The following is a 57,671-nucleotide window of genomic DNA, read 5'->3' as shown; positions in this document are numbered from 1 at the left end:
TGAACATCCTGTCTTGCTTCAGCGGATGTGATCCATTTGCTGTTATTCGTATGACTCGCAATCTTACCGTCGAGTGTTATTCCTGACTTTAGAGTAACAAATGGGATTTTTTGTACAATAAATTTATTAAATACTTCATTCATCTCACGTGATTTTTCTTCAAGTATACCGACTTCAACCTCAATACCGGCATCTTCTAGTATTTTTACGCCACGTCCAGAAACGAGAGGGTTAGGATCGAGTGCTGCAATAACAACCTTCTTAATACCTGCTTCTACAATGGCAACGGCACACGGTCCTGTTCTCCCGTGATGTGAACAAGGTTCAAGTGTAACATAGATTGTTCCACCCCTTGCTTTCTCACCGGCCATTCGTAAAGCGTGGATTTCCGCATGAGGTTCACCAGCTTTAAGATGCGTTCCCACTCCTACGATCCGGTTCTCATTCACAATCACAGAACCTACAAGAGGGTTAGGATCAGTCTGGCCTTTCATAGCCATAGCATTATCTAACGCCAGTTTCATATAAAATTCATGATTGCTCATCTGGGAAAGTCCCTTCGTCTTCTAAGTGGCCAGAGCGGTTAATCTTGGTTTGGAGATACTTTTCGTTGAATTCAGAGATATCTCCCCAGATCGGTGTCCTGCCTGAAACCGGTAATCCGGCTTTTATAAGTGCATCTAGTTTTTTAGGATTATTCGTGATTAAAGTGACAGGTTTCGTACGCAAAGCTTTTAAAACTTCAATTGCATCATCATAGTTTCTGGAATCATCTACAAAACCTAAACTTTCATTTGCTTCTACAGTATCTTGTCCATTTTCTTGCAGGACATAAGCCATCGCTTTACTGAACAGACCGATTCCGCGTCCTTCATGGTTTGCTAGATAAAACAACGCGCCTGTACCATGTTCGGTTATCATTTTCATGGACTGCTTAAGCTGATAGCCGCAGTCACAGCGCTTGCTGCCAAAAATATCTCCAGTATGACAAATAGAGTGCATACGAATGAGTGCATCTTCGCTGTATTCAAAGTCACCGTATACTAAAACACTGGATTGCTGATATTCGGCCAGGTTTGATGAAGACAATTTTTTAATAATCTCTTCAAAGTTGTCGGTGTGCTCACAGCCCTCCAGCCAGCTGTACCATTTGAACACAACGGTTTCACCATTCAGATTAACAGGGAGCCTTATAGGTCCGACCAAGTAGATGGCTCCTTCTCCTTTTTTTATCACTTGTATTTTATCTTCTAGAATAGAAAGAACTTTATTGTTGAAAGTACTTTGTATCATAATCATTTTCCCCTTTAGGTTTGCGTAATAAAACAATTCGAGTATACGTCTATTTTATACTACATAAATCGTTTGCAAGAAGTGTTTTGCTCTTATTGGAAAAAAAAAGCATTGAGTCGCCGCGTGAAAAGGGGACTCAAGCTATTATTCAAAAACATATTTTTTATGGAAGATATACCGATTTGACATGATTCAGCTTAAAATAAACAGCTTCTCCATTAGCATTGATCAATTCGATCAGGTTACCTTTTCCATTCTTGAGCAATCCTATTTTATCTGGATCCTCACCCATATCAAAAACTGCAATCTTCCCCTCGAACTTCTTTAATTGTTCCTCGAATGAACGGCTAAGGGAAGAGGTGTCAGGAAGTTCGAATTGAACAGAATAGGGTGATGTATTCTGTTCATAAAGAGTCAGCCATTTCAAATGTGCCAATGGAATATAAATCAGTTTATATACGGGTGAATAGAGTACTAAATAATCGCTTAATACATGAATGATCGTCCCGTGAAGCGTTTTTTTCCCTATGACATGTATCTGAGTGTTCAACCCTTTGGCATTTATTAAGGTGCTGCGGTATGAAATGGGTGAATCATCTTCAGGTGAAAACGGCAGTATTGCAGGCTGTTTCGTGTCCTCGTTATCCTCTTCAATAAGCACTGCCTTTTGGACGTGCAATAGAGGGATATAGAAAAATTTTTGTCCATCAAAAAGGACTAAAATGTCATTTCCAAAATCGGTCAGAATTCCTTTAAAACTATGTCCGGTTATTTTTAATTTTATTTGTTTATTTAACATGCTGCTAAAATGGTTCAATTACGATCTACTCCTATAAATATTCATACGTTTTCCCAGAAGGTCAACTTAAGATAAAAATGAAATGGACCCATGTATACAGCAATAGTAAGGTTACGGCTAAAGTGAGAGGGATCGCTATTAACGATATCCGCAGATAGTCCTTCCATTTTATTTTAATTTTGTTTTGTTTTAAAAGATGCATCCATATCAATGATGCCAGGGTCCCGATCGGCAGTAATAGTGCACCGATGTCACTGCCTGCTATACTCGCCAGATACATTGTTTTTAACGTGATAGGATCAAGGTTCATCTCTGTCAATGTTATGGTTCCTATCAGCAGAGCAGGATGGTTGTTAAATAGATTTGAAAGGAGTGTAACCAGCCCTCCCATTAATAAGGTCGCCTGAAACATACCTTGGTCAACGATCGGTTCGCAAATTATCAGGAGCAAATCAGTAAGTCCTGTATTGTGAAGTCCGTAGATGATTACATACATAGAAAAAGCAAAAATAAGAATGTGCCATGGGGTTTTCTTTAAAATATCCATGGGGTTTGTTCTGAGGTAGTACCATCTCCATATTAACAAGACCACTGAACCGAGGACTGCAATAAGTTCGATGGGGATAGACAAGAATGAAGCAATAAAAATTGAACACCTGATCAATAAAACAAACAATAAGATCTTTAACATAAACTTTGTCCGCTGTCTTTTTGTTTCAACAGTTACTGTTCCTTTAAGAGGGTGGAACTTCTTTGTGAAAAAGGATTGTTCTATATCATACGTCAAATGCGGAAGTTTTTTTGGCAGCCTTTTTTTCACTAGAATATACATCAGATAAGACATGAAGAGAAGGCCAAGCGTAGCTGGCACAATCATCATCGCTGTGTACATATAAAGGGTCATGTCCACTATTTTTAAAGAGATTAGATTTACAATGTTGCTTACCCCGATCGGAGTGCTGGATGCTGTGGCAGTAAGTGCGCCAGTCAACAGGTAGGGTATTTGATGATGCGGTTTCAACCTGAAATTTTTGAGAAGCAGAATCAGTATCGGAGTGGTTATTAAAATACTTCCGTCATTATTAAATAAAAGGGTCATTAGAAAACATAACAGTTGGATGTACCAATATAGGCGGTATCCGGAACCTTTAGCCAGACTGGCAAGGCGGGATGCAGACCAATGAAAAAAACCAAAGCTTTCAAGAATAACTGCCATGACGATAGTTGAAATGATGGTGATCGATGCTCCGCCAATCTTATGAAGGATTTCAAGTACATCGGTTTGAGTTACTATGCCTGCAATCAGTATGATGCAGGCTCCTATCGCAGCTGGCCAAGCCTCGTTGATGCCTTTTGGTCTCCAAAATATAACTAACATAGTCATAAGGAAGACGAAAACGGAAATCATGATGTGAAGATTCATTGACGTTCTTCGTCCCTTCTTTCTTTTATAATCAATAAGTGAATACTTGTCCTACATTATATGAAAAACAATCACTGGCGACTGTATACTAGACTATAAAAGTAAAAATGGTCATATCGACCAGCTGGAATTTGTTAGTTATATGACCATATAAGTTCAGAAGGATATGATTTTTAATAGTCAGAAGCAGAGGAAATACACCTCTTTTCCACAAAGTACCTGTTCAGTTCCATTCGACCAGACGGTAATCTAAATAAGTAGATAAATAGATTAATCTGGAGGGAACTGTGAAAAAGTTTGTTTTTGTTTTAACGATAGGTTTTTTTCTTTCTATTAACGGTGCTAAAACTTCATATGCAGCAGACACTCTGACAGTGGGTACCGTTTCTGAGGAAAAAGCAGCTATTTATGAATTGCCGAAATTAAATTCAAATATAGTAACGAATCTTGTGAAGGGTGAAGAGTATCCGATCCTTGAAAAAAGGGACGCTTCTCCTTCAGCTCAGGTACATACTGTTAAGAAGGGAGATACATTTTATCTCATCGCAAAACAATATGGAATTACCGTCAGTGAGCTGCAAGATGCAAACCATATATTCGGTACACGACTATATATCGGACAGCAGCTTGCGATTCCACAAGAGATGCTGAGTCATCGCATAAATATAAAAGATTCATTATGGAAGATTGCAAGAAACTATCATGTTTCCTCAGATATCCTAATAAAACATAATGGTTTAAAGGCTATTATTCTTGAAACTGGAAATGAGCTGAAGATTCCATCTAGTTTTTACAAGGTAAAGCTTTTAGGAAGTAAGACAGGGTGGATTCCTAAATCAAATGTTGATATTGAGGAAGTAAATCGTTTTAACCTAGGCTGGAAGTACAACGGAACAGATGATGTTTATAAGAAGCAGCTGAAGATAGATGGGTTAGATGTAGTCTCACCAAGATGGTATACATTAAGCAAAACAGAATTAGTCAGCATGAATGCAGATGAAGGCTACGCCCATGCAGCTGTCAAAGCGGGAAAACAAGTGTGGCCTCTCTTTGGAAATAAGTTCGATCCGGAAATGACAAACTTCATACTTTCAAATGCTGATAAACGCCATAAAGTGATTGAGATGATAAAAAATTCTCTGCTCCGTACTAAGAGCCAGGGAATTAATGTGGATTTTGAGAACATTGATCCTAAGAATAAGCAAGATTATGTGGTATTTATTCGCGAACTTAGAACGGCAGTTGAACCTTACGATATTGTCGTTTCCGTTGATGTGAGCAGGGAGAATGCAGATCCATTCTGGTCTGGCAGTTTGGATAGAGCAGGCCTCGGAAAAGCTGCTGATTATATTGTTATGATGGGGTATGACGAACATTGGGCAAGCAGCCCAAAAGCGGGTTCTGTTGCATCTATACCTTGGACTCGTGAAGGAATTGAGCTTTTAATGAAGGAAGTTCCTGCTCATAAAATTGTATTGGGAGTACCGTTTTATACACGTGAATGGATCACAAACGCAACCGGCCAAGTAAGAAGCATCGACAGGACAATGCTTGAAACAGAAAAGCTGATTCAGGTAAAAGGACTGAAGAAAAAGTGGGATAGCAAGACATCGCAAAACTATGTTGAGTTTATGGAAGACGGTGAAAAACACCAGATCTGGGTGGAGGATAAGGATTCCATGAAACTTCGTTATGATCTTGTGGAGGAGTATAACTTAAGAGGGACTGCTGCGTGGTATGTAGGTGGAGCCTCAGAGGATATTTGGAATATATTGAAATAGAGGATTGATTATTTTGAAGCTGACTTTAGATGAAAAGTCAGCTCTTTTTATGAATGCATTTGTAAAATATTGTTAAATTATGTGATAATAGTTTATTTATTTGATGAGGTTCATTTTTTATGTGATGAAGCATGATTTTTATATGATCATGCTTATTTTTTATGTGAGTGGCAGTTTCATTTAATAGGTGCCATCTGATAACAAAATTACGTTAAAATAAAAAATGGAAATAAATTCATATGTTATGCAACTTTTTATAATGGGTCACCGTCTAACAAACGATTAATACTTGGGAGGGCGACATATGTGGTAAAGGGCAATACGGCCGTAAAAGAGTATCCAAAAAGTGAAATTGATCAATTAAATTACCTTATGGATGAATACGGTGAAGAAATTAAAAGATTAGCGTTCACGTACACAAAGAACTGGCAGCAGGCTGAAGATATCACACAAGAGATTTTTATAAGTGCTTATAATCACCTGAATGATTTTCGCGAACAATCAACAATTAAAACGCGGATTTACCGAATCGCCATAAATAAATGCAAAGATTATGTGCGAAGCTGGCATTACACGAAAACGTTGTTAACCAACACGTTTTATCAAAAATCAAACAGTTTGTCCCCAGAAGAAGAATATCTAGAATCCGAGCAAAAAGAGCAGATCAGCAAACTCATCCTCGAGCTTCCGATCAAGTACAGAGAAGTCATTATCCTATATTATTTTAAAGAGTTTTCCCTTGAAGAAATTGCTGCAGCTTTAGACAGCAATCTAAATACTGTTAAATCCCGTCTGAGAAGAGCGAAAAAAAACTTGGAAACCAAAATGGATAGGGAAGGAGGGGGTTACAATGGATAAAATGCTTAAAGAAATGAAAGATGACTTTGAGAATTATTTGAATGAAGATAAGGTCTTCACAGAACAAGAAAAGAGAAGAATTATAAATCAAGTGAGATTTTCAAGTGCAGAAAACAAGAGACAGATGTTTTTTCCAAAAGTTATTAGTTCGGTTACATTGGTATCTCTTTGTGCTTTAATCGTTTTTCTAGTCTTAAACTTCACTGATGCAGGCGAGAAAAATCAGCCTGCAGATCTACATAAAGAAAAAACGATTGTTAAAAAAGATCCTGTAGAAAAAGAAGAGCCCGTAAAAACCCTCCCTAAATACAGTGATAAAGAAATACTAGATAAAGTATACTTTCTTCAAAATAATATTGTGATGGGCATGGCGGAAAAAGAAGTGATTAATCTTTTAGGAAATGATTATATGGAAATAGATAACTCAGATAGCGAAAGCGGCTCTGTTAAACAAATCGGCTACAATTTTTTAGTCAGTGATTCAGCTGATCTGCTTAACATATCACACGAAATTGCTGTTGAGAGTATTTATAATAGAGAAATTGGAGTTCAGTTCTATGTCGGTCTTTCAAATCAATACGAAGTACTTTGGACGACAATAAATTTTGCAGAAGGTGATTCTGTGCTTATGATGTCGAAAGGAAGGAATGGCCGTACAACAGAGAAAATATATCCTGAAACTAACGATGATGTCATTAGATTCGCCTTAACACCAGAGGAAGAAGTTATTTATCAGAAATTCTTGCAAGACATTGATGAGAAACACCTCAAAGATGTAAATCCGATATCCATTGCAAAGCTATATGTTCAAGCACAATTAGATAAAAGATACGATGCAAAGTATGCGCTTTATACAGATCGTGAAGGATATATCCAATGGACGAAGGAAGAGGACGAAAGTTTTCCGGAGTCTGACCGAGGCACAATCATACAAACTCTAACAACTTTTAATAATATAGATGCAGGCAGCTTTATTCCAGACGGAAACTATGGTGGATATATTGAGTATGAAGCAAGTAAGGATGCAGATGCTAAATCTGGTTTTAAAATGATAAAGGATGAAGACGGTATATGGAACGTTGCATTTATGCCGATTCAATAAACAAAGAGCTGACCGAGTTAATTGGTTAGCTCTTCTTAATTTTAGGAGGATAAATGAAGAGGTGCACCGAAATAAAAAATGAAACATATCAAGTTTGTCGAAAAGTCTATAAATTAGTAATTAAGCATAGAAATTATTATTATGGTCTAGAAAAGTAAATTACAGCTTAGAAATGAAAATTACGGCTTAGAAATAAAAATTACAGATTATAAATAATTTAAAGCTGTAAAATTAACTAAAAAATGAGGTGTAACCATGGATAAAATGCCATCAGCTTACGAATATGCGGATTATTATGCTTCTTATGTAAAATTAGTTCCTCAGGGTGATATTATCCAGATCTTAAGGGACCAAATGAAAGAAACAGTGGCCCTGCTCAGCTCACTAACCGAACCACAAAGTGAATACAGATATGCAGCGGGGAAGTGGAGTATTAAAGAAGTTATCGGACATATTACTGACACAGAGAGGATTATGAGCTACAGACTTCTTTCTATTGCAAGAGGAGAAAAAGCATCTCTTCCAGGCTATGATGAAAATGTATATGTAGCGGAGGCTAATTTTGATAAACAATCATTAAAAGATCTTCAGGATCACTTTGCATGTGTACGCCAGTCAACTATTCATCTCATCAAAAGCTTGAGTGATGAATCCCTTTCACGCAGGGGAACTGCAAATAATAGTGAAGTTACAGCTCAAGCCCTGATTACGATTATGGCAGGTCATGAACTGCATCACCGAAAGATTATTCAAGAACGATATTTGAACCTCTAATTAAACAAACGTTTAAAAAGGGGCTGTCCCAAAAGTAAGGTAAACTTACTTTTGGCAGCCCCTAATTTTTTATTTTTTTTCAAAATAAAAAATAAATAAAATCGTCAACATTTAGTTATCTAATCGAGTTTATTAGATAATCTACTATTTTATAACGATGTACGTTATCTAAATAAGTTTAAATAAAATGAGGCATGACTTTAAAAGTTTTTATACTTTTGAGTCAGCCCCTTTCTTTTTGTTCAGCCATTAACTTCTTTCGCGACCCGGATTCCTGACTCAACAGCACCTTCAATCCAACCGTGTTTCAGTGTAGTATGTTCACCAGCAAAATGAAGCCTGCCTTCTGGAGCTTTAATGGCATCGTATAATTCACTTTCCTGATAAGGTTTAAACAAAGCAAAGCAGCCTCCCGTGTTGGGGTCGATTGACCAGCTGTGGGCATGCCCCGTTACAAAATGATGAAAGACCTGCTCACCATGAAAATGTGATAAAAAGTGGAGAGTTTCTTTGACTCTCATCTCGTTCGTAGCACTTCTCCATGGTACCGTATCATCCTCCCATGTATAACTTCCTAAAACAATCCCTGATGAAATGCCTTTTTTGTTTTTGTTTGGGTAATAAGTGAAGCGTGATGAAAAGTCTGTAACGGATTTGCCTCCTGTTAGACCGTTTTTTTCCCAGAAGCGATGTTTGAATTCAATTCCTATTTTAGTTGAAGGAACATAATGAAGCTCTCTAATCGCTTTTCGTTTGTGATAAGAAAGAGCATTGAAAGGCTCAATGTGCACAAAATTGAGTACGGAAAACGGGATCGTGATGATGACTCGATCCGCTTCAAACATATAGCGGTGCAAGGTTTGAGGGCTTTCGGTGTATAAGATGACTTTATTTTGATCGTTTACAATGCGAACTAGCTTTTGACCAAAATAAATATGGTGTCGCAGTTCCTTAAGAAAAGCGCGCGGAAGCAAATCGTTTCCGCCTGTTATCTCTATATATTTCAAATCTGGTTTTATAAAAATGATCAGAATATCCCGGAGGACTTCGAGAAAAGACAGTTCAGGAAGTCCTTCGAGGGATAGGAGAACTTTAATCTTGTCGATTGCACCAGAAGATAAAGATCTTCGGAAAGGGTTGTGTCTTAAAAAGTTGTCTAAAGAGTAATGCTGAAAGTTTTGAATGACGATCGGCCAGTGTTTATCAGGATCTTTATCTATAAACTCTATTAATGGCTGCACAGCGTATCGCATAAGCTGCTCAGCGGTTTTTCCTTTTTCAGTTTCGGCTACAGGGAAACGAAGGATTTCTGGATTTTGATTGTACATGCTCTGATTAGTTCGAACACCATTCACATAGATAATGTCATGAGGGTTGCTGTTGATAAATTCATTTGTAGGCAAATTAAACTTTTTAATGTATTCCATAACCAGTTTATGGGTTTCAGGAATACGCATCGCTCCAGCTTCAAAATAATGACCATGTGAAAAGGGAGCTCGTATCGTATAGACCCGTCCTCCGACACGATGGGAAGATTCAAGGATTTTAACATCATGACCGGCAGCTTTTAGAAGGGAAGCGGCAGTCAGTCCAGCCATACCAGCTCCTACTATGATAATTTTTTGGGGAGAAGATGTTTTGTTTAACCCAATTTTAATCGTGTTCAGCATCTCTTCGTCTGTTAATCGGCTGAAGTTCATAGATTCTCCCCCTGTAACTCTTTTTCATTATTTTGTTTTAATAATGTATTTCATGCTTTTGTAAAATATTAATTTGTAAATAAAACTAAACGGCAGCCGCTCAGGGCTGCCGTCTTCATATTATATTTGCTTAATTTCTACAGGTTTGACCAATACACTTTCTTTGTCAGGATACGTTTTCTCAATATGCTGTTCTCCCCAAGCGCATAGAGCATCCAGAATGCCTTTTAATGACCATCCGTACTCTGTTAAAGAATATTCAACACGAGGTGGAACTTGATTATAGACTTCGCGCAGAATCACGCCGTCTTCCTCTAATTCACGCAGCTGCTGCGTCAGCATTTTTTGTGTTATACCTGGCATCAATCTTTTCAGTTCTCCGGTTCTTCGCTTTTCTTTTATAAGGTGGCATAAGATTACCACCTTCCACTTTCCGCCAATCACTTCGAGTGCAGCTTCGACAGGAATATTATATTTTTTCATGAGCTAAAAGCCTCCAGTATTCAATTATTACTTTTTAGTGCCTACATTACTTTAAAGTGCGTACTTACTTAAAGTTCGTATATAAAACATAATAACATCAAGTCATTCAGTTGACTAGCTAGCATGACTTAAACAAAAGGTAATGGAGGGAATAATACATGAATACAGCTACAGTAAAAGTGGGTTCCGCAAAAACAAAAGGCGGTTTTCCAGCATTATTAGCATTAGCGATTTCAGCATTTGGAATCGGAACAACAGAATTCGTGCCAGTAGGTTTATTATCATCATTAGCGAGTGATCTCAATATATCCATCACATTAGCAGGATTATTGATATCCGGCTATGCAATGGGTGTTGCGTTTGGAGCTCCTATTCTTACAGCTTTAACGAATAAAATGAATAGAAAAATATTGCTCATGCTGCTCATGATTGTTTTTATAGCAGGGAACAGCGTTGCAGCTCTTTCTACTAGTTTTAGTTTGCTGCTGGTTGCGCGTTTTATTACAGCTTTCTCACATGGCGTTTTCTTTTCAATTGGAGCAACGATTGCTGCTGATTTAGTTCCAGAACATAAGCGTGCAAGTGCAATTGCTTTCATGTTTACGGGATTAACCGTTGCAACCGTTACTGGAGTTCCTTTAGGTACATTCATCGGGCAGACATTTGGATGGAGGGCAACGTTTTGGGCTGTAGCACTCTTAGGTGTAGTAGCGATTATCGCAAGTGCCATCTTAGTACCAAAGAACTTAAAAGAAGCACCGCCTTCAAGCTTAAAGGATCAAGTGAAAGTCATTAAAAATGGACGATTGCTGCTCACTTTTGCTATAACAGCACTCGGTTACGGCGGGACATTTGTCGCCTTCACGTATTTGGCGCCGATTTTAGAAGATGTAACAGGATATGCTCCAAAAGCAGTCAGTTTTATTTTATTGGGATATGGAATAGCAGTTGCGATTGGTAATACTATAGGGGGGAAAGCTGCAGATAAAAATCCTGTAAAAGCTTTGTTCTGGATGTTTGTTGTACAGGCGATTGTCCTTGTGATCCTAACATTCACTGCACCCTATAAGATAGCTGGAACAATTACAATTTTTTTCTTAGGATTGTTAGCTTTCATGAATGTTCCTGGTCTTCAGGTGTACGTGGTGAAACTAGCCGAAAGATATGTCCCTTCAGCTGTAAATGTAGCATCTGCTATTAATATCGCTGCATTTAACTTAGGAATTGCAATAGGAGCTTTTGTTGGAGGAGTCATTGTAGATTCAATAGGAATCATTCATACGCCATGGATTGGCGGAGTAATGGTGTTTGGTGCCGTTCTTTTAACAGCTTGGAGTGGCCAGCTAGAAAAAAGAGAAGTGTAATACGAAAGGCAGTCTCTAAAAGAGGCTGCCCTTTTTTAAACAGTTGTTTAATTTAAGCTTATATCTTCCAAGTGAACCATCGTCCGTGACCATCAGTTTCAGCAGCAATTTCAGTTTTTTCTATGCCATTCACATAGGAATCGATGTGCAGTTCACGGTCCCACATATTGTTGTAGATATGGGCGATATCACGTATTTGTCCGATGTTTCGTATGGTTTCCTGCAGATGTGTTTTAAGTGTATCAGGAATTTGGTTAGCAACATGTGTATGGAAAACGCAGATCATTGAACTTTCTGGAATTTGTTTAATAATTTCAGGAAGCTTTGACACGCCATCACCTTCGATAAAGACTGCATCTTTTTTATTTACACAGGATGCTGCTTTGTTGAATAACTCTCTCCGTTCATGATGCTCAGGCCAAATTAAAGCTTCAAGCCATTGTTTATCTTGAGGAGCTGTCACATCATTTATATGTAAATCAAGGCCAAAACGATAGAAAACAGGCGGACTATCTGGTGAAAAGGGGGGAACTTTTTCGCCTTTGTACTCAGACGTTATTAAAACATTAGATTCATAGGCTCCATAGACTTTACCATTATTATAAGAATAGCGGTATTTGTCCCAAAAAAGCTGTAACCCGGCACTCGTTCCAATTTCGATTATTGCTAGAGGTTTTTCCGCCTTAGCATGAAGATAAGAAAAACATGGATAAAGATACCCGCATCTCCTTACTTCATTAGTTTGTACGAGTTTTGTTTGAAGTAAAGAGATAATTTCATCACGGTACTTCAAACAGAAATTTTTAAACGCTTCATAGGAATCTGCAGCCTTTTTAGGTTGTTTTGTCAAGTTAGGAAAAAAATCCATTAGCACATGCTGTGTTCCGGTCAATAAAAGATAATGAACAGCACCGAATAAGAGGTTTGGAGCAGGCTGTCCTTCGCGTGCATATGTACTTAGCAGAAGCAGATCATTGTCATTTGCTGTTTTTAAAGACAAGAATTCATACAAATCACTTGACCCAGAGCATTCAAGTTTTGAAAAGTTCTCAAATCTTTGTGATAAAGTATCAAGCTTAGCATATTTTCCACCTCACAAAAGTTTGTGCATACCTTGTTTAGTTTAACATTAAATGTCAGGAAGCGTTTTTTATGCGATAGGTAGATATCATGCGAATACGAAAGATTCCGATAGCTCCGACGGCGATAATCAACATTGAAAATATAATCATAATCGAAGGGATAGAGGCTATTTTATAGCCAAAGCTTGCGATAAAAGTACCCATAGCAAGACCTAGCCCCCCGATTAGCGCACGAAAGCTATAAATTTTTCCGATATGGGTTTCGGGAAAATCAGTTTGAATCATAGTTAACAGCATAATGTCACCCATTGGACTGCCAAACGCCGCGATTACCGCTCCCATTAAAGCAACCGAAAGAGACTCTGCTGAGGCAATCACAATAAAACCTGCACCTAAAATAACGTGGCCGACATACATGAATAAAATGCTTTTTTTCAATGTGCCTACTGCAAAGAGGCTCAACAAATTTCCGATACCGTACGCTCCGCCAATGAGACCGAATGCTCCTGCACTTTCCTTTAAGATTTGCTCTGTAAAAAGAGGAACACCTACCATATAGACAGCACCCCAGCATAAATTAACCATTCCAAGACTTATTAATGCCCACAGAAGGACTTTATGATTTTTTAATAATGAGATAGCTATCTTGAAATCTATCACGGGGGATTTTTGTAAATGTTTAATCTCATTCATATCATTCATCTGAATAAATGCTTTTCTAATAAAAACGAGAGCGATGGCTGAAAGGATAAAGGTGACAGCATCTAACGTGAAAAAGTGAGGCAAAGGCATGAACGCAAGGAAGGCTCCTGTTAAACCTGGGCCTAATATCCTCGCGAGTCTATGTGTCGTATCCATTAAGGCGTTTGTCTGCTGAAGAAGTTCTGAATCCTTGCATAAAGATGGCAGGCTTGCCTGAAGAGAAGGATTAAAGAAGGTGCCCAATCCGGATACAATGACACTGATTATTACAAGATGCCAAACGTTAAGTGTTGAGTACCACTCAATGAGAGGGAGCAGACCAACAAATAATGCACGAAGGATATCCGTTATAATCATTGTTTTATGACGGTTCCATCGGTCGGCGTAAATGCCGCCTAAAATACCAAAAAACAAAGCGGAGAATGTTCCAGCTCCAATTACATATGCAGCTGATGCACCTAATTCTTTTATTGCAATCCACGTTATAGCTACTACATACAAATGATCACCGATAGCGGAAAATAATTGGCTCAACCATAAAATAACTAAGTTAGAATTCTTAAAGACTTTATGAAACCCCATATTGAACACCCTTTCTTTTCGTATATTAAGAAAAAGTGTAAGATAACTATAGATATTAAACAATATAATATAGACTATATAATTTATTAAAAATATTAATAGAGGTGATGGTTTGGATACGAACCAATTATTAGCTTTTGATCATGTTGTTCGCCATGGCAGCTTTAGTAAAGCGGCTAGGATGATGGACATATCTCAGCCGACAATCAGTATACGCGTCAAAAATTTAGAAGAGGAAGTAGGCGGCGAGCTATTTAAACGGGGAGGCAGCAAACTTGAGTTATCGGAGTTAGGAAGGACATTTCTGCCTTTTGCGCAGCAAGTCCTTGAAACAATAGACAAAGGGATCGAACAGGCGAAGCTTGCAAAAGAGGGAAAAGGAGGGAAAATAGCGATTGGCACATTGCCGACTCTTGCTGCTCATTACTTTTCTTCAACACTGGCAACATTGCATAAAACACATCCTCATATAGGAATTGCCGTACATACAGGTCATAATCAGGAGCTGCTAGAAATGCTGTACGAAGGCTATGTAAAACTATGTATCATGACATACCCTTTCTTTAATAGTGAGTTGAGGAGTTTATTGCATATTAGGGAACCATTACGCTTAGTAACTCATCCTGAACACCTTCTTGTACATAAAGGTGAAATTGAGCTTAGTGATTTAATAAAAACAGCAGATCCTTTTTTATTAGTAGACTGGAGTGTTGAAACTAAAAGAGTTCAAAGAGATATGATAGGAAGCGATAGTGATTTTGAAGTACCGCCGCAAACTGCTTATGATTTGCTGAAAAGCGGGATGGGAGTCGCACTATTGACAGAAACAATGGTCTCTCATGATATTAAGCAAGGCACACTTGTTTCATTGTCTGTAAAGGGGTTTCCTAAGCTATATAGGGAAAGTGCCCTAGTACAGCTGAAAAAAGAAAAGGAGATTTCCCCTTCGTTAAATACTTTTATTAAAGTTTTTAGTGATGAAATCGAAAAGGAAAAATTCTGTGAGTTAAAGTCGTTCGCATTCTGATCAAGCTATTTGTTTCCTGTTTCTATTCTTCACTTTGGCTATAATCACAACTAAAAAGAGAGGGAGGAAGCCAAAGAAAAATGTTATGGCATACTGCATCACAGATCCTGGCTCTCCTAGTTCGATTTCATTTTTATACATAGTGAGAGAGAGCACGACAGGTCTTGAAGCTACTTCTTTATAGTAACTGAAAGGGAGAGTGCAGCTTCAAAATCCGGCATATCTTTAATGATCGTGTGAAGCAAGTTAGATTTTTCTTCTTGAACAAGAGAGGCACAGTATACAACAAGAGTTACTTGTTTATAGTTTCTTCCGAATTGAAAATTTCGAATCTTAATGTCATCTCAGTTCTTATAAAGGTTACGGATATACTCTTCTTGTCTTGAAGATTTTTATAAATAAGGATTTCAATTTTTGTTGTATCCAATGACCTCACCTGTCTTATCCTTAATAATGTTTGATAAGCAGGGGTAATCTTATACATTATTTACCATGAAAGATGAGCGTTGATTTCTTGACACTTAATAGAGTTTTTTCAATAATATAAGAAGAATAGCTTTCTAGGGTTCCGCAGTGATTGATCGCTGGCCTGGTCCGAGAGAAAGCGCACGATAGATACATCGTGTACACGGAGGGATAAAAGCCTGGGAGGATATAGATCATATATCTTTCTGGGTTTTATTTATTGTAGGAGGTCATTATTATGGCATGGGTGTACTTGTTTATTGCAGGTATCTTTGAAATCGTTTGGGCAATAGGACTTAAATATACGAATGGATTCACTAGATTATGGCCGTCGGTTATAACCGTAGTTGGAATGATCATCAGTTTTTATTATTTGTCACAAGCTACAAAAGTTCTGCCGATCGGGACGGCTTATACGATTTGGACGGGGATAGGAGCAGCTGGAGCGGTTATTTTAGGAATTGTCCTTTTCGGTGAGCCGAAAACCGTGCTTCGTTTTGTATTTTTAGCATTTGTTATTACGGGAATTATTGGTTTGAAGGTTACTGCGGGTAGTCAGTAGGGTGTAATAGTAAAAAAATTAAGGCTGCCCTTAAACAGGTGTATAAAACAACCTGAGTGGCAGCCATTTTGATTATGAGAATCTATTTGATTGAGAATTATGCTCGCCCTGGGGGATTTATGCATGCATTAATGAATTCTTCTATCAGATTTTCTCTTGTGCGCCTACCTTAGCATTTTCGTCCAGCTCAAGACTTTGTTTAAATTCGATGCGATCAATAACACATCCCGGACCGATCTCTATCGTATTGCCTCTAACTACTTTTGCATGTGTGTATTCAAGAGATACATGATCACCTTCGATAACTTCTGCAGTTAGCTGATCAGTTTGCTGACCGATAAAGAATTTAATGAACTTTTTAAAACCAGAAGAATCAATGTTCCTTTTTACGGTAATATTTTCACCGCCGATTTCTTTTGCTTCACAAAGGCGCAAGAGTTCAATGTCGATGTTTCCGGCATTAAGAAGACCATTGATTTTAAAATTGCCGCGAGCATAAAAAGATTCTGCTTCACAGTCACCACCGACTTTCACTTGTCCCTTAACATCTACCTCATCACCAGAAACATTGCCTTTAATTGAAGCAGATCCTCTGACGATGATCTCTTTTCCTTTCAGGTCACCTTTAATATTAGAAGAGCCTTGTATCTTCACTTCGCTGCAAGTTAAACTACCGTCAATATCAGTGCTTCCATTGATGGTCATTTCCTCAGCTTCCATGTTTCCTTCAATATGGGAAGATCCATTGACCTTGGCAGTGCCAGTTTTGATATTTCCTTCTATATGTGCACTTCCGTTACATTTGAAAACTTCGCACTGAATATCACTATTTATATGTGCTGACCCATTAACTTTCACTTGATCATATTCACCGCCAGCAGCTGTTCCTGAACCTGAAATGCTTATGTTTCTTTGTTTTGTCTTTTCCATAACTATTCCTCCTCAACGTTTACGAAATCTTTAATTTTAACTCTTCAATGCATTGATTCAGTTTGTAATGGGCGATAATTTTTGTTTGAGATTCTACGAACAGCTTAGCTGGTTCTGGTGTGAGGATAAAGAAAGATACACCCATTTTTCGAATAAAAAAAAGTTCGCTTTCCTTGCCTTTTATTTCGTTCGAATGTTGCTGAAGGATGTGAAGAAGTTCTATTCCTTCTGAGCGATTCATTTCTCCTGTTTGAAGCAGGGTATCCAGTAAGTATAAGGTTAATAATTGATCAAAGGAGAAAGTGGAAGTGCTGCCATTGTGAATGTTCCACATTTCTAAAGCAGTATAAGAAACAATGTTGCGTTTTGTTAATTCCTCAGCTGATAAGGAAGTAATAGTAGGGGATGGGGAGAACATATCAGCAAGTTCATCTAGCGACAAATCATCTTTTAAATTCTTAATTTTTTCAATTCGCTGCAGTATATCTTCTTTTGGAAAGAAAGTCTCTTGACCTGTAAAGGTGGATTTTCGTATAAACCAGTTTTCAGGAATCAGATTTTTTCGTTTCCAGCGATATAACTGGCCATAAGAAATGTTTGCAGATTCTAGAAGATCTTTCTTCGAGATTAAATTATCCATGATCAACCTCCTCCTGAAATCAATGTAACATAACACTGTTACGTTAAGCAAATGTTTTTCTTTTTTTTAAAGGTAATAGTCAAATGGTTTTGAATATTAATATGTATGGGGTTACGGGGGTGGGTGTCTATGAAGGAATGGTTTAGTGAAGGGGAATCAGGGTTTGTTATGTTTGGTGCTGAACATATTATCAGCCTGCTAATAATCGTATTTATCGTAATATTAATGTACCTCTTTCGCTCTCGTATAAAAGAAATGCATTCAATAAAATATATACTCTTGTTGAGTCTTGCTTTATCCGAAGTGAGTTATCAGTCCTGGGCGCTATATAACGAGATATGGACAGTAAAATTATATTTGCCGCTTCAGCTTTGCAGTTTAAATATACTGTTAGGCATGATCTTGCTGTTAACAGAGAATAAGAAGCTTTTTGCTTTTGTATATTTGTTTGGTTTTACAGGGGCATTACAAGGGTTGCTCACTCCTGAACTCTATCAGCAGCCTTGGCATTTTCGTTTTATCCAATATTTTTTCGCTCATGGTCTAATCGTTTGGACAGCTATGTATTATGCGATCGTAAAGTCTTTTAAAATTACGTGGGGAAGATTTTTTAAGTCGTTTCTATGGCTGAATTTCTATGCCGCATGTGTCTATGTCATTAATACTTTGCTGAATACGAATTATATGTTTCTTATGAGTAAGCCAGGCAGTGCTTCACTAATAGATTTTCTTGGTCCACACCCGTGGTACATCATTGGTTTAGAACTGATTGCGTTTTTTATGTGCTTACTTGTATTGATCCCTGTTTGGGAAAAAACCTCTGAACCAATTAATAAAGACCGCTCGCCGATTGGTGCTTAGCGGTCTTTTTGTATGTTTTGTGACATTGATTGGAATGAAAAGAATTAATTGGTATTTATTGTATAATAAAAGTGAGGAGGGATATTTTATGAACCAAGCAGTTTTAAAGCCAATAAAATGGATACCGTTTGTTGCTCTATGTTTATTAATAATTGGAAGCCATATGATTTTATACATGACACCATTCTTTCAGCCGGTTCCAAATCTAGTAGTAGCAGGCTCCATGTTTGATTTCCTTTTAGTTATTCCGCTTCTGGTTTACTATTTTATTATCCGTAAAAGATATTCTTGGAAACTCACAGTCCTTACAGCCATTGCAAGCTACGGGCTCGCGACTTTTATTATTCCAGATTCATTATTAGAGAATGTATCCATGATTCCAAAAGGTTTGCTCCTCTTAGAAGCTGGGTTCATTTCCATAGAACTGTATTTGTTAATCATGGTTGTAAGAAAGTTTGCTAAAGTAAAAGCTTCTTACAGAAAACTCCCAGACGAACTTCCTTTTCTGATAAAAATTAAACAAGCGTTTAACTCACAATTTTCCGAAAGCCGTATGCTCGATGCCGTGGTCAGCGAGATCACGATGTTGTACTATGCTTTGTTCTCCTGGAGAAAACCACCTTTGACGACCGGTGAAGTTTTTACTTTTCATAAGAAAACAAGTTTTGTAGCTCTTAACCTGATGCTGATTCATGCACTTATCATCGAATCAGTTGGACTTCATTATTTTTTTAGCAAGATCGACCACACGCTTTCTCTCATATTGCTCTTTATCAATGCCTACTCAGTGCTTTTCCTATTCGGCCAGATGCAAGCAGTTAAGAAAAACCCTTTAATCACAACGGAAGATTCTATCATTATAAATATCGGCTTCTTAAAGGGAATGTTACTTCCTTATACAGCTATAAAGGAAATAAGGAAATATGAGGGACTTGATACAATACCCGTTGCAGAAAAGAAATACACGTTCGAAGCACTAGTGAGTGATTTTATACCAGAAAAGCCATCAATCGAAATTCTTTTAAAGGAACCTGTGGAGACAGATCTCATTTATGGATTTAAAAAGAAAGTTACTAGAGTGGTAATAAAAGTGGATGAACCTGCGTCTTTAATGAACATAATAGAAAAGAGAATCCCTTCTGAAAATGAAACGGATTGAAATATTTTAGCAAATGTTCGATTTCACCTTGTTAAATAGAAATGCTATTGTTACTATTTCAGAAGGTTATAGAAAAATTCCCTCGACAGGTGAAAATAGACTATGTTTAAAAATAATTCTGCAACTACACAACAAAAAAAGAATTTCTTAACTTCTGTTCAGCTTATCGTAATCTTTTATTTACTTTCCGTTATCGTGGCTACGATTCTATTAAGTTTGCCAGTGGGACATAAAGAGGGAGTAGATCTATCCTTTATCGATACGTTATTTACGGCTGTAAGTGCTGTGAGTGTTACTGGATTAACAGCTGTTAACATATCTGAAACTTTCAATCATACTGGTGTTGTTTTGCTTGCTATTGTTGTTCAGATTGGCGGAATCGGTGTAATGACCCTGGGAACGGCGATTTGGCTGCTAATTGGTAAAAGAATCGGTATGAGAGAACGGCAGCTGATCATGACAGATCAAAACCAGTCGACTTTAGCGGGTCTTGTTCAGCTGATGAAACAAATTTTGGCTTTGATTATAGGAATTGAAATTTTGGGGACCGTGCTTTTCTTTATTCTTTTCCAGCCATATTATGATACGGAACTGGATGTCCTGTACCATGCTTTCTTCGCCTCGGTTACAGCAACAACAAATGCTGGATTTGATATTACGGGAAGCTCACTGATTCCGTTTCGTCACGATTACCTTGTTCAGATCGTGACCATGTTTTTGATTACGTCTGGAGCGATCGGTTTTCCGGTTTTAGTAGAAATCAACAACTTTATAAAAGAAAGAAAGTATCTAGAGCGCTATACATTTACTCTTTTTACAAAAGTAACAACAATTACGTTTGCATTACTAGTAGTAACGGGAGCTTTGGGAATCTACCTATTGGAGATGAATGCCTTTTTTGAAGGTAAATCATGGCATGAAACATTTTTCTATTCCATGTTTCAGTCTGTAACAACCCGAAGCGGCGGATTATCTACAATGGACGTTTCTGAGTTTACTGTTCCGACTTTGCTCTTTTTAGGTGTAATGATGTTTATTGGAGCCTCTCCGAGCAGTGTCGGCGGCGGTATCCGGACAACAACATTTGCAGTAGCTGCTTTAGCGATTTTCTTTTATGCAAAAGGACGAAATACGATCAAAATCTTTAATCGGGAAATCTACCCGGAAGATATACAAAAATCATTTATCGTAATAATCGTTGCCATGGTACTGTGTACAACATCAACCATCATTATTTCAATCACAGACCCGATGCCAATCGAAAAAATCTTTTTTGAAGTCTGTTCTGCATTTGGAACAACAGGACTTTCAACTGGAATCACAGGTACATTAAGTTCAACCGGTAAAGTGATCTTGATGATTTTGATGTTTATCGGAAGAATCGGCGTTCTTTCTTTCCTTTTCATTATTCGAGGAAAAGTAGCGACTGAACATATTCATTATCCGAAAGAAAAATTAATAATTGGACAGTAAAAGCAATCACATTTGAATTCAGCTTAATGTTTACTTATAATGTACATAAGTAAATAGTGTCCTTCGGGGTTTGGGTGAAAGTCCCGACCGGCGGTGATGAGGCAGATGGATGCCTCTTAGTCCGTGACCCGGTTTTAAGCAAAAACGGTGGATTCGGTGAAAGTCCGAAGCCGACAGTATAGTCTGGATGGGAGAAGGAACGTGAATGCTTTTAAACACTTGTTTCATAAAACAGTGATTTTAAAGGTGTATTTAGTTATAACTTTTAACAACAACCCCGGGAGCGATTAAGTTCTCGGTTTTTTTTTTTAGAAAACTCCCAGATTCATGCACATTTACGATCAGCGAACATCGAAAAAATAACGAGCAAGGGAGGCAGAGTGTTTGTTTACAGGAATTATTGAAGAACTGGGTACGATTAAGTCTATTAACAAAGGAAATGAAACAATCGTACTCACTATATCTGCTGAAAAAGTTTTGCAGGATGTAAACCTTGGTGACAGTATTGCAATCAACGGGGTATGTCTTACCGTAACATCATATAACTCTAGTCAATTCACAGTAGATGTTATGCCTGAAACGTTCAGGTCTTCAACTTTGAAACTTTTGAACAATCGGGACAATGTTAATTTAGAACGGGCAATGGCTGCCGGGGGGCGGTTCGGCGGACATTTTGTTTCTGGGCATGTAGATGGAACTGGAGAAATCATGGAGAAACGTCCAGAAAAGAATGCTATCTACTATACCATTTCTCTTCCTGATCATTTGATGAAGTATTTCATGTTAAAAGGATCCGTATGTGTTGATGGAACGAGCCTTACCGTTTTTGATGTAACGAAGAATACCATTACGGTTTCCCTTATTCCTCATACGGCGGATCATACGATATTAGGAAAAAAAAACACGGGAGACCTTGTAAACATCGAATGCGATATGCTTGCGAAATACGTATCCAGTATGCTGTCTCCAGAAAAAGAAGAAACTAAACAAAAGTCGAAGCTGTCTCTTGATTTCTTACAAGAGCACGGATTTTAGGAGGAGAGTCAATGTTCCACTCCATAGAGGAAGCTGTAGAAGATTTAAAAGCAGGAAAAATTGTCATTGTAGTTGATGATGAGGACCGTGAAAATGAAGGGGATTTTGTTGCCCTGGCAGAAGGGATAACAGCTGAATCCATCAACTTTATGGTTACACATGGCAGAGGGTTAGTATGTACACCGATCTCAGAAGAAATTGCAGTTAAGCTTGATTTATCGCCGATGGTTGCAGCCAATACAGATTCCCATGGCACTGCGTTTACGATTAGTGTAGATCACGTATCAACTACAACTGGAATCTCCGCACAAGAAAGAGCAGCCACTGTTCGTGAGCTGGTGAATCAAGATTCGGTTCCATCGGATTTTAAACGCCCTGGTCATATTTTTCCATTGATCGGTAAAAAAGGCGGAGTACTAAGAAGAGCGGGTCATACGGAAGCTGCTATTGATCTGGCAAAAATGGCGGGAAGCAAATCTGCGGGTGTTATCTGTGAAATCATGAAAGAAGACGGTACGATGGCGCGTGTGCCTGAACTTGTAGAATTAGCGAAACAGCACAATATGAAGCTGATCACGATAAAAGATCTGATCACATATCGAAACAAAACAGAGCAAATGGTGAAAAGGGAAGTCGAAATCAACCTTCCAACAGAGTATGGTGATTTTAAAGCGGCTGGCTTTTCTAATGTGTTGGACAACAAAGAACATGTTGCGCTTATAAAAGGTAATATAAGCGATGGTGAGCCTGTGTTGGTGCGGGTTCACTCTGAATGTTTGACTGGAGATGTTTTTGGTTCGAACCGCTGTGACTGCGGACCGCAGCTTCATGCAGCTCTTTCACAGATCGAGAAAGAAGGCCGCGGAGTCTTATTGTATATGAGGCAAGAGGGAAGAGGAATCGGACTCATTAACAAAATGAAAGCTTACAAACTGCAAGAAGAAGGCCTTGATACAGTTGAAGCGAACGAGCAGCTCGGGTTTGCACCAGATTTGCGTGATTACGGAATCGGAGCACAAATCTTAAAAGATCTAGGAATCAATAAGATGAAACTTCTAACGAATAATCCAAGGAAGATCGCCGGTCTTAAAGGCTATGATCTTGAAGTTACAGAGCGTGTGGCGCTTCAGATGCCTCACAATGAAAGCAATGAAGACTATTTAAAAACAAAGAAAAGCAAATTGGGGCATATGCTTCATTTCTAAAACAGGAGGAACCAAAAATGGCAAAATTGTTTGAAGGACATTTAGTTGGATCAGGATTAAAAGTAGGAATCGTTGCAGGACGCTTTAATGATTTTATATCAGATAAATTAGTTTCTGGCGCACAGGACGCTTTCAAAAGACATGGGGTGTCAGAAGAAGATGTGGATATCGCCTGGGTGCCAGGAGCATTTGAAATTCCTTTAATCGCGAAAAAGATGGCGGACAGCGGAAACTATGATGCCATTATTACGTTAGGAGCTGTCATCCGCGGATCGACTCCTCATTTTGATTATGTGTGCAACGAAGCAGCTAAAGGTGTAGCGCAAGCATCAATGACAAGCGGTGTGCCAGTCATTTTCGGTGTATTAACAGTAGATTCTATTGAACAGGCAATTGAAAGAGCTGGAACAAAAGCAGGAAACAAAGGCTGGGAAGCAGCGGTTTCTGCAATTGAGATGGCAAACTTAACACGTCAGTTCTCAAAATAATAGTAGGAAGATCACCCCGTCACTTTTAAGTGGCGGGTTTTTTTGACGATTAGAAAGTATAAAAATCGTTGAACGATTATGATTCACGCTATCCTTTAGTTGTCGTTTGTCGAAAATTCTATAAATCTGCTTTTACCGTTCATAAAAAGGAATTACCGTGAATATAATTCTAATTACCGTGAAAAAACAAATGGTTACCGTGCATAAAAGTCAGTTTTATTTTTTATGTATAAAGGACAGATGGTGAAGAGGAAAGGCTATCACAAAATTGGACTCACCATCCTTGTCATCTTGTCATATATTGAATGGCAAAATAAAAATTTTGGTATATCGAAAATAAATTGACATAGTTATTAGAATAGTGTTAAGATTACCAAAGTTACAAACTACAAAATTATGGAAAGGATGGTTGTGTCATGGTGAAAGAAATGATTGTTCAATTAACGGTCTGTATTGCAATGGGCAAAGACTCTACAATTTCATATCATGGCCTGCCGGAAGAGTTGTATTAGGATTCCTTTCTTTTAGTTTTGTCGATCTCTATACATATTCATTACGCAGGTCACCCCAGTCGTGACGTGTGTTTTTTTATGGTTTTTAAAGCATATCGCCTTCGAGTGGTATGCTTTTTTGTTTTCATTTGCACGAAGAGGATCCTCTTCTTTTGCAATATAGAAAAAGGCTGTTCTCTAAAAAGATTGTTGCTTTGATCTTCATTGACAAGTTGATTGGAGAGCAAGGTGCGAGACTCCTGCGGGATCAGCCCTAATGGTGCAAAGCGCCAAGGAGGCTCACCGCACGCCCCGCGGAAAGCGAGCATCCTGGAACGGAAATCAACCACTTTCAATGCAACAAAGAACAGTCTTTAAAAAAATCTGGAGGTAAAGGACATGAAAAATGGAGTGTTAATGGTTTGGCTAGAACGCAAGGATCATACACTTTTTGGGTAGCTCGACTAAACAATTGTTTAATAGAAGACAGCGAGATAGAGAGGAGAGAACGATATGTTTTCGGTTTTAGGTAAGTTAGCCTGGTTTTTTAAGAGGCATTGGATAAGGTATACGGTGGCGGTCGTTCTGTTAACCGGCGTTGGAATTATTGAGATTATTCCTCCTAAACTAATAGGAAATACAATAGATTCCATTCATATGGGTACGATCACTAGAGAAGATATGATGAAAACTCTTGGTGTTTTTGTAGCAGTACTGATATCGATGTATATCACGATGTACATCTGGATGTACCAGCTTTTTGGAGGCGCTTTTATTATCGAACGGACGATGCGTTCAAGATTCATGCGTCACCTATTAAAAATGACTCCTACATTTTTTGAGAAAAATAGAACAGGAGATTTGATGGCGCGTGCGACAAACGACTTGAAAGCCATTTCAATGACTGCTGGGTTCGGTATTTTAACACTCGTTGATTCCAGTCTTTTCATGCTTACGATCTTGTTTGTAATGGGTTTTATGATCAGCTGGAAATTGACGTTTGCTGCTCTTATACCGCTGCCGGTTATTGCATTTATTATTAAGAAGTACGGTAAAAAAGTTCATCAGCGTTTTACAGTTGCACAGGATGCTTTTGGGGAAATGAACGATTCGGTTCTAGAAAGTATTCAGGGCGTCCGTGTAATCCGTGCTTATGTACAGGAAGAAGCGGATGTAGAACGCTTCAATAAAGTAACGGAAGACGTTTTTGAAAAGAACCTTGCTGTTTCGAGGATCGATGCTCTTTTCGAACCGACGATTAAGATTCTGGTAGGGATGAGTTATTTGATCGGATTAGGTTATGGAGCATACATGGTTTTTCATAATACGATAACCCTTGGAGAACTTGTTACCTTCAACGTCTATCTAGGGATGCTGATCTGGCCGATGATCGCAGTTGGCGAATTGATCAATGTTATGGAACGCGGAAGTGCTTCTCTTGATCGCGTAAATGAAACGCTCGCGTACGAAGCAGATGTTAAAAATGGTGAAGATCTTGTTCCTTTATCAGATCCGGGAACGATTAGATTTGAGGATGTCACTTTCCGATACCCTTCATCAGAGTCTGATAACTTAAAAGATATAAACATTACGGTTAAGAAAGGTGAAACACTCGGAATTGTGGGGCGTACCGGAAGCGGTAAGACTACATTGCTGAAGCAATTGCTGAGAGAGTATCCTGCTGGTGAAGGGAGAATCAGCTTCTCTGGTGTTGCCATTGAAGATATCGCCTTAGAGGATCTTCAAGGCTGGATCGGGTATGTACCGCAGGATGCGATTCTTTTTTCTAAAACCGTTCAGGAAAACATATTGTTCGGTAATCGTTTAGCTGATACAGATAAGCTTAATCACGTTATGGAGATGGCATCATTTAAGAATGATGTTGAGTATTTGCCTGAGGGCTTAAACACCCTTGTTGGAGAAAAAGGTGTAGCCTTATCAGGAGGACAAAAACAACGTGTATCTATCGCGCGTGCACTTTGTGTTGATCCTGAAATATTAATTCTTGATGATGCGCTTTCTGCAGTTGATGCAAAAACTGAGACGGCTATTATCGGAAATATTCGTAAAGAACGTGCGGGTAAAACGACGTTTATTACGACGCATAGATTATCTGCAGTTGAACACGCAGACTGGATCATCGTTATAGATGACGGGATGATTGTGGATGAAGGCAGACATGAGGATTTGATTGCAAGAGATGGCTGGTATAAAGAGCAGCACGAACGCCAGCAGATCGAACAAAACTTAAATGATAATAAGGCGGTGTAGCCATGAACGTTGGAAAGCGCCTGTTCCAGTACGCACTTCAATATAAAAAGAACTTCATTCTAGGATTGCTCATGCTGACTGTTGCAATTGCAGCCGAGCTAACGGGACCATTTATTGCTAAAACAATGATTGATGATCACATCCTTGGTATTGAAAAGCCATGGTATCAGGTCAGTCAAGAAGAAAAAGCGGCAGTGAAGTACGATGGAAACTGGTATAAACGAAGTGATCATTTTGATCAGGGAGAAAATAAAGGAAAAGAAATACGGGTTGTGCAGGTTAAGCGTGATTATTTTGTAATTGATCAGCCTGTTTCAATTACCGGTGAACGATCCGCTAAAAACGGAGAAGTTACGATTTCATATAAAGGCAAATCTGAAACTTACCCGGCGGATAAGCTGAGTATCAATGAAACATTCTCTTTTTATGAACCTGAAATTGCAGGAATCATGAAGCTTATGATGATCTATTTAGGACTGCTTTTATTCGCAGCATTCTTTCAATATGGGCAGCGCTATATGCTGCAGCGATCATCAAACTTGGTTATCAAGAAAATTCGCCAGGACGTATTTGCTCACGTTCAGCGGGTAGCGATCACGTATTTTGATAATCAGCCAGCAGGTAAGATCGTTTCTCGCATTACAAATGATACGGAAGCGATAAAAGAGCTTTTTATAAACGTACTTGCGAACTTCTTTACAGGAATCATCTATTTGACAGGTATCTTCACAGCATTGTTCTTGCTGGATGTTAAGCTTGCAACGATCTGTTTGATTCTCGTACCGGTACTGGTAGTCTGGATTAAGATCTACCGCAAGTTTGCATCAAAGTATAATCATAAAATCCGTTCAACATTAAGTGACATTAACGGAATGATTAACGAATCAATAAACGGTATGACGATCATTCAGGCATTTAAGAGACAAAAGGAAACTACAGAAGAGTTTGAGACAATGAATAAAGAATATTTCACGTTTCAAAACAAACTGTTAAGCCTGAATGCCATGACAGGACACAATCTAGTGTTATTCTTGAAGAACCTTGCATTCATGGCCTTTATCTGGCATTTTGGAGGTCAGGCGCTGGGGATAGGTTCAGCCATATCGATCGGTGTGCTATATGCATTCGTAGATTATTTGAACCGAATGTTCCACCCTGTTACAGGGATGGTAAATCAGCTTGCTCAACTGGAACAGGCACTTGTTTCTGCTGAGAGAGTTTTTGTATTAATGGATGAACCAGGCCAAACGGTTACGAAGAACGAGATCAATCGCTATAAAGGTAATGTAGCATTCAAGGACGTTACATTCAGCTATGTGGATGGAGAACCTGTGCTGAAAAATATTGACTTTGAAGCAAATCAGGGTGAAACAGTAGCGCTTGTTGGTCATACCGGTTCTGGTAAGAGTTCAATCATGAACTTGCTTTTCCGTTTTTATGACATTAAGCAGGGTAAAATTACGATTGACGATCAGGATATTATGGAACTGTCCAAACAAGAAATGCGTCAGCATATGGGGATTGTACTTCAAGATCCATTCTTGTTTACAGGAACCATCGCTTCTAACGTAAGCCTTGATAATCCAGAGATTACGAGAGAACAAGTAGAAAAAGCATTAACTGATGTAGGAGCGATGCCTTTTATTAAGAACTTGCCCAAAGGATTGGATGAGCCGGTTATTGAAAAGGGAAGCACACTCTCTTCAGGACAGCGCCAGCTGATCTCGTTTGCTAGAGCACTCGCTTATAATCCGGCGATTTTAATACTGGATGAAGCAACCGCAAGTATTGATACTGAAACAGAAGCGGTCATTCAGGAAGCACTGGATGTATTAAAGCGGGGAAGAACGACGTTCATTATAGCTCACCGTCTTTCAACGATTAAGAGTGCAGACCAGATTCTCGTCCTTGACCGCGGTGTAATCGTGGAACGCGGAAATCATGATGAATTGATGGAGCATAAAGGACGATACTTCCAAATGTATCAGCTTCAGCAAGGGAAAACAGAAAAACGTGCTGAAAAAACAGCTTAATGGCTCCTGTAATTGTGAAAAATAGATGTATTTGAGCGTAACTGGACGTATTCCGAGCGTAAAAAGCCATTCTTGAGCGAACATGTAATAAATAAAAGAACACGTACCGTAAACAGCAAAAACGAGCTGATTCAACTTAGGTTGAATCAGCTCGTTTTCTTGTATTTAACCTTCTTCTTTATTCTTTTCATCCATTTCATCGTTTTGTTCGCCGTCATCTACACCGTTATCCTGGTCGACGCCATCACCGCAAGCAGTTAATCCACTTAATGTTAACATCGCTGCCAAAGTACCGGCTGCCCATCTTTTTTTCCACATGTGAACCACTCCTCGTTTCATTATTTTAGTAATAGTTATTTTTACTTACTTGAAGATACCCGATTTGTTGTCGATAAAACATAGGAGTGACAAAATGTGATAAAAGACACATCGATTCGCTAAATTTTGGATTAAATTAAATAAGTGATCATAAAGGAAGAAGGAAATAACTATGGCTTCAATCTTAAGCATTCTAACTAAAAAAGCTGAAAAAAAACCTGCAACGAATTTACCTAATGATTTTATTCATGATGTGAAAATTAATGTGCAGGCAGACAGTGAATGGCAGAAGCAATTAAACATGATATCTCTTACACTAGAAGATCTGTCTCTTATCCGGTCGCTAAAGCCTTTAATTTCAGAAAACATTGAGGGAATTGTGGATCAGTTTTATAAAAATATTGAACACGTTCCTGGCCTTCTGCAAATTATTCAAAAACACAGTTCAGTCAACCGTTTGAAAGTAACGCTGATTAAACATATCCAGGAAATGTTCGATGGTGTCATTGATGAGAGTTATGTAGAACAAAGAAGAGTAATCGCCCACATTCACTTTAAAATAGGGTTGCAGCCTAAATGGTATATCTGTTCATTTCAAGATATGCTTCTTTCCATCCTTTCCATTTTAGATAAGAACATCGAAGGTAAGGTGGAATATCAGCAAGCTGTTAAAGCAGTAACGAAAATCTTGAATTTTGAGCAGCAGATTGTTTTGGAAGCTTTTGAATTTGAACAGATTAAAGAAAGAGCACGCCACGAGCAACAGAAACAGCAGATTACGCAATCTGTAGGAAATTCAGTAGAAGAGCTGGCAAGCATCTCAGAGGAAACTAGTGCAGCGCTGCAAGAACTTACGTCAAAAGCAGATGAAGTTGTGGTTTTCGCGAAAGATACAGCTGAATCAGCGGGAGAAGTTTCGAAGAATTCGCTAGCAGGTAAAAACAAACTTGAAGAGCATCAGCAGATGATCAATAAAGTAAAAGAGCAATCTGAACAGATTTCTGCAGAACTCGTAAACCTTGAACAGGCTACGGTTAAAATCAATGATGTGGTCGATATCGTAACAGCTATTGCTGAACAAACCAATCTTCTATCACTGAATGCGGCAATTGAAGCGGCGAGAGCTGGAGAAGCAGGAAAAGGGTTCTCGGTTGTTGCTCATGAAGTCAGAAAATTAGCTGACCAGACCAAAACTTCAGTGTCTGGTGTGTCAGACCTTGTTAAAAATACTCATAAAAGGATTGAGGCTGTTTCGGAATCTGTAGCAAGCATTCATCATTTCATTAATGACAGTGTTTCTGAAGCTACAGAGATCACGGACTTCTTTAATGCGATTTTATCGCAAATGGATGAAAGTACGGAGAGAAGCGGGAAGCTTGAAAATGAAGTAGAAATTATGGCCGAAGTAATTGAAGAACTCAGCCAAGCAGTAGGGCAAATCGCTATATCTGCCGACTCCCTTTCAGATGTGACTAAAAGCATGCAAGACTAAAAAAAGGGCTCCCAAAAGTAAGTTCACCTTACCTTTGGGAAGCCCTTTAATTTTTATTTACTACATATTGAGCTCTGCTTGTTTCAAAGGACACGATATCAGAATCAAGTCTTATGTCCGTAATTCCATCAATTGGGATTTCGTAAGTGATTGCAGGAAGTTCAACTGAAGTGCCTTCTTCTGCTGCATAAGCTGTTCCGTGTAAAAACAATATGTGGTCTCCTAAATATTCATCTTCTGCATCTCGCTGTTCGAATGTTGCTTTCTGCAAGGAAATTCTTATTTGGTCAATATCGCCTGTTTCTTCCTTGCGAATTGAAATCTGATTTCCAGCCCAGCCGTTAATTACATCTTTAAGTTCAATTATTTTAGTATCAGACATTGTTTTCACCTCATTATCAATTTTCCCGTAATACGCAATCTTAAACCGAAGAAAAAAAGCCCTTTTTAAAGAGGCTTTAAATTAACGAGGCTTTATATCTGTAATCTTATATGCTCCCCAAGATGCAATCCTTACTGTAACAGCCATATCGCTTGCTTGCTGTTCTAAAGTTTTCCCCGTATTTTCCTCTACGTAATACCGTTCTATTCCATAATGAATCTGCATCTGTTCAATTGTATCTCCCCATGTTCTTTCGGCTTTCCCTTTTAAAATAACCTGGTCATCGTTTACTGCAGGTTTATCTGGATGAACACTATGAACTTCATAATAACCTTCTTTATTTTCTTCCAGCACAACAAATGCTGTCTGCTGTCTGCTTGTTAACAAGTGTGTTTCACCTTTCCATTTAGAAACAGGAACAGTGCTGATATCAAAACGAAGCGTCACGTAATCTCCGTATAAGATATCTTTTGGATCGACCGGAACGGTTTTTATTTTGATCTCTTTGCCAAAATAATCGATGCTGTAGAAGCTCCCAGCGATTAAAAGTAAAAATATAACTTGAAGGATAGCCGCTATGATCCAGCTTTTTTTTCTATTCATGATGCGGCCCTCCATTTTTCAAAATTTGCTTTTTCTTGCGCTGAAGGAAACCATTAAGTATAAATAACAAAATGCCGCCGATTAAGAAAAACACTGACTTCGGCATGAAAGCCCATGCGAGGTTAAAGTAACCCATTAAACATACAAGCAAGAACAGAACGATTCCAAAATTGATTTGTGAACGATTTTCTTTTCTGTAACCCTCTGCGAGCATAAAACCAGAGTAGGCAAACATAACAACGAGATACAACAGACCAGTCAGCAGCGGATCTGCCACTTTTGCCAAATAGAAATATGGTACGAAGATCATTAATTCCCACATAGGCGGATTAAAGCTATCTTTTCTTTCTCTAAGAATGGCTAAAGCAAAAATAATGATCAAGGCTGGCAGATAAAATGCAGTATTCGGGAATTCAAAATCTGATAAAAATTCATTTGTAAGAGTGAAATACAAACCGTACGCATAAGCAAACCCGATTAGAGAGCCCATTCGTTTAAACGATTGTTTAAACAACGTTTTATTTATCCACATGCTGGCAGTATATAATGCAAAACCAAACAGGAAGAACCAGAGCAGGTTTAGATCTTCAATAATAACTAACAAGAATGCTTGAATACTTAATCCAATTGTAAAAAGCCATGTTTCCAATGTTCTTGGGTATAAATAAACAAAGCCTCCAATACTTATCAGAAAGACAGCCAAAAGGAGATAACTAAAGGTATCAAATTCTCCCATACTGTATAGCTGTCCGCCTATTGTTAAAACAGCTAAAAGCAAGAAATACAGTTTGTGTCTGTCTCTAAATAAATAGAATAGGGCAGGCAAGCTCCAAAAAACAAAAAGCCTTGCATCTGTGGCAGTCAGATGAAAAGTTTGACCTAACAAAATAATACTTGCTCCAAAGGTCACGATGCCAAGAAGATTGAGCGAAGTTCCAAGCGTTTCATTTCCTTTTTTAAGATATTTATCACCGGTTAAGTAAAAACTGATCATGATTAGAATCAAAAGACCGAGCCTAGCTAGGGGAGGAATATCACTCCAGTTGGATGCGATAAATGATAAAATGCCGAGTGCGATTAATATGCTTGCTAAAACAGGTAGAATGCCAGTAGATTTTTTAATTTCTTTTGAATCTGGATATCGGGCAACGATTAGATCAAGCTGGTCAGGCGTAATAATTTTCTCTTCAACCCATTTTCGTCCTTCATGTCTCATCCATTTTTGGTTCATCTTATCCCCACCTCACCACAAGTATATGTAAGTATTTCTGGATTCAGATTAATTTTTAAAAAATTCTCTATAAGTGTAATATTACACTAAAGGAATGCGGCCATTCAAGATATAAAATTAAGATTAAATTCGAACTGTATATTGTCGATATAAAAGTCTAGGAACAGCCTGAAAGCAAGCTGTTCCTAGCGAAGTTTTACTTTTTATCTTGAACATAATGAACAATTTTTAAAACGGACTTTCGAGGCAGGAATCGAACCAAATTAGCTAAAGCTTTGTTTTTAAGGCCAGGAATCTCTAGTGATTTCTTTTCCTTTAAAGCCTTATATCCCTCAAGCGCAACGTCACGGGCATCCATAGCTCCTGATTGGAATAGTCTTGATGACTCAAGGTTTGCTCTTTTTTCAAAGTTTGTTGCAGTAGCTCCTGGGCAAAGAGCCGTTACGCTCACATTTGTATTTCTTAGTTCGTAATTAACAGCTTCCGAAAATGAGAGTACATATGCTTTCGTTGCATAATATACAGCCATTAATGGTCCAGGCTGAAACGCAGCAATTGAGGCTACATTTAAGATCTTTCCGGAATTGCGTTTGATCATTCCGGGAAGAAGCTGTTTTGTTAAGGCTGTTAAAGCCATAATATTTACTTGGATCATATCTTTTTCTTCTTTCCAAGATGTCTCATTAAAAGATCCGTATGCTGCAAATCCAGCATTATTGATCAGCACATCTACTTCCATTCCAGCAGAGGCAAGTTCTGATGTTAATTCATCTGCACTATTAGGGTTGCTTAAATCTTTTGCAGCAACTGTAACTTTTACGCCATACTTGGATTTTAGCTCATTAGCGATCTCTTGAAGTCTTGATTCGTTTCTAGCATTAAGCACAAGATGATAGCCATCTTTAGCGAAAAGTGAGGCAAACTCTAATCCGATTCCGCTTGAAGCGCCGGTAATTAAAACAGTTTTATTCATGAAGGGTTAACTCCTTTTATTTTATGTTTATATGTTTAAGTATATCGACATATTATCACATTGTAAGAAATAAATAAACATTAAGTCCAAAAAAAGGTATGATAAAAGATGTATGAATATTTTGATAAAAGGAGGTGCGCAACATGAAAAACGTATTGATTGCAAAGCATCCTGCTACAGGTGAAACGATCGATCAATGGCTTGAAACAGACATTCAGCAAGTGCCTGAAATGTATGAGAAAGCATCAGCTGCATTTAAGTTTTGGTCCAGTCGCTCCTTGGAAACGAGACTTTCTTTTATAACAAAGATGAAGCATTATTTATTGGAAAATATGGATGAAATCGTTGAAGAAATATGTTCAGCAACAGGAAAAGTAAAGACAGAAGCTTTGACAGCAGACCTAATGCCTGTTATTGATATTCTGCAGCATTATGAAAAGCGCGCACCAAAAATATTAAAGCGCAAAAGAGTTTCAACACCGCTTCTTTTTGTTGGAAAATCTTCTTATGTGGATTATTTTCCTTTAGGAACGGTTTTAATTATCTCTCCATGGAATTATCCGTTTCAGCTTTCCATGACACCAGTTATATCAGCATTAATTGCAGGGAATTCAGTGGTTTTAAAACCCTCTGAAGTGACACCTACAATTGGTTTGTTAATAGAAAAAATCGCAAGGGAAATCAATCTGCCTAAAAACCTGCTGCAAGTTGCACACGGCGGCAAAGAACTTGGGCAGGAACTCGTCTCTGGAACGCCGGACAGTATTTTTTTTACGGGGTCAGTAGAAACGGGAAGAAAAATTGGAATAGAAGCAAGCAAGAGGTTTATTCCATACACTCTGGAGCTTGGCGGAAAGGATCCGATGATTGTATTTGATGATGCTCCTTTAAAAAGGGCTGTTCATGGTGCGATATGGGGCTCTTTTACAAACGCTGGCCAAGTATGTATGTCAGTGGAGCGTGTATATGTTCAAAGCTCGGTACATGGAGAATTTCTAGACCTTCTTGTGGAGGAAACGAAAAAGCTGAAGATGGGAGAGGACGTAGGTTCTTTAACATTCCAGAATCAAAAAGAGATCATAAGAGAACATGTACTGGATGCCATTGAAAAAGGAGCATTGCTTCTGACAGGTAAACACCCTGATAAATGGGGAGAAAGCATGTATATCGAGCCGATGATCTTAACAAATATCACCGAAGATATGAAGATCGTCAGAGAAGAAACGTTTGGTCCTGTAATGCCTGTCATTGGTTTTACTACAGAAGAAGAAGCGATTCAAAAAGCGAATAGTACAGAATTCGGCTTGAATGCAAGCGTCTGGACAAAAGATAGCGTAAAAGCGAACCGCGTTACGTCAAAACTTGTTACAGGCAACGCCGTAATTAATGATGTTCTTGTTTCCGTAGCAAATCCTCATCTTCCGTTTGGGGGTGTCAAGAGCAGCGGCACCGGGAGATATCATGGAGATGAAGGATTATACACATTCAGCCGTCAAATGTCGGTTATGAAAGATCCTGGACTTAAGCAAAAAGAGATCAACTGGTATCCTTATCAGAATAAATATAATAAAGTACGAACCCTGATCCAGGCTTACTTTTCAAATAACAAACAAAAAGCAGAGCTGTTACGTTCATTCTATAAACAGCTGCTTAAAAAATAAAAGCGATTCAGCATAAGCTGAGTCGCTTTTATTATGGCTTTTTTCGTATACTATGTTGCTCTTGAAAGTGGTTGATTTCCGCTCCAGGATGCTCGCTTTCCGCGGGGCGTGCGGTGAGCCTCCTCGCGCTTTGCGCGTTCAGGAGTCTCCACCTGACCGCTCGTCCCGCAGGAGTCTCGCACCTTGCGCTCCAATAAACTTATCAATGAAGAAAAAGAAAAAAATAAGCTAGAATCCGACAATTTTTTATAAAGAACCTTTTATAAAATACATTCTTGTTCGATGATGTTAATCAATTGTTTAAGCTGCACTACTGTTTGATCCAGCGTTAAAAAGTAAAAGATTTCTTTCCCTCGTTTTTCTGTTCCAACGATTCCAGCTACCCTTAGTATTTTTAGATGATGGGAAACTGTCGGACGTGACATGGGAGATTGATTTGCTATATCTGTTACGTTCATTTTTTCTGTTTCAGCTAAAAGTAAAACAAGATCTTGCCTGACGGGGTCGCCGAGTGCTTGAAATAAAGGGATTGTTTTACGGAACATTTCAACTGCATGTTCATTCGACATCATTTCACCAACTTCGTTTCGTTTCAACTTCCTATAACTCAGTATAAACCATTCAAACGAATAATGAAAAAATCCTTTTTGTGTGGGAAGAACACTATAAATTGCCAGCTGGTGCCGCGCATACAGAATTTGTGAAGGAAACACAATATGAATAAGGGGGTGAAACAAAATGGCAAGACGAAATAAATTAGTGGTACCTGGTGCACAACAGGCTATCGATCAAATGAAGTATGAAATTGCATCTGAGTTCGGTGTAACTCTTGGACCAGATACAACAGCACGTGCTAACGGTTCAGTCGGCGGGGAGATGACGAAGCGTTTAGTTGCGATGGCACAACAACAATTAGGCGGATCTCGCTAACACTATACAAATCATGGCTGTAAAGGGGTGGAGTAATCCACTCCTTTTTATGAAGACTGTACGAATAGGAGTAATTATTATGGCAATGTGCCCGATATGCAATAACTTTCAAACGATAAATGTCCGCTGTCCTGAATGTGGAAGAGCTGTCCAAGATCAGGGAAGAGTAAGTGATTTTTTTGATGATTACAGTCCTTACATGGAAGTGGATGAACTGAAGCTGGAAGATGGCTATCCGACAGATTTTAAAGACAGTCAATGTCCGCATGTCTTTTATTGTGATTCCTGTCATCAGGAAGTTCTGTTTTTTATTGGTGAATGGGCATAAAAAAGCTTCATATCCCTATTAAAGGACATGAAGCTTATTGACTTAATTTAATGCGTCGTTCCAGTAAAACTCGTAAACCATCCAGTAAAGAAGTTAAGATCCAATATATAACCGCAGCCTCTAATAACACAGGCAATACAATCAGCTGTGACGCACTGATCTGATCTGCCATAAGGGTTAATTCTGGGACTGTTATGACTGATGCTAGAGATGAGGCTTTAACAATATCGATTAAGGAATTCCAAACAGATGGAATCGATATTCTCCACGCTTGCGGCAGTATGACTTCTTTATATGTCAGATATCTGGTCATCCCTAATGAGAAAGCGGCTTCCCATTGTCCTTTTTCAATGGATTGAATAGCACCGCGATAAGATTCGGCGATATACGCACTAAAATGGAGAATCAAACCGGCTAATGCAGCTTGCCATCCCTCTGGTACATAGATAAATGTAAATCCATTATAAAGAATCAGCAATTGAATTAATAAGGGTGTTCCTCTAAAAAAAGAAATATACCCTTTGGCAAACCCCGAAAGAATTTTGCTAGAAGACATTCTGCACAAGGCGATCACGAGTCCGAAGATAAGAGCTCCAAGGATAGAAAATAAGCTGATGAGGATAGTAAAAACAGCTCCCTCCAGCAAATAAGGGAGGGAGTTGATCAGAATTTCTGAGAGGTTATTCACTTACATCTTCTCCAAAATACTTTTCAGAGATCTCTTTTAAAGTGCCGTCTTTTTTCATTTCCTCAAGAGCTTTATTAACCTTTTCAGACAGCTCCTTATCGTCTTTTCGGAACGCAAATGCCATTTCATTTTTGTTAAAAGGTTCGCCTACAGCTTTTACGTTATAATCTGTTTTCTTTAATTCCGTTAAGATGAACAGCTGATCGTTCATGGCTGCATCCACACGATTAACATCAAGGTCAGTTAGAACTTGTGCGATCCCTTTGTAGTACTTTATTTTTGCTCCAGCTTTTTCAGCTTCTGCTGCATAGTTGCTGCCTTGTGTCGTTCCAACCACTTTACCTTTTAAATCATCGATGCTTTTAATATCATTGTTGTCTTTATTGACGATTACTTGACCGCCTGAAACAGTATATGGATCTGAGAAAACATATTTCTGTTTTCTTTCATCTGTAATTGTTACTTGGTTTGCGACAAGATCGAAACGCTTTGAGTCGAGTGATGTAAACATGTTTTTCCACTCTGTCGCTACAAATTTTGGTTTCATATCAAGTCTTTTTGCTACTTCTTTCGCAACTTCAACGTCATAACCGGTAATGTCATTCGTTTTCTTATCACGGTAAGAGAATGGTGGATATGTAGCTTCAGTACCGATCGTTAAAACTTTTTTTTCTTTATCAGAGCCGCTATCCTTAGATTCATCAGATGTGCCGCATGCTGATAAAAGAATAGCTGAAAGAGCGAGCGCAAACATAAATTTAAGTGTGTTTTTCAAATGAAGTCCTCCTAGCCGGAATAATTCCGACAATTTTTATAGAATTAATTGTAATAACCCTTTTCTGTTTCGTCAATCATTAAACATTTTCCCCGAGAAAGAAAAAAATAACAGGAGATTTAAAAGAATATAGTGGATTATGAAAAATTTTATGGAATATTGCTATTCGGAGGGAATTTTTAATAGGTATTATGTGCTGGGATTTTGCAGATTTGAGGTTTATACACGGTAATCCGTTTTTTATGCACGGTAATCTGGATTTTATTCACGGTAATTTGAAATATATAAACGGTAATAACAAGTTTATAGAAATTTCGACAGTCTAGGGCAATTTCTCTTAGTTGAAGTACAAAAAAGCCCCTCTCATGTAAGAGGAGCTTTAAAAAATACCTGTTGATTAACGAATGCGAAGTTCTGTTTCTTTATCAAAGAAATGTGCTTTGTTCATATCGAATGCAAGAGAAATGCTTTGTCCGTTGCGGATATCCGTACGGGAATCAACCCGTGCGATGAAATCTTGTCCACTAACTGTTGAATAAAGGAAAGTTTCAGCACCCATCAATTCAGCCACATCGATTTTCGCATCGATCTTCGTGTTTGAAGAAGATTCTAAAAATACAGGCTCATCGTGAATATCTTCAGGACGAATACCAAGAACGATCTCTTTTCCTGCATAACCTTTGTCCTGAAGGATTTTCATCTTGCCTCCTGGAACTGCGATCTTTGTGTCGCCGATCTTAAAGGAACCATCTTCTAAAGTTCCGTTTAAGAAGTTCATTGCAGGACTTCCGATAAATCCGCCAACGAAGATGTTTTCTGGTGTGTCGTAAACTTCTTTTGGAGATCCAACTTGCTGGATGCGTCCGTCTTTCATAACAACGATTCGAGTTGCCATCGTCATTGCTTCTGTTTGGTCATGCGTTACATAGATCGTAGTTGTTTGCAGACGCTGGTGAAGTTTCGTGATCTCAGCACGCATTTGAACACGAAGTTTAGCATCCAAGTTAGATAAAGGCTCATCCATCAAGAATACTTTTGCGTCACGAACGATCGCACGTCCTAGTGCAACACGCTGACGCTGACCGCCAGAAAGAGCTTTTGGTTTACGGTCTAGGTATTGCTCAAGACCAAGAATGCGAGCTGCTTCTTTTACGCGCTTATCAATTTCATCTTTGCTGAACTTACGCAGCTTAAGGCCAAATGCCATATTGTCATATACGTTCATGTGAGGATATAGTGCATAGTTTTGGAATACCATCGCGATGTCACGGTCTTTTGGTGCAACATCGTTTACAACGCGCTCGTCGATTACTAGCTCACCTTCAGAAATTTCTTCAAGACCAGCAATCATACGAAGAGTCGTAGATTTACCACAGCCTGATGGACCTACGAATACGATAAATTCTTTATCAGAAATATCAAGGTTGAAGTCATGTACAGCTGTTACTTTGTTGTCATATCGTTTAACGATATTATTTAACTTAATTTCTGCCATTTTAAAAATCCCCTTCCGATGTAAACGTTTTCTTGATGTTTTAAGTTTATGCTTTCAATACAAGGGCGTAAATGGACGACTTGCCCAAAATAAAAATCCCTCTTTATGCAAACTGCACAAAAAGGGATGAGGGTGTTTATTTAACGAGGGTCTAATCGTTTTATCAATAAGCTTCCAGCTGCAAAGAGAACAAAGAATGGCAGGAATATAGCGATTAAACAGATTGCAGCAAGGTGAGGGTTTTCTACACCATAATCCGCGACGAATCGGGTAATGCCGTAAATATTAAAGATAATTTCAAGCATCAGCAAATTAGAAAGAAGAATCCAAAATATATTCTTTAGCTGGCCAAACAGCTGTGCTGCCGTATTTTTCAACAGATAAGCAAGTAAAATGTATATATTCTTAAGTCCTTTTCCTTTTGCGAATTCCACATATATCTTAGTTGATTCTTCCTCCATGGTTAATATTAGATACTTAATAACATACAGTGTCGGAAGGATAGATATTGCAAGAGTGGGAAGAAAATAAGCTTTTGTCTTGTACACATTTACAATATTGAACATAAGCAGTCCAGTATTTTTATAGACCCATATAACTGCCAATTGCACGAGAAGAATAACGAAAACGTCAGGCAGGGTCTCAATAGCTAGAATACACTTTTTAATAAAATTTCTGACGAAAATAGGGAAAATCATATAGAGAAGTGTAAATGAAATGCCAAAAAATAAACTTAAGAAAAGTCCTCCTATTAAGAAAGTAATCGATTGTGGGTATACTTCCATTAATATGGGCAGCAAAGGCTTATTAATTCCACTATTGTAAAAAGTGGTGTTCGTTATATCAATGAGTTGAATAACTGTAGTTTTGATTTGATCCCAATAAGCTAAAGGCTGAAAAACAATAGAGTTCACTAAAAAAGAGTTATTTGTCATTTGGCCAGTATCAATTAATCTAGTGTTGTTCATTAAAATAGAATAATCAAAAATTAAAACAGGCAATGCTGTAAATAAAATTATTCCCGTTAAAGACAGCAGTAAAAAGAGAACCAGTTTCCAAAGCAGCCTCATCATGATGCATTCACTCCTCTATCTTTTAATGGAACAAAAGAAGGAGTTTTTGCTTCTGGTACGATTAATGTTTTTGTTCTTTTTATCTTTTTGTAAGAATTTTGATCAGCTCTTTCAATCCCGGAAACCATTAGGTTAATAGCGATAATACAAATGACAAAGCAGCAAACAGGAGCTATTACCAAAACGGGTGCTGCATAATAAGCCGGCCAGTTTTGAACAATTAATCCGCCCCATTCATGTGAATCTGAAAAAGTTCTCATATAAGTAATTTCAGAGTTGGAAGGACCTGTTGCAGTATAGGTAATTTCATGAAAACCACCGATGAAAATTTTCAAAAATGCTAGATGGGCAATGATAGACAGAGTCTGCCCAGCTTGTTGTACTGTAAGAAGCAACAATTTAGGAGAAAGACAAGGAAGGATATGTCTGAAAAAAATATGAACCATCCCGCCTCCTAAGAGGTGTGCGTTTTGAATATATTCCTCCTTCGCTAAAATTGAAATCTCATTAGCGATTTGTAAAGACAAAATAGGGAGAGTTAGGCAGATTAATACGATCATGGTCACAGTAAATTGTGTGAGATCAGAGTAGCTCCAGCTAAATACAATGAGAACTGGTGCTATTAATAAATAAGCAAAGATAGATAGTGGAGCAAAGTAAAAAATATTACATAAATGGCTCAATACTTTTTTAAAAAAATCTGGGACGGCTAGCAGAATAAATGCACCAATGACAGACAATAGCATCCTTCCTAAAGTAACTAGTATGACAAGCCCTAATGTGTATTTCGCTCCTTCTACCAAGACGTGCAGATAATTATTTCCGTCTTGATCTGAACCAAGCGGGTATTTATCATTCGGTTTAAAAGGTGCTTTATCGATAATATTGCCGCTATCATCATATAAAATTTGAGATGGGGTACTAGGTTCTTTTATAGCAGAAAAAATAAAGCTTCCGATTAGGATGGCCAGTAAGATCAAAAAACCGCATAAAAAATAGGGCTGTTTTATATATTTCATAAAATTTTTATCCCCCAAATTCTTCTATCTCTTTAATAGTTTTAAGAATTCTAGAAGGATATGGATATTCCTTTATTTGTAAAAAAAGGGGCTGTCCCAAAAGTAAGTTAAACTTACTTTTGGCAGCCCCTAATTTTTTATTTTTAACAAAATAAAAAATAAATAATATTGTCCAAATTTAGCTATCTAATCGAGTTTATTAGATAACCTACTATCTTATAATAATGGACGTTATCTAAATAGGTTTAAATAAATAGAGGCATGATTTCAAAAGTTTTTATACTTTTGAGTCAGCCTCAGGATTATATATCATTTATAACTGCTCCAATGACAATATTGCCATATATACAGAAAGGGCATTCTTAAACTGTTTCACATCGATACCTGTTCGATCAAAGAACTTATCAACTCGATACTGAAGGCTGTTGCGGTGAATGTAAAGTTTCTTCGCTGCAAGAGAGATATTCATGTTGCATTCTACAAAAACTTTGATTGTATTAAGGGTTTCTCTGTCTTCTTCCATCCATTCAGCCAGCAGTCCTGTTAATGTTTTTTTTGTTTCGGGACTCGCGTTGTGAAGCAGCATCAGAGGTAAAAGATCGGCAATTGTATAAACTGCTTTAGGTTGCAAGTACCCTTGAACACTTAAAAAGTCATTTTTTTCACGATCATAGATTTCTTTTGCCACCGCTCTATCGGTTTGAAATAAACCAATGTAAATTGATAGATCATTATAAAAATCTGTAGACAATGTATCTTTCAAAGCTTCATATGGTGTGTCATTAAATTCTTGTTTAGACGTTTCAATAATTACGCCACTTTTGTTGTCTTCATTTAAAAGCAGGACAGCTTCTTCAGGAAAAAGTCCGCTGACAGCCTCTGAAAAAGAAGTGTGATCATGAATAGGCTGCTTGCTGAAGAAATGAATAAAACGATAGAATTCTTGTTCATTTACGTTGTTTTCACCTGAAAGGATTTTCTTCCACTTTAACTGTGAAGGTGTGTACCTATGAATTGTTTCATTCTCATATCTATCAAACATGCTTTGCAGCAGCTGTACTTCTGAATCAGAAAGGGCAGCTTGTTTTATACCAAACGGTTCTCCAGTATGTGTAGTGAACCACATATACCCCGATTGATTTGAAAGGTCAGTAGTTAACGTTTCTTTATAGTGATTCTTTAATTTATTGAGCATCCTATTTCATATCCTTTCAAGGAAAAGCTTGTTATTATTATAGCAATGTTATGCTGTATTCAAAAACCGAATTGAAAGAACAGGAGGAGAGATGGATGAAAAAATGCCCGTGAGTAACATCATCAACGGTCGTGTACGACTGGGAGAATAAAGAAATATGGACGAATAAACGAGACTGGGATGATCGTTCATCAAAATCTCTGATTCTGACTTTCGATGATGGACCTTCTTCAGTATTGGTTCTGATTTTAGATATTTTAAAGAAGCATGAAGTAAAAGCGATGTTCTTCTGGCAATCCCGATTGCTGCACAAACACCGTCCGTGGAAGAGGGTGTTAGATGATGGCCACATAATAGGCGGCCATTCCCTCAGGCATAGAGATTTGACGAGACTCAGCTATAAGGAACAGCTTCATGATATCAAATCTAATAAACGACATATTGAACAATTAACCGGTCAGCAGATGAAATATTTTCGTCCGCCATACGGCCAGTTTAATGAAGATACACTTGAGGTTCTGAAGGAGTTAGATGTTACACCGTTTTTATGGGAAGTAGCGGGATTGGATTGGGAGCATAAAGAAAATCCGGTTCATATCGTTCATAACATCCTTAATCATGCTGAGGATGGTTCAGTCATTCTGCTTCATGAACTCAAGCAAACGGTAAAAATTCTAGATGAACTAATAACAGAACTGAAAGCGGAAGGCTATTCGTTCGAGGTGCCTCCTTTAAAATAATAAAAAAAGGTGGGGGGATCTATGAAGAAAAAAATTGTTGTTTCGTTCAGCGGGGGTAAAGACTCTGTTTTAGCCTTATATAGATTGCAGAGATCCGGTGAGTGGGAGGTTGATTCGCTGCTGACCACGTTAACAGAAGACTATGACAGGACAACGATGCATGGCGTACGGAACAGACTTTTGGAAGCTCAAGCAGAATCCTTAGACATCCCGCTAAGAAAAGTTTGGATACCGCGTGATTGCCCGAATGAAATCTATCAGCAGAGAATGGAAGAAGCGGTTGATGGAATAATAGCAGATGGCATTTCTTATATTATGTTCGGTGATATTTTTTTAGAGGATGTTAAAGACTATCGTGAAAAGATGCTTGAAGGAACAGGACTAACCCCTGTTTTTCCTATTTGGGGAGAAGAGACGAAAAAGCTGATAAATGAATTTGTGGAAAATGGTTTTAAAACGGTAGTTTGCTGTGTAGATACATTTAAAATAGATTCATCCTTTTCTGGAAAAGTGATCGATGAACATTTTATAAATGATTATCCGTCAGAACTTGATATATGCGGAGAAAATGGAGAGTTTCATACATTTGTGTTTAACGGACCAAACTTTTCTTTTCCTATTGCGTATAAGTTAGGTGAATACCGGCTTGCAAAAGATATGTATACCGGTGAAGATCGCTTTTATTATGTAGATCTGCTTCCGGACAGTGGTGATCAGAGTAAGCCTTAGGTCCAAATTGCTTGCAGCTTTTATAATGGCGTATACTTAGAAGATAGATTAAGCAGTAATGGAGAGAATGATATGAATATGTGGCTTACATTGTCGATCATGGTCGTTGTCGGAGCATTTATTGGCGGTTTAACAAATTTGATTGCCATCAAAATGTTATTCCGGCCATTTAATACGTTATATATTGGTAAATTCAAAGTGCCTTTTACTCCTGGACTCATTCCGAAAAGGAGGCATCAGTTAGCTGTTCAGTTAGGAGAAACAGTTACGAAGCATCTTCTGACAGCTGAGGGTGTGCAGACGAAAATCAATGACACGGGCTTCCGTAAAGAGATGACTGAACTCGTTCAAGGTGAGGTTAAACGCTTTTTACAGAGTGACATTACGATACAAGAACTGCTGAAAAAAGACTTTGGCGTTGAAGATGTTCATAGCCGTATCCAAACAACGACTGAAACCTGGCTAGCGAACAGAATGAAAAAAATGCTCGAGGAATCGGACAGCAAAGAAATGAAGGATGTGCTGCCTGAAAAGTTTGTGGCAGCAGGTGAGGAAAAGCTTCCTGAAGTTGTGGACTGGCTATTAAATAGAGGTGTACTCTATTTAGAGAGTACAGAAGGCAGAAAGGCTTTAGCGAGTGGTATTGACGCATTTCTAATGGATAAGGGCATGCTTGTCAACATGGTTTCTATGTTTTTCGGAAACGTGAGTATTGCTGAAAAGGTACAGCCAGAACTTATGAAATTTTTAAAACATGAAAATACTCGTGAGACATTGCTTAAACTGCTTCAGGAAGAATACCGCGGTTTTATGGAAAAAAGAATGGGAGAAGCTGTTGCGCTGTTGAACATGCCGGACATTACGGCAGGACTGGCAAAAGAAATTACGGAAAGACTGCCGATCGAAGAGTATTTAAACACTCCTCTCAGTACTTTGGCAGAAACATTCGAAAACTGGCTAATCGATGAACTGACGCCAAAAGCGGTTGCGGCAGGACTTGATCTTTTTGCAGCAAGACTTGACGTACTTCTTGAAAAGATGCACCTGGCTAAAATTGTGGAAGAACAAGTTGAAGCTTTTTCGCTTGAACGATTAGAGGAGATCATCATCTCGATCGCTAAGAGCGAACTGAAAATGATTACATGGCTCGGGGCGCTTTTAGGCGGAATTATTGGTCTGTTTCAGGCTATCCTTGTACTATTTTTGTAGAGTCTGTTATAGTGGGTACCGTACTTTAATTCATGGGAGGTATTATACCAATGGCAAACGTATATGATGTTGCATACGATCTAGAAAAAGCATTAAGAAACAGCGAAGACTTCCAAGCTTTAAAAAATAGCTATGATGAAGTTAATAATAATCCGGAAACAAAAGAACTATTTGGCAAATTCCGTGATATTCAAGTAAGTCTTCAGCAGAAGCAAATGAGCGGTCAAGAAGTTACGCAAGAAGAGATTGAAGAAGCTCAAAAACTATTTGCTGACGTTCAGCAGAACGAAACAATCTCAAAGCTTATGGCAGCTGAACAGCGCATGAGCACGATCATTAATGACCTAAATAAAGTCATTACAAAACCTTTGGAAGAGCTTTATGGTCCAATGGTTGAAGAAGATGGACAACAGCAATAATTGCTCATACACTGAACCCCTGTTTCTTAACTGAAACAGGGGTTTTTGTTTGTGTATAAGTTTCTAGGCTTGTCAGCGTTCTAAAGCATGTTTAATGGTCATAGACTTAACTCGAGTTCTTATACTTTATTTTCGCGAAATGGGGGGAGCAACATGGTATACCGTTTACTGGCGATTGACATCGACGGAACCCTACTGCGAAGCAATTTCCGTATCGATAAAGAAACGAAAGAAGCCATTGATTATGTGCAGCAAAAAGGGGTCTATGTCACACTCGCTTCGGGCAGGAGCTTTCCATCAACACAAAAGATAGCAAAGGCACTTAAGATCGATAATTACCTTATCAGCCACAACGGCGGTTTCATTGCTTCATCTCTTGACGAACCGCTTCAGGAAAACCGGTTGTCAGTAGAGGATACCTACAGAATTGTAGATATTCTCGAGAACTACGAATGCCATATGAGAGTTGTTCATGAGCGTTTTTCAATCGGAAATCAGCTGAAGCAAAAGAGCCAGCTTGTCGCAAAATTAACGCTAAGCACAGGCGATCCTCTATTCTATCCTGTTTCTTTTACTGAGAACCTCGGAGATTACGTATTATCACAAGAAGTTTCACCGCCTAAGATGGATGTTCAGTTTTTTGATGAAAAAGAATGCGAGTCAGCTATCAAGTATTTAAAAGAACAAATGCCAGACTTTGAGTATTCCTCTTCGACAAAATGCAATTTGGAAATCACAGCGAAAAAAGTAACAAAAGGAAATGCGCTGCGGTTCTTAGGCGAAAAGCTCGGAATCGCACCTAATGAAATGGTAGCGATCGGTGACTCTTACAATGATATGGATATGATTGAGTTTGCAGGGTTAGGTGTGGCGATGGCGAATGCGCCTGATGAAGTAAAGAAGAAAGCGAAGTGGATCACACGCACGAACGATCAGCTAGGCGTTCCGTACATGATAAAAGAGGTATTCCGAAAGCAAATGCGATTCCAGACGCTGAAAAGATAACGAGTTAATAAAAAAGAGAGCCTTTTATGGATGCTAGTGTCCAGAGAGGGTTCTTTTTTGTATACAGGAAGGCATATTTAGGGATTTATGCGCGTTCGGGAGGATTTATGCGCGTTCGGGAGGATTTATGCGCGCTCGGGAAGATTTATGCGCGCTCAGGAGGAATTATGCGCGTTCGGGAAGATTTATGCTCGCCATGAGGATATTCACCCCTCATGACCGAGCCCTTATCCTTCAACAATAACTCTAATTTTACGACATCCCATTGCCGAATTTAGTCAAAAACGTTTCATTTTTATTACAATTGTAGAAAATGAAAGGGTTTTCATGAATCGTGCCGAATATTATTTACGTAAGATTCACTTTGTAAAGGGAGGATTCAAATGGAAAAAACATTAGACCTGCAATTAAAACCAAAGGTGGCCGAGTTCCTGAACGGAACGAAAAAACATTTTATTAATGGAGAATGGGTCTCCTCAGCAAGCGGAAAAACATTTGAAACATTAAACCCTTCAACTGGCGATGTACTTGCAGTGGTTTCAGAAGGTGGACCAGAAGACATCGATAAGGCAGTGAAAGCTGCTAGAGCAGCATTCGAAACTGGATACTGGTCTAAGATGCCAGCATCAAAGCGCAGTTACTTAATTTACAAACTAGCTGATTTAATGGAAGAGAATAAAGAAGAATTAGCACAGCTTGATACATTGGACAACGGTAAGCCTATCGGTGAAACAATGAACGCTGATGTTCCGCTGGCGATCGAGCATTTCCGTTATTATGCAGGATGGTCAACAAAGATTGTTGGACAGACGATTCCTGTTGCAGGAAGCTTTTTCAACTATACACGCCATGAAGCACTAGGTGTAGTTGGACAAATCATTCCTTGGAACTTCCCATTATTAATGGCGGCTTGGAAGCTTGGAGCAGCTCTTGCGACTGGATGTACAGTTGTATTAAAGCCTGCAGAGCAAACGCCTCTTTCTGCATTATACCTTGCTAAATTAGCTCAAGAAGCTGGTTTCCCTGAAGGCGTGCTTAACGTTGTAACAGGTGCTGGTGAAACTGGAGCAGCTCTAGTTGACCATCCAAATGTGGACAAGATCGCATTTACTGGATCAACTGAAGTTGGTAAGCTGATTATGCGCAATGCTTCTAACTCATTGAAGCGTGTTACATTAGAGCTTGGCGGTAAGTCGCCGAACATCATCTTGCCGGATGCTGATATGAGCCGTGCAGTTCCTGGTGCGTTAAGCGGAATCATGTTCAACCAAGGACAAGTTTGCTGTGCGGGATCTCGTCTATATATCCAGAAGAAATCGTTTGATAACGTAGTAGCTGACCTTGTGTCACATGCTAAAAAGATCAAGCAGGGACCTGGACTTGATCCAGAAACGACAATGGGACCTCTAGTTTCCCAAGAACAGCATAACCGAGTACTAAGCTATATCCAAAAAGGTAAAGATGAGGGTGCTGAGCTTCTTTCAGGAGGATCTGTTCCTTTTGATAAAGGATATTTCGTAGAGCCTACGATTTTTGCTGACGTTGATGATAAGATGACGATCGCAAAAGAAGAAATCTTTGGACCAGTTGTTGCGGCGATGCCGTTTGATGACTTGGATGATGTTATCGCTCGTGCGAACGATTCTGAGTATGGTCTTGCTGCAGGACTATGGACAGAGAATTTAAAAACAGCTCACTATGTATCTAACAAACTTCGTGCAGGTACAGTTTGGGTGAACTGCTATAATGCATTTGATGCTGCATCACCATTCGGAGGATACAAGCAATCTGGTATCGGCCGTGAGATGGGATCATATGCTTTGAACAATTACACTGAAGTGAAGAGCGTGTGGGTAAACCTTAAATAGACAACATAGACATTACGGGGTCAATAAAATGATCGGAATATAGGAAAACCGGGTGCCACGATCCAGCACTCGGTTTTTTTGTTTTATTTCTAAAAGTTTGTTGTTTTTGTATTTACTTCTTTAGCAAGTTGATTGGAGTGTAAGGTGCGTTCCTACCACATGAGAAGCTTCTAGCTAGGCATGCGACGAGGAAGCTCACATCGGTAGCATTTTCTCGTAGACGCAGAAGCAAGGGTCTTCCATGAAGAGGTCAGGTGAGACCTTTAATGGCGCAAAGCGGTAAGGGGCTCACCGCACGCCCCGCGGAAAGCGAAGCAACCTGGAACGGAAATTAACCACTTTAAAGCATCACTTTAATAAAACGAAGTCCTGTATCATCATAATCTAAACTCCGGTAAAACTCATGAGTATCGGTCCTTTGTTTTCCGCTATTCAGCAAGATTGCAGTTGCTCCTTGTTCTTTAGCCCATTCTTCTCCATAGCGGACAAGCTGTTTGCCGATGCCGTTGCCTCTGAATTCTTCACTTACAATAAGAGCAGAAATCCTGGCGTAACAGCCATTTTTCTCAAAGTAGATACCTTTTGTCAGACCGATCATGCCAATAACCTGATCGTTTATGCAAGCAACAAAACAAGCATATGCTTCGTTTGGAAGCAGCGTTTCTAAACGCTCAGTCATTTCTTCAGGAGCAGTGGGATAACCAAGCTCACCCATTAATAAAGAAAGTTCGTAGCTGTCCTCATAACGTGCTTCTCGAATTATAACTTCACTCACTGTTTTTCCCCTCGTTTCCATGAGTTTCATTAGCGATGGAAAAGAAGCAGCTGTCCTTTTGGTGAAGTCAGACGATGCGTTTTTTCTTGCATGTTTAATTCAGCCAGACGGGCTTCTCCACGTTCTTTTGCTTCAGAATCATTTGATGCCGTAATGGCCTCATCTAATATCTTTTCACCGTTCTTTTCGTAAGCAGTCAATGCATATGTATTCATGAAAAGTCTAACTCCTTTCGTATCTAAAACTTGATTTCAACATTCGACGGATTTTTCCTGCAAAATCAGCAATAAATTCTGTGAAACTAATGATTTGAACCCACGTATAAGGTAGAATATGGTATATTTTACATCGGGGAGGGAAGTTGATGTTACAGATTAAAGACGTACGAAAACAATTCGGAACTTTTACAGCAGTAGAAGGACTGAATTTAGAAGTTCCTAAAGGTGAAATTTTCGGTTTGCTAGGTGCAAACGGTGCTGGTAAAACAACTACTTTCAGAATGATTTTAGGTTTATTGACTCCTACACATGGAAAGATTACATGGGATCAAAAAGAAATCTCTTATCAAACGAGCGATCTTATAGGTTATTTACCCGAAGAAAGAGGACTCTATCCGAAGCTTACGGTAAAGGAACAGCTTGTCTACCTAGGGCAGCTGCGCAGTATGCCGCGTCCCCTTATTCAGGAACAAACAAATACATGGTTAAAGCGATTTGGAGCGGAAGAATACATAAATAAAAAAGTAGAATCTCTTTCAAAAGGAAATCAGCAAAAAATACAATTTATTGCGGCAGTCATTCATCGTCCTGAACTATTAATTCTGGATGAACCGTTCAGCGGACTGGATCCCGTAAATGTTGAACTTTTGAAAAATGCCGTTCATGAACTGAAAAAAGAAGGTACGACCATTGTGTTCTCCAGTCACAGAATGGAACATGTTGAAGAATTGTGTCAGCATTTGTGCATTATGCATAGAGGGAAGGCAGTCGTACAAGGCAACTTAAAAGAGATTAAGAGATCATTCGGAAAGAAGAATGTATCGGTAAAAGCAGATTTTGATCTTACGTATTTAAAAGATACAAATGGCGTTTTGAAGCACCGCATGACTGCAGATGGCATAACGCTGCAAGTTGAAAGGGAAGAAGTTGCGCATAGTTTGTTCCAAGCAGTCCAGTCCAAAGGATTTGTTAGAAAGTTCGAACTCGAAGAACCTTCATTAAATGATATTTTCATAGAAAAGGTAGGTGTGGTTCATGAGTAAATTTATTACGGTCATGATGCATACATACCGCTCTAAGATAAAGTCAAAACCGTTTTTGATCACAACTCTTATTACTATTGCTTTATTATTCGTAGTAACGAATATGAATGAGATTACTAAAATGTTCGGCGGGGAGGAAGCATCAAAGGTAGGAGTGATCGATAAAACAGGCAATACACTTCCAGCACTTCAAGCGCAGTTAGAACAAGCAGGAGATGATCTGACAGCTGAAGCATACACGAAATCGGAAAGTGATGCTGAAAAAGCGGTAATTGAAGGTAAGCTAGATGGTCTTTTAATTTTAGATAAAGATGCTTCAGGCATCGTGACAGGGATATATAAAGCGGAAGACATAACACAGCAAAGTCTTATTACTGATATAGAGATGGCCTTGCAGCAGATCAAGAATAAATCAGCAGCGGAGTCCATCGGATTAAATCAGGAACAGCTTGCAGCGATCTATCTCCCAGTATCATTTGAAAAAGAATCACTATCCACAACGGCTAAAAGTGAAGAAGAAGCAGCACAAGTCTATATCCTTGTTTATGTGGTTCTGTTCTTCATGTATATGTCTGTCATGATGTATGGCAGTATGATCGCGGTTGAAGTAGCAACAGAGAAGTCCTCCAGAGTAATGGAGATTTTAATTTCATCAGTTTCACCGGTAACACAAATGTTTGGCAAAATCTTTGGTATCGTTCTGATCGCTTTGACACAGCTTGCACTATTTGTAGCTGGAGGATTTGCGGCGGTAAAATTAAACGAAAATCTTAGCGGAAGCGAAAGTATTATCCAGGAGCTAAAGCTTAACGAAATCCCAATCTCATTAATCGTTTATGCTCTCGTTTTCTTTATTTTAGGATTCTTCCTTTATGCTACTCTCTTTGCCATGATGGGTTCATTGATCAGCAGGGTAGAAGAGGTAAACAACCTAATGACGCCAGTGGTGATCGTTATAGTGGCTGCCTTTATGATTGCAATGTATGGCAGAGAAAATCCAGAGTCTGGATTTGTAGCAGCGGCTTCATACTTCCCGCTGTTTACACCGATGCTCATGCTGCTTCGTGTAGGTATGCTTTCGCTGCCAGTCTGGGAAATTGCACTTGGAATTGGTGTTCTAATTGGTGCCATCGCTCTTTTCGCAGTTATCGGTGCACGCGTTTACCGCGGAGGCGTTCTGATGTACGGCAACGCACCTTCATTGAAACTATTCAAGCAAGCACTTCTTTTATCCAAAGAAGAAAAGAAGAATACAACGGAACTTTAGTCAATATATATAAAAAAGAGAACTGTTTCATTCAGGGAAATACCTGTATGGTGTCAGTTCTCTTTTTTTGTGTGATTTTTAGCAAGTTCGGGGTTATTAAACACTTGTTTAAATATAGAGGAAGTCTTACGGCGTGAAACTGAAGCCAGTTTGCTTAGAACTAGAGGTGTGTTCAGCGTGGAACTCGATTCTTACGGCGTGAAACTTTAGTAGTTTTGCGTGAAATTGCAGGCTTACTGCGTGAACGTGTAATAAATAAAAGAACACGTACCGTAATTAGCTAAATTAGCGAACGTGCTTTCGTATATATGTTAAAATGAGGGGAAGAATGGTAGAAAAAGAGGATGAGTGAAATGATAAAATTTTTACATTGTGCAGACCTTCATTTAGACAGTCCGTTCAAGGGGCTATCCTCATTGCCGGAAGGGATGCTGAAGCGTCTTTTTGAAAGTACGTTCTTGTCGTTTAATAGACTTGTTGATATAGCGATTCAGGAAAAAGTAGATTTTGTAATCATCGCCGGTGACCTTTATAACAGCGGTCAGCGGAGCTTAAAGGCGCAATCTTTTTTGAAAACTTGTTTTACAAAACTAGCGTCTCATCATATAGAAGTTTACATCGTACATGGCAACCATGATCCGCTTGATGGTCAGTGGGTTGCATTAGATTGGCCGAAGAATGTTCACTTCTTTCAAGAGAGCAGTGTGCAATCTTTATACTATGAAAAAGAAGGGATGAAGATTGCTTGCCTTCATGGATTCAGTTATGAAACATCAGCTGTAACAGACAACCGAACGATCCATTTTCCAGAAAAGCAAGACGATCTGTATCACATCGGGATTTTGCACGGACAAGCTGACGGTTATAGCGGACACAGCCGTTATGCACCGTTTTTATTATCGGAGCTTTTGAAGAAAGACTATGATTATTGGGCTCTTGGCCATATTCATAAAAAAATGGATCTACATGATGAACCTCCTGTCCGTTATTCCGGAAACATCCAAGGAAGACATAGCGGTGAAACAGGTGAAAAAGGCGGATATATCGTTACTCTTAACGGCAGCGAAGCTTCAAGCGTTTTTCATGCCACTTCAGATATTGAGTGGCACGAAGTTATGGTTGAATGTGATGAGGTTGAACATCTGCAAGAAGTTATTACACTGTGTGAAAAAATAAAAGATACATACAGAAATCCGCATAAAGGAATATTCCTTACGATTCGATTAATTGGGTCTACACCGCTGTATGAAGAACTTTTGGATGGTGTTTTCTTAGAAGACTTAGAGGAGATATTGCGAGAAGAGGATGCAGAGGTATCATTCGTGCATACTGTTTCATTAAAAAATGATGTTCGTCCTGCTATCCAAGATGAGTTATCTATTAAGCAGTCTCTTTTTTTTCAAGATATTATGAAGGTCCTGAAAGACGAACGAGAGCTTGAAACTGCTTTGTCTGAATTGAAGACTCATCGAACAGCAAGGAAATTTCTTTCGCTCGATGAAGAGGATTGGGAAGATGTAAAGAAACAGGCAGAGCAGTTATTATTAGCAGAGCTGTACAAAGGATAGGTGAGATTATGAAAATAGTGTCGTTGCATATCTATCATTTTGGAGCGTTAAAGGATTGCAAGCTTACTTTGGATCGTTCGGGCTTTCAATTGCTGTTTGGTGAAAATGAGGCAGGGAAAACAACATTAATGGATTTTATTAAATGTATGTTGTTCGGGTTTCCTTTAAAGAACCAAGCAAAGAGGCAGTATGATCCTAAAAACGGCAACCGGGCCGGCGGAAAGATTACTGTTGAACATACAAAACTAGGAATATGGACAATTGAAAGAATTGCCGGAACAAAAGCTGCTGGAGACGTATCAATTTATGATGAAACAGGACAGCAAAAAGATGAATCGTTTTTAATTCAATTATTAGATGGAATGGATCAGTCTTTGTTCTTGGGGGCATATTGCTTTGGACTTGACGGGTTGCAGAAGCTTGATAAGTTAACTTCGGAAGAATTAGGGAACTTCTTGCTTAGCACGGCGATCTCAGGTGACCGCGACCTGCTGGAAATTGAACAGACGTTTGAAAAGAAACATTCCGTTCTGTTTAAAAAAGCGGGCAAAAAGCCTGTTATTAATGAAAAGCTGGAGCAGTTAAAGGGTTCAGCTCAATCCCTTCAAAAGCTTAAAGAAAAAAATGAAAACTACCAAATAATCGAAAAGCAAAAAGAATCACTCGAGACTAAAATACAGGAAACAAGCCGAAATCTGGATCAGATTCAAAAAGAGTTAAGGTCTATCAAACGGTTGTTTGAGCTGCGTCCTGTTTTAGAAAAGTACAAACAGCTGAATCACGAACTGAAATCGTTTGGATCAATAAAGCTGACTTTTCCGGAAAACGGTATTCAGAGATATGAGCAATGGCAAAAAGAAGTTTCTCTATTAAATGGAGAAATGCAATACATCCAAGATCGTTTGGCCAAAATAGATAAGGATCAGCAAATGCTAGAAACAGATGAACGTTTGCTGTCATATCAAAAAGAAATTAAACAATTGCTTAATAAACTTCCTCAATATGAACATTTACAAGAGCAGCTCATACAGCTTACAACCTTAATAGATGAGTGGCGTGATGAAGAATCAGGATTATTTGATGCGATAGGAGAAACTTGGCGTCAGGAGGAACTTAAGGAATTATCGCTTTCTTTATCTTCACTCCAAGAGCAAGAGGAGCTCTTGAAACAATATAATGTGATTATCGAGAAAAAGAAAAGATTAGAAGATGATTTAGAAGATTCCAGAGTAAAGCTTGAGAACCTGGAAAAGGAGGAAGCAGAACGAAAAGCTTTGCTTCTCTCAGATGAAGAGTTAGCTCGATATGAACAAGAAAAAAATAAAAAGAATCAAAACCATGCTTTTCCTCCATACGCTTGGATGCTGCCTGTTATTTCGGCGGTTGTTCTGATTTGGTCTGGCTGGTCTTCTGAAAATAATGCTGTAATGTACGCAGGAATTCTGCTTCTTCTCTTAGCGGGAGGATTTGCCGTCATCACCAGAAAAAAAGCTGCTGTTCCACAAGATAATAAGCTTCGCACTAATCAGCGTTACCTTGAAGACGAGGAAAACCGCAAGCTCTGGATTCAGCTAACAGCAGCACTACAGCACGAGAATAATGTATATCTGCAGATTGCCAAACAGTTGGATTATTTAGAGTTAGAAGAAGCTAAAGTTTATGAGAAAGCAGAAAGATGGGCTGAACAGTACGGCTATACTGGTGATAAAGAAAAGCTGATGTTATCTGGCTATGTGAACAGTCTCATGAAAATTAAAGAGGTTATGAAACAAAAAGAAAATGCGATCAAGAAACTTGAGAATACAAAAGCAGAGCTCATGCGTTTAAGTCATGAAGCTAACAATCTTGCACTTCACTTGGAAATTGACACTGATGGAGACTTCATAAAGCTAATTGAAGAAATGTATGCAAGACTTGAAAACCAGTTGAAAAATAAAGCTGAAAGTGAGCATTTAAGAAACAGCTTTAATGAGTTATCAGAACGAAAAGACTCTCTATCAAAGCAAATTCAGAATATAAACTATCGGATAGCCGAACTATGGAATGAAGCTGATGCTGATACCGAAGAAGCTTATTACGATATAGGTAAAAAAACTGCCGCTTTTATAAAAGTATCTAATGAGCAGGATGGACTAAACAATCAGCTGCAGTCATTAGGATTCGAACCGCATGAAATTGAAACCATGGCGGAAAAGATAACTGAGAAATATGAACAAACGGTTCAGCTTTTTGAAGATCTTGAAAGAAAAGAAAAACTTCAGAAGAATGAGCACATTGCGGCAACAGAAGACAAAGGGAAACTGTATTGGGAATTGAAAAACCTGCTAGAGGATGGCACTTACTCGGAGCATTTGCATCGATATGAACTTTTAAAAGACGAGTGGAATCTTCTTGTTAAGAAGTGGGCCAGCCTGCGTTTTGCTCAGCATGCATTGCAGAAGGTGAAAGAAGACTACCAGAAAACGAAGCTTCCAGCAGTTTTAGAGACTTCGAGTGTGTATTTTAGTAAAATAACAGAAGATGAATATCAATCTATTTTATTTACAGATGCCAATGAACTGGTAGTGTTAAAAGGGGATGGCACCCGCTTTTATCCGCATGAGTTGAGCCGGGGAACTGCAGAGCAGGTTTATTTAGCGATAAGGCTCGCTGTTGCAGCGAATGCCGGTCCAGAAGATTTCCCAATACTTATGGATGATATTGCAGTGAATTTCGATTCAAAAAGAACGCGGCGAACGCTGTCACTGATTCAAGAGATCGCACAAGACAGGCAGGTTTTGTTTTTTACTTGCCACTCCCATTTAGAGCCGCTTATGCCAAATGTACCCTTTATCCACTGGCCAGACGGTTCTGTGTTAGCTGAAAAATAATTGAAGGAGGGGAATGCCCATGTCAAATGAATATACGATTTACTTAGTAGAGGATGAGCAAGATCTTTCACACGTCTTAAAAGCTTATATGGAAAAAGAGGGCTGGAATGTTTCTGTTTACCACAATGGAGAAGAAGCATTAAAGAATTCTGAAGGATCCCCTCCGCATCTTTGGATTTTAGATATTATGCTTCCAGGTATGGATGGCTATGAAATTATTAAAGAAATTAAAAAGAATTCCGATATACCCGTTATTTTCATCTCGGCAAGAGATCAGGACCTCGACCGGATCGTGGGTCTTGAGCTCGGAAGTGATGATTATCTGGCTAAACCTTTCATGCCTAGAGAGCTTGTTATCCGCGTTAAGAAACTTTTAACAAGAGTTTATGAAACTGGCAATCGAATGCCGCAGATCATTGAGATAACTGGGTATACGATTGATCCAATATCCAGAAGAATCACACGGGATGGAGATATCATTAATTTAACTGGAAAAGAAATAGATGTGCTGCTCTATTTGATTGAAAACAAAGGCAAATCAAGAAAAAGGGAAGAAATTCTTGAATATGTCTGGGGAGACGATTACTTCGGTTCTGAACGGGCTGTTGATGATGTGATCAGACGTGTACGCAAGAAGATGCCGCGGCTGAACTTAGAGACCGTCTATGGTGCTGGATATAGGATCATTCCATCATGATTCGATTAAATCTGACGCAGCGCATCTGGCTTTCGTTCGGGCTGCTTCTGTTTACGATCGGTTTATTGACAGCTATTATCTATCCGCTGTCCATTAAAGATACGCTGACAGAGGAAACATACAGAATTATTGAAAACGAGCAGCAGAAAGTACGTGATCCTCAAAAGCAGTTTCCTCAAAAAGGGGAGTCATCAGTTGATTTTATTGAAAGGCGAAATGCTGAAAGGTCTGTCGGGCATTTTTTAATTATAGATCAGTATGCCAATTCTCAAGGCGATCCCGTTCCTCAAGAAGTATTAGTTGAGATGGCGGAAAAGGCGTATGAGCAAAAAGAGAATAAAGGCAGATATGAGTTAACATATGAAGGCGCGACTCTGTTTTATGTGATCTCGACAGGAACGAATGCCAAAGGTGAAGCCGTCTATTTAATCTCTTATATGTGGGATACATACCGTGATCAGATGGTTAACAGACTGTGGCTGAGACTTGTATTAATCCTGCTGTTCACAGGTGTCTT

54 protein-coding genes, 1 pseudogene and 2 riboswitches (2 of these 57 cut by a window edge) are annotated in these 57,671 nt (G+C 38.7%); of the genes and pseudogenes, 31 read left to right on the top strand and 24 right to left on the bottom strand.

The genetic code is table 11. The features are described from left to right. The 4 genes from ribD to UN64_RS13590 form a co-directional block, all read right to left on the bottom strand. Positions 1-545, bottom strand: the 5' portion of a protein-coding gene (gene ribD, locus UN64_RS13605; protein ID WP_077363562.1) for a bifunctional diaminohydroxyphosphoribosylaminopyrimidine deaminase/5-amino-6-(5-phosphoribosylamino)uracil reductase RibD. It extends 544 nt beyond the left edge of the window; 545 of the gene's 1,089 nt are visible here — the first part of the coding sequence; it begins with the start codon at positions 543-545; its stop codon lies beyond the left edge, outside the window. Next, entirely contained in the window at positions 532-1,293 is a 762-nt protein-coding gene (locus tag UN64_RS13600; protein WP_077363560.1) for a GTP cyclohydrolase II, read from the bottom strand. Before UN64_RS13600 ends, ribD begins: the two co-directional genes overlap by 14 nt. A gap of 163 nt (positions 1,294-1,456) precedes the next feature. Beyond that, complete coding sequence (locus UN64_RS13595) at positions 1,457-2,110, bottom strand: hypothetical protein (protein ID WP_077363558.1); 654 nt, start codon at positions 2,108-2,110, stop codon at positions 1,457-1,459. A 43-nt stretch (positions 2,111-2,153) separates the two neighbouring features. Next, on the bottom strand, positions 2,154-3,515 hold the full coding sequence (locus tag UN64_RS13590) for an arsenic transporter (RefSeq protein WP_077363556.1): 1,362 nt from the start codon (positions 3,513-3,515) through the stop codon (positions 2,154-2,156). A gap of 287 nt (positions 3,516-3,802) precedes the next feature. Here UN64_RS13590 and UN64_RS13585 point away from each other — a divergent pair, with 287 nt between their 5' ends. The 4 genes from UN64_RS13585 to UN64_RS13570 all read left to right on the top strand — a co-directional run bounded on the left by UN64_RS13585 (position 3,803) and on the right by UN64_RS13570 (position 8,030). Further along, the gene (locus UN64_RS13585; RefSeq protein ID WP_077363554.1) at positions 3,803-5,296 is read left to right on the top strand and encodes a LysM peptidoglycan-binding domain-containing protein; all 1,494 of its coding nucleotides are present in this window, start codon (positions 3,803-3,805) and stop codon (positions 5,294-5,296) included. 306 nt (positions 5,297-5,602) lie between these two features. Then, on the top strand, positions 5,603-6,154 hold the full coding sequence (locus UN64_RS13580) for a sigma-70 family RNA polymerase sigma factor (protein WP_245802022.1): 552 nt from the start codon (positions 5,603-5,605) through the stop codon (positions 6,152-6,154). Beyond that, positions 6,147-7,256 (top strand): hypothetical protein, encoded by a 1,110-nt coding sequence (locus UN64_RS13575; protein ID WP_077363552.1) that lies wholly within the window; start codon positions 6,147-6,149, stop codon positions 7,254-7,256. Before UN64_RS13580 ends, UN64_RS13575 begins: the two co-directional genes overlap by 8 nt. Before the next feature lie 255 nt (positions 7,257-7,511). Further along, positions 7,512-8,030, top strand: a complete 519-nt coding sequence (locus UN64_RS13570; protein WP_077363550.1) for a DinB family protein — start codon at positions 7,512-7,514, stop codon at positions 8,028-8,030. A gap of 242 nt (positions 8,031-8,272) precedes the next feature. On the opposite strand, the gene UN64_RS13565 is transcribed toward UN64_RS13570, so the two are convergent. Together UN64_RS13565 and UN64_RS13560 are read right to left on the bottom strand one after the other, a co-directional pair. Next, positions 8,273-9,730: a flavin monoamine oxidase family protein gene (locus tag UN64_RS13565; protein ID WP_077363548.1), complete on the bottom strand. Its 1,458-nt coding sequence runs from the start codon at positions 9,728-9,730 to the stop codon at positions 8,273-8,275. A 120-nt stretch (positions 9,731-9,850) separates the two neighbouring features. Continuing rightward, the gene (locus tag UN64_RS13560; protein WP_077363546.1) at positions 9,851-10,213 is read right to left on the bottom strand and encodes a winged helix-turn-helix transcriptional regulator; all 363 of its coding nucleotides are present in this window, start codon (positions 10,211-10,213) and stop codon (positions 9,851-9,853) included. Between the two features lie 158 nt (positions 10,214-10,371). Between UN64_RS13560 and UN64_RS13555 the strand changes: the two genes are divergently transcribed. Next, positions 10,372-11,577, top strand: coding sequence for an MFS transporter (locus UN64_RS13555; RefSeq protein ID WP_077363544.1), 1,206 nt, complete (start codon positions 10,372-10,374; stop codon positions 11,575-11,577). A gap of 58 nt (positions 11,578-11,635) precedes the next feature. Here the strand turns inward: UN64_RS13555 and UN64_RS13550 are convergent. Beyond that, positions 11,636-12,649 (bottom strand): annotated as a pseudogene (locus tag UN64_RS13550) (DUF2332 domain-containing protein); the annotation flags it as partial. 64 nt (positions 12,650-12,713) lie between these two features. Beyond that, entirely contained in the window at positions 12,714-13,943 is a 1,230-nt protein-coding gene (locus tag UN64_RS13545; protein ID WP_077363542.1) for an MFS transporter, read from the bottom strand. 112 nt (positions 13,944-14,055) lie between these two features. Here UN64_RS13545 and UN64_RS13540 point away from each other — a divergent pair, with 112 nt between their 5' ends. Further along, positions 14,056-14,970 (top strand): LysR family transcriptional regulator, encoded by a 915-nt coding sequence (locus tag UN64_RS13540; RefSeq protein ID WP_077363540.1) that lies wholly within the window; start codon positions 14,056-14,058, stop codon positions 14,968-14,970. Positions 14,971-15,519: 549 nt separating this feature from the next. Continuing rightward, a riboswitch (guanidine-I (ykkC/yxkD leader) is annotated at positions 15,520-15,623 on the top strand. 50 nt (positions 15,624-15,673) lie between these two features. Next, entirely contained in the window at positions 15,674-15,997 is a 324-nt protein-coding gene (gene sugE / locus UN64_RS13535; protein WP_077363538.1) for a quaternary ammonium compound efflux SMR transporter SugE, read from the top strand. Between the two features lie 144 nt (positions 15,998-16,141). Here sugE and UN64_RS13530 read toward each other — a convergent pair whose 3' ends face one another. Together UN64_RS13530 and UN64_RS13525 are read right to left on the bottom strand one after the other, a co-directional pair. Further along, positions 16,142-16,927: a polymer-forming cytoskeletal protein gene (locus tag UN64_RS13530; RefSeq protein WP_077363536.1), complete on the bottom strand. Its 786-nt coding sequence runs from the start codon at positions 16,925-16,927 to the stop codon at positions 16,142-16,144. Positions 16,928-16,946: 19 nt separating this feature from the next. Further along, the gene (locus tag UN64_RS13525) at positions 16,947-17,567 is read right to left on the bottom strand and encodes a YhbD family protein (protein ID WP_077363534.1); all 621 of its coding nucleotides are present in this window, start codon (positions 17,565-17,567) and stop codon (positions 16,947-16,949) included. 129 nt (positions 17,568-17,696) lie between these two features. On the opposite strand from UN64_RS13525, the gene UN64_RS13520 reads away from it, so the two are divergent. The 8 genes from UN64_RS13520 (at position 17,697) to UN64_RS13485 (ending at position 28,583) form a co-directional block, all read left to right on the top strand. Further along, the gene (locus UN64_RS13520) at positions 17,697-18,428 is read left to right on the top strand and encodes a YwaF family protein (RefSeq protein ID WP_171978906.1); all 732 of its coding nucleotides are present in this window, start codon (positions 17,697-17,699) and stop codon (positions 18,426-18,428) included. Positions 18,429-18,516: 88 nt separating this feature from the next. Continuing rightward, a complete protein-coding gene (locus UN64_RS13515) occupies positions 18,517-19,587 on the top strand; it encodes a hypothetical protein (RefSeq protein WP_077363530.1) in 1,071 nt (356 codons plus the stop codon). Between the two features lie 102 nt (positions 19,588-19,689). Beyond that, positions 19,690-21,060 (top strand): TrkH family potassium uptake protein, encoded by a 1,371-nt coding sequence (locus tag UN64_RS13510; RefSeq protein WP_077363528.1) that lies wholly within the window; start codon positions 19,690-19,692, stop codon positions 21,058-21,060. A gap of 55 nt (positions 21,061-21,115) precedes the next feature. Beyond that, positions 21,116-21,263, top strand: a riboswitch (FMN riboswitch). 181 nt (positions 21,264-21,444) lie between these two features. Beyond that, a complete protein-coding gene (gene ribE, locus UN64_RS13505; RefSeq protein ID WP_077363526.1) occupies positions 21,445-22,095 on the top strand; it encodes a riboflavin synthase in 651 nt (216 codons plus the stop codon). Between the two features lie 11 nt (positions 22,096-22,106). Continuing rightward, the gene (locus UN64_RS13500; protein WP_077363524.1) at positions 22,107-23,300 is read left to right on the top strand and encodes a bifunctional 3,4-dihydroxy-2-butanone-4-phosphate synthase/GTP cyclohydrolase II; all 1,194 of its coding nucleotides are present in this window, start codon (positions 22,107-22,109) and stop codon (positions 23,298-23,300) included. Positions 23,301-23,317: 17 nt separating this feature from the next. Further along, positions 23,318-23,788, top strand: a complete 471-nt coding sequence (gene ribH, locus UN64_RS13495; protein ID WP_077363522.1) for a 6,7-dimethyl-8-ribityllumazine synthase — start codon at positions 23,318-23,320, stop codon at positions 23,786-23,788. Between the two features lie 1,004 nt (positions 23,789-24,792). Beyond that, positions 24,793-26,550: an ABC transporter ATP-binding protein gene (locus UN64_RS13490; RefSeq protein WP_077363520.1), complete on the top strand. Its 1,758-nt coding sequence runs from the start codon at positions 24,793-24,795 to the stop codon at positions 26,548-26,550. A 2-nt stretch (positions 26,551-26,552) separates the two neighbouring features. Then, on the top strand, positions 26,553-28,583 hold the full coding sequence (locus tag UN64_RS13485; RefSeq protein ID WP_077363518.1) for an ABC transporter ATP-binding protein: 2,031 nt from the start codon (positions 26,553-26,555) through the stop codon (positions 28,581-28,583). 165 nt (positions 28,584-28,748) lie between these two features. Here UN64_RS13485 and UN64_RS20945 read toward each other — a convergent pair whose 3' ends face one another. Beyond that, positions 28,749-28,901: a hypothetical protein gene (locus UN64_RS20945; RefSeq protein WP_171978905.1), complete on the bottom strand. Its 153-nt coding sequence runs from the start codon at positions 28,899-28,901 to the stop codon at positions 28,749-28,751. Between the two features lie 172 nt (positions 28,902-29,073). Here UN64_RS20945 and UN64_RS13480 point away from each other — a divergent pair, with 172 nt between their 5' ends. Next, positions 29,074-30,393: a globin-coupled sensor protein gene (locus UN64_RS13480; protein WP_077363516.1), complete on the top strand. Its 1,320-nt coding sequence runs from the start codon at positions 29,074-29,076 to the stop codon at positions 30,391-30,393. Between the two features lie 46 nt (positions 30,394-30,439). Here the strand turns inward: UN64_RS13480 and ymzB are convergent, their stop codons facing one another. From ymzB to UN64_RS13460, 4 genes are all read right to left on the bottom strand, one after another. Continuing rightward, entirely contained in the window at positions 30,440-30,775 is a 336-nt protein-coding gene (gene ymzB, locus UN64_RS13475; RefSeq protein ID WP_077363514.1) for a protein YmzB, read from the bottom strand. Positions 30,776-30,856: 81 nt separating this feature from the next. Further along, complete coding sequence (locus tag UN64_RS13470; RefSeq protein WP_171978904.1) at positions 30,857-31,378, bottom strand: GDYXXLXY domain-containing protein; 522 nt, start codon at positions 31,376-31,378, stop codon at positions 30,857-30,859. After that, positions 31,371-32,609 (bottom strand): DUF2157 domain-containing protein, encoded by a 1,239-nt coding sequence (locus tag UN64_RS13465; RefSeq protein ID WP_077363510.1) that lies wholly within the window; start codon positions 32,607-32,609, stop codon positions 31,371-31,373. The genes UN64_RS13470 and UN64_RS13465 overlap by 8 nt, the downstream gene beginning before the upstream one ends. Positions 32,610-32,805: 196 nt before the next feature. Continuing rightward, entirely contained in the window at positions 32,806-33,582 is a 777-nt protein-coding gene (locus UN64_RS13460; RefSeq protein ID WP_077363508.1) for an SDR family NAD(P)-dependent oxidoreductase, read from the bottom strand. A gap of 143 nt (positions 33,583-33,725) precedes the next feature. Between UN64_RS13460 and UN64_RS13455 the strand changes: the two genes are divergently transcribed. Beyond that, positions 33,726-35,243 (top strand): aldehyde dehydrogenase family protein, encoded by a 1,518-nt coding sequence (locus UN64_RS13455; RefSeq protein WP_077363506.1) that lies wholly within the window; start codon positions 33,726-33,728, stop codon positions 35,241-35,243. A gap of 260 nt (positions 35,244-35,503) precedes the next feature. Here the strand turns inward: UN64_RS13455 and UN64_RS13450 are convergent, their stop codons facing one another. Beyond that, complete coding sequence (locus UN64_RS13450) at positions 35,504-35,812, bottom strand: ArsR/SmtB family transcription factor (RefSeq protein ID WP_077363801.1); 309 nt, start codon at positions 35,810-35,812, stop codon at positions 35,504-35,506. A gap of 169 nt (positions 35,813-35,981) precedes the next feature. Between UN64_RS13450 and UN64_RS13445 the strand changes: the two genes are divergently transcribed. Together UN64_RS13445 and UN64_RS13440 are read left to right on the top strand one after the other, a co-directional pair. After that, positions 35,982-36,173 carry an alpha/beta-type small acid-soluble spore protein gene (locus tag UN64_RS13445; protein WP_066286545.1) on the top strand — a complete coding sequence of 64 codons (192 nt, stop codon included), beginning with the start codon at positions 35,982-35,984 and terminating at the stop codon, positions 36,171-36,173. A gap of 79 nt (positions 36,174-36,252) precedes the next feature. Beyond that, positions 36,253-36,501, top strand: a complete 249-nt coding sequence (locus tag UN64_RS13440; RefSeq protein ID WP_077363504.1) for a hypothetical protein — start codon at positions 36,253-36,255, stop codon at positions 36,499-36,501. Positions 36,502-36,535: 34 nt separating this feature from the next. Here UN64_RS13440 and UN64_RS13435 read toward each other — a convergent pair whose 3' ends face one another. The 6 genes from UN64_RS13435 to UN64_RS13410 form a co-directional block, all read right to left on the bottom strand. Further along, complete coding sequence (locus UN64_RS13435; RefSeq protein ID WP_077363502.1) at positions 36,536-37,189, bottom strand: amino acid ABC transporter permease; 654 nt, start codon at positions 37,187-37,189, stop codon at positions 36,536-36,538. Continuing rightward, positions 37,182-37,964, bottom strand: coding sequence for a transporter substrate-binding domain-containing protein (locus UN64_RS13430; RefSeq protein WP_077363500.1), 783 nt, complete (start codon positions 37,962-37,964; stop codon positions 37,182-37,184). The genes UN64_RS13435 and UN64_RS13430 overlap by 8 nt, the downstream gene beginning before the upstream one ends. 397 nt (positions 37,965-38,361) lie before the next feature. Further along, positions 38,362-39,459, bottom strand: a complete 1,098-nt coding sequence (locus UN64_RS13425; RefSeq protein WP_077363498.1) for an ABC transporter ATP-binding protein — start codon at positions 39,457-39,459, stop codon at positions 38,362-38,364. 140 nt (positions 39,460-39,599) lie between these two features. Then, on the bottom strand, positions 39,600-40,532 hold the full coding sequence (locus UN64_RS13420) for an ABC transporter permease subunit (protein ID WP_077363496.1): 933 nt from the start codon (positions 40,530-40,532) through the stop codon (positions 39,600-39,602). Continuing rightward, a complete protein-coding gene (locus tag UN64_RS13415) occupies positions 40,529-41,551 on the bottom strand; it encodes an ABC transporter permease subunit (protein ID WP_077363494.1) in 1,023 nt (340 codons plus the stop codon). Before UN64_RS13415 ends, UN64_RS13420 begins: the two co-directional genes overlap by 4 nt. Before the next feature lie 313 nt (positions 41,552-41,864). Beyond that, positions 41,865-42,746, bottom strand: coding sequence for a PucR family transcriptional regulator (locus UN64_RS13410; RefSeq protein WP_077363492.1), 882 nt, complete (start codon positions 42,744-42,746; stop codon positions 41,865-41,867). 131 nt (positions 42,747-42,877) lie between these two features. Here UN64_RS13410 and UN64_RS13405 point away from each other — a divergent pair, with 131 nt between their 5' ends. The 6 genes from UN64_RS13405 (at position 42,878) to UN64_RS13380 (ending at position 48,716) form a co-directional block, all read left to right on the top strand. Next, entirely contained in the window at positions 42,878-43,486 is a 609-nt protein-coding gene (locus UN64_RS13405) for a polysaccharide deacetylase family protein (RefSeq protein ID WP_245802020.1), read from the top strand. A 21-nt stretch (positions 43,487-43,507) separates the two neighbouring features. Then, positions 43,508-44,215 carry a Dph6-related ATP pyrophosphatase gene (locus tag UN64_RS13400; RefSeq protein ID WP_077363490.1) on the top strand — a complete coding sequence of 236 codons (708 nt, stop codon included), beginning with the start codon at positions 43,508-43,510 and terminating at the stop codon, positions 44,213-44,215. Positions 44,216-44,287: 72 nt separating this feature from the next. Further along, positions 44,288-45,424 carry a DUF445 domain-containing protein gene (locus tag UN64_RS13395; protein WP_077363488.1) on the top strand — a complete coding sequence of 379 codons (1,137 nt, stop codon included), beginning with the start codon at positions 44,288-44,290 and terminating at the stop codon, positions 45,422-45,424. A 50-nt stretch (positions 45,425-45,474) separates the two neighbouring features. Next, a complete protein-coding gene (locus UN64_RS13390) occupies positions 45,475-45,843 on the top strand; it encodes a YlbF/YmcA family competence regulator (protein WP_077363486.1) in 369 nt (122 codons plus the stop codon). 153 nt (positions 45,844-45,996) lie between these two features. Beyond that, on the top strand, positions 45,997-46,848 hold the full coding sequence (locus tag UN64_RS13385) for a Cof-type HAD-IIB family hydrolase (RefSeq protein ID WP_077363484.1): 852 nt from the start codon (positions 45,997-45,999) through the stop codon (positions 46,846-46,848). A gap of 383 nt (positions 46,849-47,231) precedes the next feature. After that, complete coding sequence (locus UN64_RS13380) at positions 47,232-48,716, top strand: aldehyde dehydrogenase family protein (protein WP_066286574.1); 1,485 nt, start codon at positions 47,232-47,234, stop codon at positions 48,714-48,716. Positions 48,717-49,056: 340 nt separating this feature from the next. Here the strand turns inward: UN64_RS13380 and UN64_RS13375 are convergent, their stop codons facing one another. Continuing rightward, entirely contained in the window at positions 49,057-49,491 is a 435-nt protein-coding gene (locus UN64_RS13375) for a GNAT family N-acetyltransferase (protein ID WP_171978903.1), read from the bottom strand. A gap of 29 nt (positions 49,492-49,520) precedes the next feature. Next, complete coding sequence (locus UN64_RS13370) at positions 49,521-49,706, bottom strand: YhzD family protein (protein WP_077363479.1); 186 nt, start codon at positions 49,704-49,706, stop codon at positions 49,521-49,523. A 146-nt stretch (positions 49,707-49,852) separates the two neighbouring features. Here UN64_RS13370 and UN64_RS13365 point away from each other — a divergent pair, with 146 nt between their 5' ends. The 6 genes from UN64_RS13365 to UN64_RS13340 all read left to right on the top strand — a co-directional run. Then, positions 49,853-50,752 carry an ABC transporter ATP-binding protein gene (locus UN64_RS13365; protein WP_077363477.1) on the top strand — a complete coding sequence of 300 codons (900 nt, stop codon included), beginning with the start codon at positions 49,853-49,855 and terminating at the stop codon, positions 50,750-50,752. Continuing rightward, entirely contained in the window at positions 50,745-52,019 is a 1,275-nt protein-coding gene (locus tag UN64_RS13360; protein ID WP_077363475.1) for an ABC transporter permease, read from the top strand. Before UN64_RS13365 ends, UN64_RS13360 begins: the two co-directional genes overlap by 8 nt. Positions 52,020-52,372: 353 nt before the next feature. Then, on the top strand, positions 52,373-53,587 hold the full coding sequence (locus UN64_RS13355; protein WP_171978902.1) for a metallophosphoesterase family protein: 1,215 nt from the start codon (positions 52,373-52,375) through the stop codon (positions 53,585-53,587). Positions 53,588-53,595: 8 nt separating this feature from the next. Next, the gene (locus tag UN64_RS13350; protein WP_077363471.1) at positions 53,596-56,457 is read left to right on the top strand and encodes an ATP-binding protein; all 2,862 of its coding nucleotides are present in this window, start codon (positions 53,596-53,598) and stop codon (positions 56,455-56,457) included. Positions 56,458-56,476: 19 nt separating this feature from the next. Next, positions 56,477-57,154, top strand: a complete 678-nt coding sequence (locus UN64_RS13345; RefSeq protein ID WP_077363469.1) for a response regulator transcription factor — start codon at positions 56,477-56,479, stop codon at positions 57,152-57,154. Further along, positions 57,151-57,671, top strand: partial view of a HAMP domain-containing sensor histidine kinase gene (locus UN64_RS13340; protein WP_077363467.1) — the beginning only. It continues 838 nt past the right edge of the window; the window shows 521 of its 1,359 coding nt (coding positions 1-521); the start codon lies at positions 57,151-57,153; its stop codon lies off the right edge, out of view. The genes UN64_RS13345 and UN64_RS13340 overlap by 4 nt, the downstream gene beginning before the upstream one ends.

Source organism: Fictibacillus arsenicus, from assembly GCF_001999465.1.
In the GTDB taxonomy this organism is placed as follows: Bacteria; Bacillota; Bacilli; order Bacillales; family Fictibacillaceae; genus Fictibacillus; species Fictibacillus arsenicus.
The sequence above is the reverse complement of the archived record's forward strand: the minus strand, read 5'-3'. Positions and strand labels throughout refer to the sequence as shown.

Coding starts and splice junctions, on each gene's coding strand:
- UN64_RS13545 (WP_077363542.1), bottom strand. CDS start 13,943: ATGGGGTTTCATAAAGTCTTTAAGAATTCTAACTTAGTTATTTTATGG.
- UN64_RS13445 (WP_066286545.1), top strand. CDS start 35,982: ATGGCAAGACGAAATAAATTAGTGGTACCTGGTGCACAACAGGCTATC.
- UN64_RS13355 (WP_171978902.1), top strand. CDS start 52,373: ATGATAAAATTTTTACATTGTGCAGACCTTCATTTAGACAGTCCGTTC.
- UN64_RS13565 (WP_077363548.1), bottom strand. CDS start 9,730: ATGAACTTCAGCCGATTAACAGACGAAGAGATGCTGAACACGATTAAA.
- UN64_RS13600 (WP_077363560.1), bottom strand. CDS start 1,293: ATGATACAAAGTACTTTCAACAATAAAGTTCTTTCTATTCTAGAAGAT.
- UN64_RS13420 (WP_077363496.1), bottom strand. CDS start 40,532: ATGATGAGGCTGCTTTGGAAACTGGTTCTCTTTTTACTGCTGTCTTTA.
- UN64_RS13410 (WP_077363492.1), bottom strand. CDS start 42,746: ATGCTCAATAAATTAAAGAATCACTATAAAGAAACGTTAACTACTGAC.
- UN64_RS13530 (WP_077363536.1), bottom strand. CDS start 16,927: ATGGAAAAGACAAAACAAAGAAACATAAGCATTTCAGGTTCAGGAACA.
- UN64_RS13575 (WP_077363552.1), top strand. CDS start 6,147: ATGGATAAAATGCTTAAAGAAATGAAAGATGACTTTGAGAATTATTTG.
- UN64_RS13370 (WP_077363479.1), bottom strand. CDS start 49,706: ATGAATACATATGCATTGACTGCTTACGAAAAGAACGGTGAAAAGATA.
- UN64_RS13460 (WP_077363508.1), bottom strand. CDS start 33,582: ATGAATAAAACTGTTTTAATTACCGGCGCTTCAAGCGGAATCGGATTA.
- UN64_RS13385 (WP_077363484.1), top strand. CDS start 45,997: ATGGTATACCGTTTACTGGCGATTGACATCGACGGAACCCTACTGCGA.
- UN64_RS13525 (WP_077363534.1), bottom strand. CDS start 17,567: ATGGATAATTTAATCTCGAAGAAAGATCTTCTAGAATCTGCAAACATT.
- UN64_RS13345 (WP_077363469.1), top strand. CDS start 56,477: ATGTCAAATGAATATACGATTTACTTAGTAGAGGATGAGCAAGATCTT.
- UN64_RS13480 (WP_077363516.1), top strand. CDS start 29,074: ATGGCTTCAATCTTAAGCATTCTAACTAAAAAAGCTGAAAAAAAACCT.
- UN64_RS13515 (WP_077363530.1), top strand. CDS start 18,517: ATGAACCAAGCAGTTTTAAAGCCAATAAAATGGATACCGTTTGTTGCT.
- UN64_RS13380 (WP_066286574.1), top strand. CDS start 47,232: ATGGAAAAAACATTAGACCTGCAATTAAAACCAAAGGTGGCCGAGTTC.
- UN64_RS20945 (WP_171978905.1), bottom strand. CDS start 28,901: ATGTGGAAAAAAAGATGGGCAGCCGGTACTTTGGCAGCGATGTTAACA.
- UN64_RS13520 (WP_171978906.1), top strand. CDS start 17,697: ATGAAGGAATGGTTTAGTGAAGGGGAATCAGGGTTTGTTATGTTTGGT.
- UN64_RS13485 (WP_077363518.1), top strand. CDS start 26,553: ATGAACGTTGGAAAGCGCCTGTTCCAGTACGCACTTCAATATAAAAAG.
- UN64_RS13555 (WP_077363544.1), top strand. CDS start 10,372: ATGAATACAGCTACAGTAAAAGTGGGTTCCGCAAAAACAAAAGGCGGT.
- UN64_RS13450 (WP_077363801.1), bottom strand. CDS start 35,812: ATGTCGAATGAACATGCAGTTGAAATGTTCCGTAAAACAATCCCTTTA.
- UN64_RS13440 (WP_077363504.1), top strand. CDS start 36,253: ATGGCAATGTGCCCGATATGCAATAACTTTCAAACGATAAATGTCCGC.
- UN64_RS13455 (WP_077363506.1), top strand. CDS start 33,726: ATGAAAAACGTATTGATTGCAAAGCATCCTGCTACAGGTGAAACGATC.
- UN64_RS13470 (WP_171978904.1), bottom strand. CDS start 31,378: ATGAATAGAAAAAAAAGCTGGATCATAGCGGCTATCCTTCAAGTTATA.
- UN64_RS13500 (WP_077363524.1), top strand. CDS start 22,107: ATGTTCCACTCCATAGAGGAAGCTGTAGAAGATTTAAAAGCAGGAAAA.
- UN64_RS13465 (WP_077363510.1), bottom strand. CDS start 32,609: ATGAACCAAAAATGGATGAGACATGAAGGACGAAAATGGGTTGAAGAG.
- ymzB (WP_077363514.1), bottom strand. CDS start 30,775: ATGTCTGATACTAAAATAATTGAACTTAAAGATGTAATTAACGGCTGG.
- UN64_RS13560 (WP_077363546.1), bottom strand. CDS start 10,213: ATGAAAAAATATAATATTCCTGTCGAAGCTGCACTCGAAGTGATTGGC.
- UN64_RS13510 (WP_077363528.1), top strand. CDS start 19,690: ATGTTTAAAAATAATTCTGCAACTACACAACAAAAAAAGAATTTCTTA.
- UN64_RS13390 (WP_077363486.1), top strand. CDS start 45,475: ATGGCAAACGTATATGATGTTGCATACGATCTAGAAAAAGCATTAAGA.
- UN64_RS13415 (WP_077363494.1), bottom strand. CDS start 41,551: ATGAAATATATAAAACAGCCCTATTTTTTATGCGGTTTTTTGATCTTA.
- UN64_RS13425 (WP_077363498.1), bottom strand. CDS start 39,459: ATGGCAGAAATTAAGTTAAATAATATCGTTAAACGATATGACAACAAA.
- UN64_RS13570 (WP_077363550.1), top strand. CDS start 7,512: ATGGATAAAATGCCATCAGCTTACGAATATGCGGATTATTATGCTTCT.
- ribH (WP_077363522.1), top strand. CDS start 23,318: ATGGCAAAATTGTTTGAAGGACATTTAGTTGGATCAGGATTAAAAGTA.
- sugE (WP_077363538.1), top strand. CDS start 15,674: ATGGCATGGGTGTACTTGTTTATTGCAGGTATCTTTGAAATCGTTTGG.
- UN64_RS13360 (WP_077363475.1), top strand. CDS start 50,745: ATGAGTAAATTTATTACGGTCATGATGCATACATACCGCTCTAAGATA.
- UN64_RS13590 (WP_077363556.1), bottom strand. CDS start 3,515: ATGAATCTTCACATCATGATTTCCGTTTTCGTCTTCCTTATGACTATG.
- UN64_RS13395 (WP_077363488.1), top strand. CDS start 44,288: ATGAATATGTGGCTTACATTGTCGATCATGGTCGTTGTCGGAGCATTT.
- UN64_RS13400 (WP_077363490.1), top strand. CDS start 43,508: ATGAAGAAAAAAATTGTTGTTTCGTTCAGCGGGGGTAAAGACTCTGTT.
- UN64_RS13350 (WP_077363471.1), top strand. CDS start 53,596: ATGAAAATAGTGTCGTTGCATATCTATCATTTTGGAGCGTTAAAGGAT.
- UN64_RS13490 (WP_077363520.1), top strand. CDS start 24,793: ATGTTTTCGGTTTTAGGTAAGTTAGCCTGGTTTTTTAAGAGGCATTGG.